Consider the following 49207-nt stretch of genomic DNA (forward strand, 5'->3'; position numbering starts at 1 on the left):
CCCCTCGAAAGAGATGCGCATTCTACAGACCTCACCGAACCTGTCAACGACCGTTTCCAACTTATTTTCGATGACTTCGGTTTCCACCTATGCGAGTGCTCAGATTACACTCAACCCGTGCAATTTCCGATCAATTTCCGACCTTTTTCAAAGGCACCAGCGCCGATAGCCCAGACCAATACACCCGAGCGGCGAGCAATATTGCCAAAACCACGCCATACAACACCATTTCAGTGATGTCGCTTCTGGCCTGCCACAGAAAATGGATCCAGACCAAAACCGCCGAACTGTATATAAGCCGGTGCACGGGCTTCCAGCGTCGGCCCAGTTTTTTCATCATTCCTTTAGTGGACGTAAAGGCCAAAGGAATCATTAACACGAATGCGAGCGCCCCGGCGATGATATAGGGGCGCTTGGTAAAAGTGTCCCATAGATCAAACCAGCCGAGAATAAACTGAAGGAACGCCAGCAGATGCAATGAGGCGTAGAAAAAGACGAACAACCCGAGCATTCGCCGGAACCGAAGCCAACCGGCCCAACCGGTTAACTTTCGCAATGGCGATATAGCAAGCGTTATCAGGAGCAACTGGAAAGCCGTTATCCCCAAAGTCTCGGTTATGGTTTGCCCCGGATCAGGCCCCAGGCTGCCATTACGAAGATCCCATCCAATCAGAAAAAGAGGGATCAAACAGATTAGCAACAGGAAGCCTTTGACCGTGGTGTAGGGGAACCGCCTGGAACCTTTGGCCGCCATTAGTAATACCTGGACAGGTCCATGCCTTTATAGAGCCCGGCGACCTGCTCGCCATAACCGTTGAACTTCTCAGTCTCAATCCAGTTGGGGCTCAACAATCCCGACGGCAATCGGCGCTCACGCTTCTGACTCCAGCGAGGATGGTCCACTTCCGGGTTCACATTGGCATAAAAACCGTATTCCTCTGGCGCGATCATCTCCCAGCTGGTTTTCGGCCGCCCCTCCATGAACCGGATCCGGACAATGGACTTGATGCTTTTGAAACCGTACTTCCAGGGAATCACCAGGCGCGCAGGGGCGCCGTTCTGGTTTGGCAGTGTTTTACCGTAGAGGCCGACCGCCAGAAACGATAATTCGTTCATGGCTTCATCCATTCTGAGCCCCTCTCTATAGGGCCAGTCAATAACACTGAACATGGAACGCTGCCCGCGCATCTGATCCGGATCGTGCAGGGTTTCAAAGTAAACGTATTTTGCTTTCGAGGTCGGCTCAAGCCGCTTAAGTACATCCGCCAGCGGCACACCCACCCATGGAATCACCATTGACCAGGCTTCAACACAACGCAACCGGTAAATCCGCTCCTGATAATCCCCGGGGCTGAGCAGATCTTCCAGGGCATAAGTACCGGTCTTTGCACACTCGCCTTCCACGGCGATCGACCAGGGGTCAACAGACATAGCATCGGCATAACGCGCGGGGTCGCCCTTGCCTGTGCCGAATTCGTAAAAGTTGTTGTAAGAAGTCACCGCCTCGTAGGGCGCCTTGTCTTCGTTCGTTGAAAATTCCGGCATCGCAGTAAACGGCAATGTTTCACCAGGAATATTCGCGCCCTCTGCCTTCAGCACTCCGGGCAGCGCCAGCGCCGCCGCCGACGCAAGGGTTCCGGCCATGAATTTTCGGCGGTTCAAATAGACCGATTCTGGCGTGACGGCAGATTCAGGAATGGCCCAGGAGGGGCTGCGCTTGAAAAGCATCGGGAATCTCCAACTCATTACGTGAGGTAAGTGACCGGAGGTTCCCGAGAAAATTCCCGGCCGAGGGGCCGGCCGGAAGACAGTCGTTACCCGGCTCGCCCGGGTTTGCGGCGGAACAGCGCCCGGAGCGGGCCGGACAGTGCATAGATCAGGAACCCGGTGAACAATACGGCAGCCGGATCAATCGCGATCACCACAAACACCAGCACAACCAGGAGAATCGCCGCAAAAGGTACCCTGCCCCGCAAATCAAGATCCTTGAAACTGCGGTACAGGATGTTGCTGACCATCATCACACCCGTGCCAGCTACCACGATGATCGTCAGCAGCGAAAGCCAGGTTGAGGGCTCGAAACGGTGGAAACACCACACCAGGCCGGCAACACAGGCCGCGGCAGCAGGACTGGCCAGGCCCACAAAATACTTTTTATCGACCGAACCGATCTGGGTATTGAACCGGGCCAACCGTAAGGCTGCTCCGGCCACATAAATGAAGGTAACCACCCAGCCCACTTTATCGAGACCGTTAAGCGACCAGAAAAACGCCACCAAACCGGGCGCCACCCCGAACGCAACCATGTCGGCCAGGCTGTCGTACTCTTCGCCAAACTTGCTCTGGGTATTGGTCATCCGGGCGACGCGGCCATCCAGGCCGTCCAGAATCATCGACACAAAAATGGCAATGGCAGCGTTATCAAACACGCCATTTGCGGCGGAAACAATCGCGTAAAAACCCGAGAAAAGGGAAGCGGTAGTCAGCGCATTGGGCAGCAGATAAATACCCTTGCGGCGAACTTTTGCGCCCTCAATCAACTCTTCTTCAACAACCTCGCCCGGCTCAATGTCAGGCTCTGGATTTCGCTTTGGGTCGGATTTTTCCACGGTGCTCTTTTCTTCAGTCATTCCATAAACTCCGGAAAGCATTTGGGCGGAGTATAAACGAAAAACGCGGCCACAAGGGGCCGCGTTTGCAAACCTCACCTAAAATCGGGATCAGTTCTTGTCTTTATCCACGATCTTGTTGGCGGAAATCCACGGCATCATAGAGCGCAGCTTCTCGCCGACCACTTCAATTTCATGGGAGGCATTCTGACGACGACGGGCAGTCATCGACGGATAGTTCAGAGCCCCTTCAGAAATGAACATCTTGGCATACTCACCGCTCTGAATCCGCTTCAGTGCATTGCGCATGGCTTCACGGGACTCAGCGTTGATCACCTCCGGGCCGGTTACGTACTCGCCGTACTCGGCGTTGTTGGAGATGGAGTAGTTCATGTTGGCGATACCGCCTTCATACATCAGGTCAACAATCAGCTTGAGCTCGTGCAGGCACTCGAAGTATGCCATTTCCGGCGCGTAACCTGCTTCGGTCAGAGTTTCAAAACCGGCTTTAACCAGCTCAACCGCACCGCCACACAGAACCGCCTGCTCACCAAACAGATCCGTCTCGGTTTCGTCTTTGAAGGTCGTTTCGATGATGCCGGTGCGGCCGCCACCGATACCGCTGGCGTAGGACAGGGCCAGATCTTTGGCGCTGCCAGACGCATCCTGGAAGATAGCAACCAGGTCGGGAATACCGCCGCCCTTGGTGAACTCGGTACGCACGGTGTGGCCCGGCGCTTTCGGGGCAACCATGATAACGTCCAGGTCTTTGCGGGGAACGATCTGGTTGTAGTGAATGGCAAAACCATGGGCGAACGCCAGGGTTGCACCCTGCTTCAGGTTCGGTTCGATCTCTTCACGATACAACTGGGCCTGGAATTCGTCCGGAGTCAGAACCATGACCACGTCAGAAGCGGCAACCGCCGACGCCACATCGCTGGTCTTCAGGCCGTAGGCTTCGGCTTTGGCGATGGACGAGGAGCCTGGACGCAGACCAACGGTCACATCAACACCGGATTCTTTCAGGTTGCACGCGTGCGCGTGCCCCTGGGAACCAAAGCCAAGAATGGCAACTTTCTTGCCCTGGATGATGGAAAGATCGCAATCCTTATCGTAATAAACCTGCATGAGAAACCTCTATTGTATGAAATGGCCCCGGAAGGCCATGGTTTTCGATTTGTTTTGGCAGCCTTTACAGGCTGAGAACCTTTTCGCCACGGGCAATACCAGAAACACCGGTCCGGACAACCTCGAGCACGCCTGACGTTCCGATCGCCTGGATAAAGCCATCCAGCTTGTCGCTGTCACCGGCAAGTTGCACGGTGTACACGGAACTGGTGACATCCACGATCTGGCCCCGGAAAATATCCACGGTGCGCTTGATCTCGGCGCGCTGGGAGCCGGTCGCCTTAAGCTTGACCAGCATCAGCTCCCGCTCGATGTGGGCGCCCTCAGTCAGATCCACCAGCTTGACCACCTCGATCAGCTTGTTCAACTGCTTGGTAATCTGCTCGATGACCTTATCCGAGCCTGTGGTTGTGACGGTCAGGCGTGACAGGGTTTCGTCCTCGGTCGGCGCTACGGTCAGTGTTTCTATGTTGTAATTGCGCTGCGAGAACAGACCGACCACGCGGGACAGCGCGCCCGGCTCGTTTTCCAGCAAAACAGAAATGATTCGACGCATGATCACACCCTCTCCGTCTTGCTGAGCCACATATCCTTCATGGATCCGCGGGCCACCTGCATCGGATAGACGTGCTCAAACCGGTCGACATAAATATCGACGAACACAAGCTTGTCTTTCATCGCCAGAACTTCTTTCAACTTGGGCTCAAGGTCTTCTTTGCGGTCAATCCTTACACCCACATGGCCGTAGGATTCCGCCAGCTTGATAAAGTCCGGCAGGGACTCCATGTAAGACTGGGAGTGGCGTGACTCGTAATTCATATCCTGCCACTGCTTCACCATACCCAAAGCCTGATTGTTCAGGTTGATAATCTTCACCGGAAGGTTGTACTGATTACAGGTCGACAGCTCCTGGATGTTCATCTGGATGCTGCCCTCACCGGTAATACAAAGCACTTCGTCATCCGGGTGGGTAAGCTTCACGCCCATGGCGGCTGGCAGGCCAAAGCCCATGGTGCCCAGACCACCGGAGTTGATCCAGCGATTGGGCTTGTTGAACTTGTAGTACTGCGCCGCAAACATCTGGTGCTGCCCCACATCAGAGGTCACAAATGCTTCGCCGTTGGTGAGCCGACACAGCATTTCGATAACTTCCTGGGGTTTGATCACATCGGGGCTTGTTTCATAGCGCATACCATGGAACGCGCGCCATTCATCAATCTGCTTCCACCAGGCGGCCAAGGCCTCGGCATCCGGCGTGTCTTTGGATTCTTTCACCAGAGACAGCATCTCCTTGAGCACGGCATCAACCGGGCCAACGATGGGCACATCGGCATCGATCGTTTTGGAAATCGATGCCGGATCAATGTCGATATGGATTATGCGGGCGCCAGGACAGAACTTCTCTGTTGCGTTGGTTACCCGGTCATCAAAACGGGCACCTATGCAGAGAATCAGGTCTGAGTGATGCATCGCCATATTGGCTTCATAGGTACCGTGCATACCCAGCCAACCCAGGTGCTGCTTGTCTGACGCGGGATAGCAGCCGATGCCCATCAGCGTATTGGTGATGGGAAAGTTGAGCAGTCGCGTCAACTCGGTAAGCTGATCACTGGCTTTACCCAAAACAACGCCGCCACCGGCATAGATCACTGGCCGGCGGGACGCCATCAGCATATCGACCGCTTTCTTGATCTGGCCGGCATGGCCACGAATGGCCGGGTTGTAGGAACGCAACTTGATCTTTTTCGGATAGGAATATTCGTAGCGCTCGTTCGGCGTGGTCATATCTTTCGGGATATCAACCACAACCGGGCCAGGACGACCTGTGGCCGCTATGTAATAAGCCTTACGAATAACCTCGGGGATTTCCCCGGGATGGCGCACACTGAGGTTGTGCTTAACCACCGGACGGGAGACACCGATCATGTCTGTTTCCTGGAATGCATCCTCACCAATCAGAGTGGATGCAACCTGGCCACACAGAACCACCATGGGGATGGAATCCATGAACGCGGTGGCAATGCCGGTAATGGTGTTGGTGGCTCCAGGACCCGAGGTCACCAGTACGGTACCTGGTTTTCCGGTTGCACGGGCATAGCCGTCGGCCATGTGGACCGCCGCCTGTTCGTGCCGCACCAGAATATGCTTGACTTTGTCCTGCCTGAACAGCGCATCATAAATATGAAGGGCTGCACCACCCGGATAGCCGTATATGTATTCGATCCCTTCATCTTTCAGGGAGCGGATCAGCATATCGGCGCCAGACAATAACTCCACGATTTTCTACCCTCTTCTACGAGTGAATGAGCCGGGGTACGCCCCCGGTTGCCTGGATTCTCGGTTTCCCTGCTTCTTGTGAAAGCGGAACCGGCTTACTCCTCCACACCAGAATTAAGAGGTTGTCTCCTGGCCAGCCACTATCCTGAGGGTTGCGGAAAATGGCCAATCAACGGGTTGCAAGTAAGCAACAACCAAGGCCTGCCAGACGCTGGCAAGCACAGTGTGGTGATTAACGGGGGATACTCGCTCGGGATTGCCTGCCGTATTGACCCCAGTCTTCAGGCAATCGGTAATTCTGACAGCGGGAAACTCACTGTCAATAGTCGTCGCAGCCTAATTGCCGGCAATTTCCGCTCTGGTTGCCATACCGGATCGGTTCGCGTACAAGATTTTGAACCAGGGACAAGAAAATTGCGCCAGGCAATGGCATGATGGCCCCAGCGAGTAACACAGTGGCGAGCAGACAGATGAATCGAAAAATATTATTGCTAACCGCACTGATGGCAGCGGCCCCCGGCCTCGCAAACAGTGCCTCGGTGTACAAATGGACCGACGAGAATGGGGTAACCCACTTTGGCGACCGCCAGCCAACGGGCCAGAGCGCCGAACAGGTCAATGTGCGTTCCGGCACCAGCCAGGGCTCGGGTGGCCAGCGCCGAAGCGCCCAGGAACAACTGGGTGACTTGCAGGAGCAGCAGGCGGCAGAGCAACAGCAACGGGAAGAGTCCGCGGTTGAAGAGGCTCGCCGTAAACAACGGGAAGCCAATTGTGCCACCGCACGCTCCAATCTCCGGGTTATCAACAGCAACGCCCGCATTCGTGTGGAAGAAAATGGCGAGCAACGCTATCTGACCCCCGAAGAAATTGAACAGCAGCGGCAAAAATTCGAGGAAATCGAAGACGAAAACTGCGGCGCACAAGGCGACGACGAGCGCTAGGCGCTCATGCCTGGTAAGTAAAAAAGAAAAAGGGCGGAGGCTTCGGCCAACCGCCCTTTTTCATGCTCACCCGGAGCAAACGGCTATCATCCGCCCGTCTTGGTGAACACCAACTGGTTTTCCTGAACGGTTGCACGGATGGTGTCACCCGGCACAAACTCACCCTGCAACAACCGCTGCGCCAACGGGTTTTCGATCATCCGCTGAATCGCGCGCTTGAGCGGGCGTGCACCGTAAACCGGGTCGTACCCCACTTCCGCGAGCAGCTGCATCACATCGTCCCCAAGCTCCAGCTTCATGTCCTGATCTGTCAGGCGGCGGGCCAGATTCTCAATCTGAATTCTGGCAATGCCCTGAATCTGGGATTCAGCCAGCGGATGGAAGACCACCACATCGTCAACCCGGTTAATGAATTCGGGCCGGAAATGGGTTCCGACCACCTCCATCACCGCAGACTTCATATCCTCGTAGTTTTCTTCCCCGGCTTTCTCCTGAATGATGTGGGAACCCAGGTTGGAGGTCATCACCACCACAGTATTGCGGAAGTCCACCGTCCGCCCCTGGCCATCGGTCAGGCGGCCATCATCCAGAACCTGCAACAAAACGTTGAAGACATCCGGGTGAGCCTTTTCAACTTCGTCCAGCAGCAACACCGAATAGGGTCTGCGGCGCACGGCTTCGGTCAGATAACCCCCTTCCTCATACCCCACGTACCCCGGAGGCGCACCAATCAGGCGAGCCACGGAATGCTTCTCCATGAACTCGGACATATCGATGCGTACCATGGCTTCCTCGGTATCGAACAGGAAAGACGCCAGCGCCTTGCAGAGCTCCGTCTTACCCACCCCGGTGGGCCCGAGAAACAGAAACGAACCGTTGGGTCGGTTCGGATCCGACAACCCGGCACGTGAGCGACGCACCGCGTTGGAAACCGCTTCAACGGCTTCTTCCTGGCCAATTACCCGGCCATGCAAAGCCTCTTCCATACGCATCAGCTTGTCGCGCTCACCTTCCAGCATCTTGGACACCGGAATCCCCGTCCACTTGGAAACAATCTCGGCAATTTCCTCGTCGGTTACCCGGTTACGCAACAGCTTCATTTCCATCATTTCGGCCTGGCTGGCCATGTCCAGCTGGCGTTCCAGTTCCGGGATCTGGCCGTACTGCAGCTCCGACATCTTGCCCAGGTCGCCGCCGCGGCGGGCGTTTTCCAGATCAATCCGCGCCTGCTCAAGCTGGCTCTTGATCTTCTGCGAGCCGTGAAGGGCCGCTTTTTCCGTGTTCCAGATTTCTTCCAGGTCCGCGTATTCGCGCTCCACACCGCCAATCACGGCAGACAACTCTTCCAGTCGTTTTTTGGACGCGGCATCGGTTTCCTTTTTCAGCGCTTCCCGCTCGATCTTCAACTGAATCAGCCGACGTTCGAGGCGGTCCAGCGCTTCGGGTTTCGAGTCCATCTCCATGCGAATCTGGCTGGCAGCTTCATCGACCAGATCAATCGCCTTGTCCGGCAACTGGCGGTCCGTAATGTAACGATGGGACAATTTGGCAGCCGCAATAATCGCGCCGTCCGTCACCTCAACCCCATGGTGAACCTCATACCGCTCTTTGAGGCCGCGCAAAATGGCAATGGTGTCCTCTTCGCCGGGCTCACTCACCAGCACTTTCTGGAAGCGCCGCTCCAGGGCCGCATCCTTTTCAATGTGTTGGCGATATTCATCCAGGGTGGTGGCCCCCACGCAATGCAGCTCGCCCCGGGCCAGTGCCGGCTTCAGCATATTGCCGGCGTCCATGGAGCCCTCCGCCTTGCCAGCGCCGACCATGGTATGAATTTCATCAATGAACAGGATAATCTGCCCTTCCTGCTTGGCCAGCTCATTGAGCACCGCTTTCAAGCGTTCCTCAAACTCACCCCGGAACTTGGCGCCTGCGATCAGAGCGCCCATATCCAGCGACAATACTTTCTTGTCTTTCAGGCCTTCGGGCACTTCGCCATTCACAATGCGCTGGGCCAGGCCTTCAACAATGGCCGTCTTGCCCACGCCAGGCTCGCCAATCAGTACCGGGTTATTCTTGCGCCGGCGCTGCAAAACCTGAATGGTACGGCGAATCTCGTCGTCTCGCCCGATCACCGGGTCGAGCTTACCGGCCTCGGCCCGTTCGGTCAGATCGATGGTGTACTTTGACAAGGCCTGTCGATTTTCTTCGGCTCCGGCATCGTTCACCGATTCACCCCCTCGCACGTCGTCAATGGCTTTTTCAAGGGCCGCCTTATCGACGCCCTGCTCTCGCAAAATACGCCCCAACGAGCCGCGATCCTCAACCGCCGCCAACAGAACCAACTCGCTGGAGATGAACTGGTCGCTCCGTTGCTGGGCGTGCTTGTCAGAAATATTGAACAGCCGGCCCATGTCATTCGACATGGAGACATCGCCGGCATTGCCCTGCACTTCCGGCAGGTTCTCAATTTCCCTGACAACCGCCTCCCTCAAACGGCCAGGCTCAACGCCGATCTGTTTCAGCAGCGGCTTGATGGAACCGCCCTGCTGGTCCATCAAAGCCTGCATCAAGTGCACCGGCTCGATAAAATTGTGGTCCTTGCCAACCGCAATGGACTGAGCGTCCGCCAGCGCGGACTGCAATTTGCTGGTCAGTTTGTCGATTCTCATGTGGTCTGATCCCCAAATTCTCAATGAATACCGTTGGCGCCTGCGCCCGGATATTCCGATTGCTTTGAACTTAATGTAGGGGCAAGTGGGGGGAGTTCAAGTTGGGCTGGCCGCCATTCGTCAGAAAATTGACGGCCATCAGTAAACGCACTGAGAGGCGGTGCGTTTGAGGCGACAGGTTCAGGCTTTGATCCAGATAAGCGTGACCATCCGGCCGGTCTGTCCATCCCGCCGGTATGAAAAAAACCATTCCTTATCCTGAACAGTACAGATACTGCCTCCGGCCACGGAGTTCACACCGGCCCGTTCCAGGCGCTGGGTCGCCAGGCGGTAGAGATCCGCCATGAAATGCCCCGGCCGGGCGCCGTCGGTTTTAAAGGCGCGTGCGGCTTGCGGGCTGTGCTGAACAAAACAATCCCGTACCTCCGGGCCCACTTCAAAGCTGTCCGGACCAATCGCAGGCCCCAGCCAGGCACTGAGTGTTCCGGGCTCCACGCCCATTGCCGTAACCAGTTTTTCCAGCACACCACCGGCCAAACTGCGCCATCCGGCATGGGCGGCGCCGACCACCGTCCCCCTGGCATCGGCAAGCACCACGGGCAGGCAGTCCGCTGTCAGAATGGCACAGGCAAGGCCGGGAACGCGGGTAAAGCTGGCGTCAGCCTCCGGTACGCCCTTAACCGTTTCCGGGGTAAGTTCTACCACCCGGGTACCGTGTACCTGATTCAACCAACCGATCTGACCGACGTCCAGGCCAGTGAAACGGGCCAGGCGCTGACGATTCTCAGCGACCGACCCGGCCTCATCGCCAACATGGGTGCCCAGGTTCAGCGATGCCCATGGCGCCTGACTGACCCCACCCTTCCGGGTGGTGCCCAGCGCTTGCACCGACTCGGGTGCAGTCCAACTGGGCCTGAGAATGTAATTATCAGAAATCACGTTCTTCCAGTTCCCGGGCGTGCTTTCTTAACGCCTCAATCAAATGAACCATGTCGTCTGGCAAAGGCACCTCCCAACTGAGCGTTTCTCCGGTTTCCGGATGCTCAAGCGTTAACTGCCGGGCGTGCAGGGCTTGCCGCGTAAAAACCGCCAGCACCTCTCGGAGTTCCTCGGTTGTGCCCTTCGGCAAGCGCAATCGCCCGCCATAGGCCGGGTCTCCCACCAGCGGGTGGCGCACGTGAGACAAATGAACACGGATCTGGTGAGTGCGGCCACTTTCCAGCTTGCAGCGCACCAGGGTGTGGGCCGCAAAGCGCTCCAGCAAACGGTAATGGGTCACCGCCGGCTTGCCGCCGGCAACCACCGCCATCCGCTTACGGTCCTGCGGATGCCGGCCAATGGGGGCATCCACTGTAGCTCCCCCGGTGAGGGCTCCCACCACTACCGCTTCATACTCCCGGCCCATGCTGCGGGTCTGTAACTGGTCCACCAGAGACGTGTGGGCAATCAGGCTGCGGGCCACCACCATAATGCCGGAGGTGTCCTTGTCCAGACGATGGACAATGCCCGCCCGCGGAAGGTTTTCCACCTCCGGAGCGTAATTCAGCAAGGCATTCACCAGCGTACCGTCGGCATGGCCCGCCGCGGGATGCACCACAAGCCCCGCCGGCTTGTTGATCACCAGCAGGTGTTCATCTTCATAGACGATGTCCAGGCTAATGGGCTCAGCCTCCCATGTCACCTGCACTTCCGGCTCGGCATCCAGCGCCAGGGCATCGCCCATCATCACTTTGTCCCTGGGCTTACGAGACTTGCCGTTAACGGTCAGAGCGCCGTTTTTAATCCACGATTGCAGGCGTGAACGGGAATGCTCGGGCATCAGCTCGGCAGCCGCCTGGTCCAGGCGTTTGTCGCTGAGTTCAGGCGGCACGATAAATTGGCCGGTAATTCGGTTCTCGGAAGTCATTCAACCTCATTTTCGCCGTTGAAGTATGGCGTGCGCGGCCGCCAGTGGGGCGGCGATGTTACGTTTCGGTCAGATTCGCCAACCAACTCCGGGGAAACACTGCACACAAGGCGCCTTCCCCGTTACAATGGCTGATCAAATCACAAGTTGCGACCATTATACGGGATTCCGGCATGAGATCAGTCGTTCGATTACTGCTACTTTCCACTCTCTTGGCTCTGGCCGCGGGGTGCGCGTCCCAGAAAGAGGCGGAAGTTCTGCCGGAGCAGACCTATTACGAAAATGCCCGGAACGCCATGAATTCCGGCAACTTCAACGAGGCCGAGCAGAATCTTGACGCACTGGAGACTTACTATCCCTTCGGGCGTTACGCCGAACAGGCCCAGCTCGACCTGATCTTCGCTCGCTACCAGAACCTCGATCTTGAAGGCGCCCGCGCCGCCGCCGATCGCTTTATGCGCCTTAACCCGCAAAGCGATCATCTGGACTATGCGCTCTACATGAAGGGGCTGGCCTCCTACAATCTGGACCTGGGGCTGGCCGCCCGCTATTTCCCGGTGGATGTGGCGGCGCGCAATCCCGGGGAGCAGCTGCAGTCTTTCCGCGATTTTTCGCAGCTGCTGAACCGCTTCCCGGACAGCGAATACGCCGCGGACGCGCGCCAACGCATGATCGCCGTTCGCAACCGCATGGCCGAGCTGGAATTGCACGCCGCGCGTTATTACATCAAGCGGGAAGCCTTTGTGGCCGCCAACAATCGCGCCCGCTACGTGGTGGAGAACTATCCGTCATCACCGTCTGTGGAGCAGGCACTGATGATCCTGGCGGACACCTTTCGCTTTCTGGAGCTGAACAAGGGCGCAAATGACGCGATTGCCACGCTGAGGAAAAATTCCCCGAACAGCGAGGCGTTCAATGATGAGGGCGAGTACGAATCAGACTTGCTGCGCCGCCAGAACCGGTCACTGATCAATGTCGTGACCTTCGGCCTGATGGGCGACGAATAAGAGCGGGGTTATTTCCCGCTCTTCCAGCCATTGGTGATGGGATAGCGCCGGTCTTTGCCAAAGCCTCGCTCGGTAATCCGAACGCCAATCGGGGCCTGTCGGCGCTTGTATTCGTTGATATCAACCAACCGCACCACCCGATCAACATCCGCCCGTTCAAACCCCTCTGCGACAATGGCATCCGCGCTGTAATCCCGTTCAACGTACAGATTCAGGATCTGGTCCAGCGCATCGTAGCCCGGCAGGCTGTCCTCATCTTTCTGGTCCGGCGCGAGTTCGGCTGAGGGCGGCCGGGTAATCACCCGCTCCGGAATAACCGGCGACAGCGTGTTGCGATACCAGGCCAGGCGGAAGACCAGCGTTTTCGGCACATCTTTCAGCACATCAAAGCCGCCTGCCATATCGCCATAAAGCGTGGAATAGCCAACCGCCATTTCGCTCTTGTTGCCAGTCGTCAGCACCAGCGAACCAAACTTGTTGGACAGCGACATCAGCAGAACGCCCCTCAGGCGCGCCTGCAGGTTTTCTTCGGTCGTATCGGGGGTTGTGCCCGCAAACGGCTCCGCCAACGCCGCCATGAACGCATCGTACATTGGCTCGATGGAGAACACGTCGTACTGTACCCCCATGGTAGTCGCCTGGGCCTCTGCATCTTCAAGGCTGATACCGGAGGTATACCGGAACGGCATCATCACGGCACGCACCCGTTCTTTACCCAGGGCATCAACGGCAACCGCCAGCGTGACCGCTGAATCGATGCCTCCGGACAGCCCCAACACCACCGACTTGAAGCCATTCTTATTGACGTAATCCCGCACCCCGGTGACCAGTGCCTTGTAAACATTGGCCTCCAGTTGCGGCTCTGGCGGCAGTGGCCGGGAAATCGGCTGACAGTGGTGCTCACACAGAAAGTCAACCGGATACAGCCCCTCGGCAAACTGCGGCGCCTCAACCGAGAGCGCGCCCGAGTGATCAAACACCATCGAGCCACCGTCAAACACCAGCTCGTCCTGCCCGCCTACGAGGTTGACGTACACCACGCTGACCTGGTTTTCCCGGGCTTTCCGCTCCAACAGCGCCTTGCGCCGCGCTTGCTTGTCGATATCGTAGGGCGAGGCGTTAAGGTTCAGAATCAGCTGCGCACCAGCGGCCGCGGCATCTTCCAATGGGCCCTCTTTCCACAAATCCTCGCACACCGTGATACCCACGGATTCACCCTTGATGCTCAACACCAGCGTATCGGAGCCGTCTGCGAAATAGCGCTTTTCATCGAAAACCTGATAGTTAGGTGGGCATCGCTTGAAGTAATGGCCGCGAATTTCCCCGCTCTCGATTACCAGGGCCGCGTTGTATAGCTGCCCCCCGGAACGAACCGGGGCACCAATCACCATCGCCAGAGGAAGTGCTGCTGACTGCAGCTTGTCCAGCGCCTCATTTACCCGAAGGTCCAGGCTGGGGCGCAACAACAGATCTTCCGGCGGGTAGCCGGTCAGACAAAGCTCAGGAAACACCACAATGTCTGCCTGGTGCTCATCCTGCGCACGCCGCGCCGCATCCAGAATCAGGTCGGTATTGCCCGGAATATCTCCGACCAGGAAATCCAGTTGTGCCATAACAACGCGGAGTTTTCTTGCGGCACTTTGGCCCGTGGCTGATTGACCGGCTTGCGGCATGGATTGGCTCCTGTAACTTGTTGCCGTTAAAAGGCTATTATAACCCGTCAGCAACCGAGATTTCTCGCGAACTCACACAGACGATTTGCTCCATGGCCCAAGACCTTTCAGACAAAGCCACTTCACGCTCCGCCTTCGGGCCCCCGGCAAAGCAGCAGCAGGCCCGGCTGTTCCGAATCTACAATCACTATCGGGTTGTGATCAGCCTGGTCTTGCTGGGATTGCTGTTCTTCGACCCGTTCACCACCGACACCAAGTTTCGCTGGCTGGAATACTACCAGGCAGGCATCGTGATCTATCTGGCCATCAACGGCTTTACCGCCATGGCGCTGCTGTCTGGCATTCAGCCCCGGCAACGTCATATCACGCTTTCCATTCTGATCGATATTCTTGTCTTGCACGGGCTGTTACTGGCCAGCACCGGCATCACCAATGGGCTCGCCAATCTGGTCATCGTATCGGTAGCGGCCGGCAACATTCTGACGCCCAGCCGGATAGGCACCTTCTATGCGGCCCTGGCGGCCATCTGCTCCCTGGGTATCTCCGGCTGGGCGGTCATTGCCATTAACGGGACCGCCGATGATATCGTTCGGGCAGGCTCTCTGGGCATTCTCTACTTCGCCGCAGCCTTTGTGCTCCAAAGCATTTCACGGCGGATGATCCGAAGCGAGGCGCTGGCCAGCAGCCGCGCCCGCAGCCTTCAGGAACTGGAGGAAATCAACCAGCAGATTATCCAGCGTATGCGAACCGGCATTCTGGTACTCGATCGCGCCGGGCACATCCGGCTCGCCAACGCCGCCGCTGAAGAATTGCTGTTCGGTGCAAGCCCACATACGGAAGACATAGAACACCGCGCCAGACATCTGCCCGCCCCCCTCCGACAAGGCCTGGAAGCCTGGCTCAGGAACCCCAATATGCGTATTGAACCCTTCCAGGCTTCTGGCACATCGCCCCTGTTGCAGGCCAACTTTACCCAACTGGACCAAGAGCAAGGGGACCTGGTTCTGGTGTTCATCGAGGACATGAGCAAAGTCACCCAACAGGCACAACAAATGAAGCTGGCGTCTCTGGGGCGCCTGACCGCTGGCATCGCCCATGAAATCCGTAACCCGCTGGGTGCCATCAGCCATGCGGCGCAATTGATGGAAGAATCCCCGAACCTGGACGACGGTGACCTGCGTATGCTGGACATCATTCGCCGGCATTCCCGGCGCGTGAACGGCATTATCGAGAACGTGCTGGACCTGTCTCGCCGGCGAGCGGCCAATTCCGAACTGATCGATGTCGGCGAATGGCTGCAAGAATTCCAGCATGACTTCTTGCAAACCGTCGAGGGTGAAGATGCCCCGACCATCGAACTGGTTCTTGAGGCCCCGCTTCCACAGGCCCGCTTTGATAAAAGCCAGATTGAGCAGGTGATGGTGAATCTGTGCGACAATGGCTTGCGGTACAGCAAACAACAGACCGGCCAAAACCAGATACAATTAATCGCAGGGGCAACCGAAGATCGCGAGCGCGCCTATGTGGATGTCCGGGATTTTGGCCCCGGCATTGGCGCGGAACACCGGCAGTCGGTATTCGAGCCGTTTTTCACCACCGACAAGAGCGGCACCGGTCTTGGCTTGTATCTGGCCCGGGAGCTTTGCGAAGCCAACCAGGCACACCTGTCGCTTGTAGACGATGAGCAACCGGGGTGCCGCTTCCGCATAACCTTCGCCCACCCAGGGCGGATGATCTGACAAGCCGGCCATCGGGCGTTTGAATTCAACAGGGAACCGAAGACACAGAATGACTACACAGACAGCGCTGATTGTTGACGACGAGCCGGATATCCGGGATCTGCTGGAAATCACTCTGACCCGGATGGGCATCACCACCTACACCGCCCCGGATCTCGCCAGTGCCAAAAATCTTTTGACACAACACACCCCACAGCTTTGCCTGACCGACATGAACCTGCCCGATGGCAACGGCATTGAACTGGTGCAGTGGATTCAACAACATACGCCCTGCACCCCGGTGGCCGTTATTACCGCCTACGGCAGCATGGACACCGCCATTGAATCGCTCAAAGCCGGGGCTTTCGATTTCGTTTCCAAACCCGTGGAACTGCCGCGACTGCGGGAACTGGTCAACAGCGCCCTGAAACTATCGGAACCCAAGCCCCAACAGACCGAAGCCCCGGGCGAAACCGGCCTGCTCCTGGGTGATTCGCCACAAATCCACAAGCTCCGAAACCAGACCAAAAAACTCGCCCGAAGCCAGGCACCGGTTTTTATCAGCGGCGAATCCGGCAGCGGTAAAGAGCTGGTTGCCCGCATGATCCACCTGCAAGGCCCCAGAAGCGATGGGCCCTTTGTCGCCGTCAACTGCGGCGCCATTCCATCTGAGTTGATGGAAAGCGAATTCTTCGGGCACAAGAAAGGCAGTTTTACCGGTGCGATTGAAAACAAGCAGGGCCTGTTCCGGTCCGCCGACGGCGGCACGTTGTTCCTGGACGAAGTCGCCGATCTGCCCCTGGCCATGCAAGTCAAACTCCTGCGAGCCATCCAGGAAAAAGCGGTGCGTCCGGTAGGCGACACCAAAGAAGTACCGGTTGATATCCGCGTGCTCAGCGCCACCCACAAGAATCTTGCGGAACTGGTGCAGGAAGGTAACTTCCGCCAGGATCTGTTTTACCGGATCAACGTTATCGAATTGGCGGTGCCACCACTCCGGGCTCGCGCAGACGATATCCCTTTACTGGCAGAACATATCCTCCAACGTATTGCGCGCGAGTACGAGTGTGATCCCGCCAAACTCACCCCTGCCGCCATCGAGCGCCTCAGGGGCTACGCATTCCCGGGCAACGTGCGGGAACTGGAAAACATCCTGGAGCGCGCCTTTACCCTGTGCGATGAAGACTTGATCGATGCCGGAGACCTTCACCTGGGCGGTGGCGTTGCGCCGGCTGGCTCAAGCTCTGGCCCAACCCGGATAACAACCCCAGAGCACGCACCCGAGCCTGAGGCTGCCCCGGTGCCGGAGGGTGAAATTGACCTGGAGAATTACCTGGAAGGTATTGAACGCCAGGCTATAGAAAAAGCGCTGGAAGCTACGCGGTGGAACAAAACCGCAGCCGCCAAGAGGCTGGGCATCAGTTTTCGGGCGTTGCGGTATCGGTTGAAGAAGTTGGGAATGGAGTAGATAATTTCATCTGGCTTTCAGGACGATCGCCAGGACACCAATAACAAGGACGTAGAAATGAAAAAACCATATCATCGGGGGTTCACCCTGATAGAGCTGTTGCTCGTTACAACCATACTAACGATCGCGCTGGGTATTGGCCTCCCTTCCTTCAGTAAACTCATTGAAGACAGTCATCGAAAAAGCACGCTCAACCAGTTGCTCACAGGCATAAGCTACGCAAGAACGGAAGCCATTAGCCGAAGTTCGAATGTCACCTTGTGCCCCCTGGATAGAAGTAATCGATGCTCACGTGATTGGAATCAGCCTCTCACCGTCTTTATTGATCCAGCTCGGGCCAGACAACTGACATCTCCGAATAATATTCTTCGAGTATTACAGGCTCCGGATCAAGGCAAGCTCTATGGCAGAACGGGCATCAGAAAACACTTTGGATTCAGGCCCACGGGGATGGCGCGGGAAAGCATCGGGCATCTGCTATGGTGTCCCGACGATGGCAACCGGGAAAAGGCTTTTCAGATACGAATTAACATGGGTGGACGACCAATACTGGCCGGGGACTCCAGTAACGACGGCATTGTCGAAGATGCCTACGGGCGAAATGTGAGTTGCCCGTAGGCCAAACAGAAATCAGTCCCCCCACTTCTCCACCCAGGTGGAACCATCTTTTTGCCAACGGCGGGTGCCGTTAGACAGCAGCTGCAGTTTGCCGTCTCCCGCTTGGGCACCTTTCGGCGCGGCCTCCAACGTATAACTATTCCGATGGCGACTGCTGGGCTTTAGAGCAACGATTTTAAGGTCGTAATACTTGGTTGCGCCATCGAGAGGTGCTTCAGACGGAAAGACCTCACTTTTCGGCTTACCCGAGTCTGCGTCACCTGCTGCAGCCTCTTGGTACGTATTCCCGTTATCTGTGTAATATCGCTCCATCGCCATCGCAAACCCGGTCAGGGCAGCCTGGGCATCGGAACGCCGGCTTTTCTCAACCGAGCTTTGATACGACGGGTAAGCAATTGCTGCCAAAATACCGACGATGGCCACAACGATCATCAGCTCTATCAGTGTAAAACCACGCTGCTCCGCAGGGCGGGCATAGCCCGCGCCTGCATTTACTGCCTTGTTCATAGCTGTTCCTGTTTTAGTCAATGAGCTCATGCCAACCTACGCGCCGGGTGCCACTTAGACCAGCGCCAAAATCGGTCAGAAAAGGTGTCTTATTGGCGGCCGTATCCGGGGCAATCAACAGATTATCGATGAATGAGAGGCCGGTAATGATCCCGTCGCCATAATACACACCTGCCCAGCCCTGATCGTCGCCATCCAGTTTTCCATCATTATTCACATCAATGATCGATTCGCTGGAGTCTGTTGAACCGTCCAACTGGAGCGCCGTAAGGAAGGAGCTGCCACCACCGCCACAAGGGTCTCCCCCCACCGGAATTGTAGAGGCGAAGACGACATAATCTCCGCGCACGACGGGCGACTCGGAAAGCCGTTCGCCGTCACTCGGCAAATCGACATACCAGCCAAACTTGGTCGCCCAATCCAGCGTGGCACCATCCGTTTTACGAACAGGCCGTTGCTCGCCATCAACCGTTACGCTCCCACCTGTGATCGTCCGTTGGGCAAGATCATCCCGGGCCAGGGCATTGCTGTTGGCGTCAACCGCCGTTCCACGGTCACTGATACCGTAGAACGTCTGAGTCTGGGAAGTTGCGCCCGCAGCCGGGATATCAGATGCATTCAGGTACTTACCTGTACCAAAGAATACCAGCAGGTTAGGATCATTCAGGTTTTTCTTATAGGTGTTTCTGGCTATATCAGGCTGCGTGGTAATCGGTTGGACATTGCCGAGATTGTCTTTTGCTACGAACAAAGGATCGCCATTGTAGAGCACATCCCAACTGCTTCTACCACCACTAAGATCAATCGCCCACAACCGGCCCTCAAGGTCGCCAGCATAGATACGATCGGCAACGCCATCACTGTTTGGATCACCGTTCACATCCATATGATCAACCAGACGCGGCGCAGATAGTCCGTCACCACTGGCAACTTCGATGAATTCATAGTTGCCCGGGTTTTCAATATCGACTACGAATAGCCCATTCTTACCGCTCGGTGCTCCATAGCCGTTACTGAATACAGCACTCCAACGATAATCACCATCTGCCCACTTCAGCAAAGCTATCTGAACGGCTTCCGTCATATTGCCGAGATTGCTGTTGCCTGAGAACTCCCACATCACCGTGGAACCGGCATTGGCCTCCGAGAAATTGGCGGGATCGGTAACATCCAGGGCAAATATTCCCGGGGTAGCCCCCCTTGAACCGCCAATGACGATGGAGCGCCAGGCACCATCCACGTATACGTCTGAAGTATTGAGTGGCAAATCAACATAACTCCGGAAATCCAGATTTGGGTCAGTCAGAGCACTCAAACCCTGATTTGCACTGCTCGAATACAAGAAACTCGGGATATAACCCAATAGTTCTTCACCGGTATCCGCATCGAAACCATGAAGCATACCGTCATTTGCACCGACATAGACGGCCTTCGTCCGGGATTTCTTGCTGGTTTTGAACGCGCTGTATGGTGTTGCACCAAACATAGTTTTATCCGGCCAGATGCGGTTGGGTTCGCCGACATAGACTGGTGCCGAGTTAACGATCGCGCCCAGGCGACTCTTCCGATCCCGGAACGTTACGCCTTCAGCACTGGTAATGGCGTTGCCCCGTATGAAAGACAGGCGCGCCTGCCCCAAAGTAGGTGAACCGCCAGCTTTGAGGTCGTTTTGTTGATTGGTGGTGAGATTGCCCCACGCAAAAGGAACACCACTACCGTTGTTGGTCAAAATCAATCGAGGATTGGTTTGAAGATCCCTGGCATTGAGAATCGTCGCCGCGTCCCATTTCTCAGTGGATACAACGCCATCCTTGTCAATCGCTTCAGCCTTAAGGGTGCCGGTCCAGATCTGGGAGGTAAACTGTGCACTGAAAATATAACCGCCACTCTTCAAGGACGTCGTGTTAAAGCTGACGTTCGAGCCACTGCCCTGTTGTTGCTGCACATCATCTATAGCTGCCTGCAGAGATTTAACCAGACCCGTTGTCGACTTGGCATCGTAATATTCGCCTTTACCGTTCACTGCCGCGTGATAGAGGTCATCAATCTGGGGTTCGTCACTGAAATCGTTCATGTCTGTGCTTCCCCAGTCAGGCGGATTATCATGAGCATCCCTGACCGTGGAATAACCGAGCCCCGCAAACTTGTCGCCCTGCATTCCCAAAGCGACCGTGAAGGTATTCATGTGAAAGTCCCGGTTACAGTCCATCCAGGGTTTTTCCGCGCCTGTTCCGCAGGCAGCGTCCACACGCATTTCCCCTCCCGGAAGAATCGCTCCAGCCGACGTTCTCAACCCCTGGTTGTAATAGTAAGCAATGTCACCAAGGGTTCCAGAATACTTACTGTTACCAAATGGAGCATCTGCATCCTTATCGGCATTACCGAAACTCCAGCTGTCACCAGGGTTCGAGGAGTAACCATCAGTGAACAACAATGCAAAATTCTTTCGACATTCGAGTTTTCCCCGGACATTTTCATCAGCAAACAGTTTACCCGCCCGGTTCAGGGCTTGCCGATTCGGGGTGCCTAGATTTTTATATGTCCCATCGACAAATCGGCGATAGTTGGCGTCCAAGAACGATCCCACACTCGAGTCTGAATCGTACATAGTTACACTTGGAGAACTGTCATTAATCCAGAAAATCCCCAGACGCATATTTTCCAGGTCTTTGACAGACTCGGCCACAGCTCCCCGGATAACCTGATGACGGCGACGGTAATAGGAAAACCAGTTAGCAAAGTTCTGCTGCTGGTCTGCAAAAAAGTCATTCACGGAGCCGGTGCCATTCAATGCGGCATAAACTTCGGCTTTGTTATCGCCGCTGGTGTCATCGACCAACTCCAGTCTCTGGATACAGGCTCCATCCGGGGCAAACCCCATCTTTCTGGAGGGAATAACGGCTCCCGAGGCATCCTTGAAAAGATAAGGTTTGTTTTCTTGACGCCAGTCGTTGTATTCGTTCGAGGCTACATTGGCGCACGAGAATAGCTTGGTATCTCCTGAAATTATTGGCTGGCGTTTGTCAGCAAGTTCATTCCAGCAAATACCAAAAAAACATTTCGTTTTATAGCAGTAACCATCGTCGGAGATACCATCCCATTGCGACGAGCATTCCTCGTATCGTGTGCCTGTTTCGAAAACCTCGGCCGTTTTATTAACAACAAAAAACGTAGCCGGAATGTTATCCGATCCCACACCGAGCGTACCTGTTGCTGTCAGATCATAGCTTTCAGACTGGCTACCGAAACCAGCATCCATTTCAGCATCAGTAATATCTGCATCCGCGAACGTAGAGTTCGAACCAGACGGCCACGGTTTATATTCTGCATTCGGGTCGTAATATTGGTAATTGTAAACACCGGATCTGAGATAATAGTGACGCTTGCTGAATCCGTACCACGAATCGTAAAGCCGATCACCATCTGTGTAAGGTCGGTTATAGCCAGGATTAAACAGGTAGTAATTGGTCACACTCCCGCGAACTCCAACACCGGGAGCGATGATCTCGTAATCCATACTGCCGGAATCATCAATCACGAACATCAAATTGTGATCTACAGCCGCATCAATAAACAGCGGGCGGTCTGCGACCGTGGCAGTCCAACCAATTGCGGGCCAGGCAACAAACATTGCAACCAGGCTGCTCTTCAAGCCTTGTCGAAAAAACTCGTTAATTTTCATTTTCATTCTCCACGTGATCGGTCACGCAAACTTTCATTGAGCTCGGATAACATAAGCTTCGACTGCTCGGCCAGCTTCGCCAGAGGCACCGCTGCTGTATGCGACTACCCGAAAAACCCGTCCATTTGATGTTGACTGCTGAACTCCATCGGCCACACCTCCAATTCCCAAGCCAAATCCGCTGTTGGTTGCTGAGCCGGTTGCCGGGGTTTCCTTAATAAGGTATCTGGGACGTTCGGCAAGCATATTGTCGCCATCGACCTGAGGCATTGGTGCCTCTCGAGTTCCATTTCCATGCCCCCCTCCGGACGGTGTCTCCCATGTTTGAGGATTCAACAAATCCGTTGGAGCTGCCGTAGCGTCGTCATACAGGCCCTCATTGGCGTTAAAGGTGGGAAGCGTTCCGCCGCTTAATTCTGCTTCCGCAGCCAAAAGCGCCGCTTCAGCACCCTCAAGGGCGATCTGCGCATCACGCTGAGCCGAAACCATTCTCTCTTGGGTAGAAGTACCCTGCATACTTGAAAGGGCAAGCACTGTAAGAACCAGCAAAATGACCAGGCTTACCAGAAGTGCCGCGCCTTGCTGCCGCTTTGGAAGCTCGTATCTTGATTTTGGTGTGATCAGTTGGCTCATGGCGATGTATCCAGAAGACGGTTTCGGATGCTGTATGTGGATGTGTACACGCGATAATAATGACGATCAGCTGTGTTGGCAGGAGTCCAGTTGTTGCCACTGGCACAGTTAGACCAGGAAGGATAACAGGCATCCTGTAATGATCCGGCCACACCATCTTCATGACTGCGAACCAGAATACTGACCCGTATCGCCTTTACATATGTAATAGAGGTATCGTTAATCGTTGCCAGGTTTGCCGCGTTAACGGTTTGCCAATTATTGATTACATTGTCTCCCTGAGGGCCTGAGCCAACCTGCATTTGCATATCAACAACGTTCGAGACAATTTCCTGCCGATTAATTACGCCACTGCCCCCTAACCCCTCAAACACGAGGGAACGCCGCCCACCATCATCTCTGATGTAATAGCGCTCTGAGAAAGGCACAAAAATATCTCCCGAGGTGTAAGTGTCAGGGAAACAGTTAGCGGAACTACTGCCATTGGGGCACCCACCACCGCTCTTGATATTTCCGGGGGTAATCGAAGAGCCCGTATTGTGCTGAAGCTTTAACGACGTTTCGTTAACACTTGAAAGCTGGAAGATAACGCCATTGTTACAATCAGTCAGTAAAACGGTTCCTCCTGCCCCAAGCAAGCCGGAGGGCAGTGACGAAACATCAACTACCGACGATGAGGCATTCATCCCAGTCATGCTAATGCCCGGACTTCGCGCCCCTTTAAGCTGAACGACCGCTGTGCCAGCCGCAGCTTCAGTACCATCACCGATATCGAACTGGAGCGCCTCAGGGCTAGAAAAATCATGCAAATCAGGATCATAGTCCACGTGAGTTTCATCAAGAATGCTGTCGACTTCGGAAAAATTGAGGCACCCCCAATAATCAGCGTTGCGAATGGTTCTACCCAAAATATCCTGAGCCAATCGCCCGGATTCCTGCATACGCCCAATGGACTCCGCCAAACGGAACGTGTCGCTTCCGCTAACAAAAAGTTGAACCACCCCTAGCGTCAGCAACAGCCCCAAAACCGAGGCGATCAGGAGCTCTACGAGCGTCAGCCCTGACTGTTTACTCAAATCCTTCATCACTGGAACCTCGTGACCAATGTGTAGTCTGATGTGCCTTCGCCGGCGGCGGTTGTTGCCGTGGCATCTACAAACATAATGCGCTCTGGCCAGAGGACCTGAACTGTAAACTCGTTGGTCGCCCCATCCCAACTGGACTCAAACGTCGCTCCCGGAAGGGTTTGGGACATAGCGTCACACCAGACTTGAAACTGTCCTGACAGTGATGAGCAGGAGGCGGTACTGCCACCCGATTGCTCGAAGTCAGTTGGGGTGTTGGTGGTTCTTGCCAGCTCTGTCAGCTCCTGAGCATACAAGGTCGCCTGGGTTCGAAGTTCGGCATTACTGATATTTTGCAAAGACAACAACTGCAGCGCTGCCGCTCCCAGCAAGCCGATCCCCAGAACCAGAACGGCGACCAGCACCTCAATCAGGGAAAACCCGTTATCTTTGTACGGCAAATGTGCGTTTCGCTGTTTCACAACAAGCATTCCTCAAGGACAATTTGTACCTGTGTTGCTATCAACTCGAACCTGACCACCAACGTTCACTTCAATATCGACCGCCTCTGAACCAGACTGTCCACATACCCGGTAATCAAACTGCTGACTTGCCATGCCCCGGCCATTAAATATCAGATCAGCCGCAGACGATGGCGTCACCTGGCTTACGGTCACAGTTCCAGGGAGTGAATTGGTTGTTCTGAGTAGCTGGCTCGGATTAGCCGTTCCTGCCTTGCAAGTTGCTAAATCCGACTGGACACACACCGCATACCCCGCATTCGCGTTGCTCGTATCTCTTGCATAAACGGCAACACCATTCCCTCGCCGAATCGCTTCCGAGCGTGCAAAGTTAAGCAGCCCAGACATATCGTTTGCGGCAGCGGAATGCTGACTTGAATCGATTAGACGCCCGAAATTGGGCACCGCGATTGCCGCCGTGATGCCAATCAGCACAATCACAATTAACAACTCAATCAATGTAAATCCACGCTGCGCTCGATTACTGCGCATAAGCCAGCTCCCTGAAATTTTCCATGTCTATAAGATTACAAACCCACAAAAAAACCGCCAGATGTCGTCGACAAGTGGCGGTTTATTGCAGATGAGCGGAACTCAGTATTTCAGAATCGGATGCAGTTCACACCTCCACCGCATCAATCCGCAACTCCTTCGGCATGGAGAACACAATATTCTCCTCGCGACCAGACACTTCTTCGGGCTCTTCACCGCCCAGCTCTTTCAGCCGGTTGATCACATCCGCCACCAACACTTCCGGGGCGGAAGCACCGGCGGTTACGCCCACGGCCTGCTTGCCTTCCAGCCACTGCGGGTCGATCTGGGCAGCCTCATCAATCAGGTGGGCCGGCGTGCCCATGCGTTCGGCCAGCTCCCGCAGGCGGTTGGAGTTGGAGCTGTTGGGGGAGCCCACCACCAGCATCAGATCGCAGTCGCCCGCCAGCTGTTTAACCGCATCCTGGCGATTCTGGGTGGCGTAGCAGATGTCGTCTTTGCGGGGGCCTTCGATTTCCGGGAACTTGGCGCGCAGGGCGTCGATCACCCGGGCGGTATCGTCCATCGAAAGCGTGGTCTGGGTGACGAAGGACAAGCGACCGGGGTCTTCCACGGCCAGCTTCTGCACGTCGGCTTCATCTTCCACCAGGTAGATGTCGCCGCCGTTGCTGTGGTCGTACTGGCCCATAGTGCCTTCCACTTCCGGGTGGCCATGGTGGCCAATCAGAATGCACTCGCGGCCGTCCCGGCTGTAACGCATCACTTCCATATGCACCTTGGTAACCAGCGGGCAAGTGGCGTCGAACACTTTCAGGCCGCGCCGGGCGGCTTCGCTCTGCACCGCCTGGGACACGCCGTGGGCGCTGAAAATCACCAGCTTGTCGTCGGGCACTTCGTCCAGCTCGTCGACAAAAATGGCCCCCCGGTTGCGCAGGTTGTCCACCACAAACTTGTTGTGAACCACTTCGTGGCGCACGTAGATGGGCGCCCCGAACACGTCGAGTGCGCGGTTTACAATTTCAATGGCGCGGTCTACGCCGGCACAAAAGCCACGGGGGTTAGCCAGTCGGATTTGCATAGTCAGTGAGTCGGCCCTGCTGGTTCAACGTCGATAATCTGTACTTCAAACCTCAGTGTATGCCCTGCCAGCGGGTGATTAAAGTCTACATCCACCTGATCACCCTCAACCCGCTTGATCACGCCGGGCAGTTCCTGCTGGCGCGCATCCGCAAAAGACACCACCACGCCCTGCTCCAGCACCATATCGGCACTGAACTCGTGGCGTTTGAAGGTCTGGACATTGCTGGGGTTGTGCTGGCCGAACGCCTTTTCCGGGGGCACGTCGAAGGTTTCGTGATCGCCTGCCTTGAGCCCCATCAGGTAGGCCTCAAAATTCTCCGGGAGGTTTTCGTCACCAATCTCCAGGGTCGCGGGCTCTTTCTCAAAGGTGCTATCCACGGCTTCACCGTCTTCAAACCTCAAGGCAAAGTGAAGCGTTACGCGGGTTCCTTTGTCGATCGGCAGTTCTTTCATAGCAATCAGTTGCTCCTGTCGGCATCGCCGCTGTGGTCAGCGGGTTTGCGGAATGCGTCGATAATCATCATGGCCGCGCCAATGGTGATGGCGGTGTCGGCCAGGTTGAACGCCGGGAAGTGCCAGTTCTGCCAATAGAAATGCAGGAAGTCCACCACGTAGCCATGCACAACCCGGTCATAAACGTTGCCGATGGCACCGCCGAGAATGAGTACGATGGCGATGGCTGTCCAGGTTTCCTCGGCCTTGAGTTTTCTCAGCCAACCCACGAGCACCACGCTGACAACAATAGCCAGAGTGACGAAAAACCACCGCTGCCAGCCGGCGGCGTCCGCCAGAAAGCTGAAGGCCGCCCCGGTGTTGTGCAACAGAGTGAAATTGAAACCCGGCAACACCGGCACCGGGTCGCCATAGGTCAGCATGGCGGTGGCCACGGCCTTGGTCCCCAGGTCAATGGCAATGACCAGGGCCGCCAGCCAGAGCCACTTCAGTTTGCTGCCCACGGCATCCCCACTCACTGACGCGTCCATCAGGCGTAGGTGCGGGTCTCGCCCGCTCCTTCCACGTTGGTTACGCAGCGGCCACAGAGATCCGGGTACTGCTCGTTCTGGCCCACATCTTCACGGTGGTGCCAGCAGCGCTCGCATTTGGTGTGGGCAGCCGGCGTCACTTTCACCATGAGGCCTTCCACGTTCGTCTGCTCGGCATCGGCCGCATCACTCACCGGTGCAACCGTGGCTTCCGAGGTGATCAACACAAAGCGCAGCTCTTCACCCAGCTGTTTCAGCTGTTCGGCCAGCGTGCCCTCGCAGTAAAGCGTCACTTCTGCGCTCAGAGAGCCCTTGATTTCGCCACGGGCCCGGGCTTCCTCCAGGCACTTGTTGACGCCTTCTTTCGCGGCGTAGATGTCGCGCCAGTAGTCCCGCCCCAGCTCGAACTCGTCCGGCAAGGCGGTCAGGCCTTCGTACCATGTCTCGTAGAAGACAGTCTCGCCACGCTTGCCCGGCAGATGCTGCCAGATTTCGTCGGCGGTAAAGCTGAGAATCGGAGCAATCCAGCGCACCAGGGCTTCCGCTACATGATAGAGCGCGGTCTGGCAGGAGCGCCGTGCCAGGCTGTCGGCCTGGGTGGTGTACTGGCGGTCCTTGATGATGTCCAGGTAAAAACCGCCCAGGGTGGATTCGCAGAAGTTGTACACCTTCTGGTAGATCCGCAGGAAGGCGTAGTTGCCATAGTCCTCGTGCAGCTCGGTCTGCAGTTGCAGAGCACGGTCAACCATCCAGCGGTCCAGGGCAATCATGTCGCTCGGCGCCACCATATGCCGCTCGGGATCAAACCCGGTCAGGTTGCTCAGCAGGAAGCGGGCCGTGTTACGGATACGGCGGTAGCCGTCAGCGGTCTGGCGCAGGATGTCTTTGGAAACGCTCATTTCACCGCTGTAGTCGGTGGCAGAGACCCACAAACGCAGAATGTCAGCGCCCAGTTCTTTCATCACTTCCTGGGGCGCAATGACGTTCCCCATGGACTTGGACATCTTGTAGCCCTTGGCGTCCACGGTGAAGCCGTGGGTCAGCACCTGCTTGTACGGGGCCACGCCGTTCATGGCAATGGAGGTTTTCAAAGACGACTGGAACCACCCCCGATGCTGGTCGGAACCTTCCAGATACATATCCGCCGGGAACTGGCCCAATTCCTCCCGCGCTCTCAACACAGACTCGTGAGTCACGCCGGAATCAAACCAGACATCCAGGGTGTCCATCACCTTCTCATACTGGTCCGCGTCTGCACCCAGCAATTCGTTCTGGTCGAGGTCGTACCAGGCATCGATGCCACCGGCTTCCACAGCCTGGGCGACTTTTTCGATCAGTGCCTGAGTGTTCGGGTGTAGCTCCAGGGTTTCCTTGTGGACGAACAGAGTGATCGGAACCCCCCAGGTGCGCTGGCGGGAAATACACCAGTCCGGGCTCTGCTCGAACATCGCCTCAATGCGGTTCTGGCCCCAGGCCGGCACCCAACGCACCCCTTTGATGGCTTCCAGGGCGTCGGCACGCAGATTGAGTTTGTCCATGCTGATGAACCACTGGGGCGTTGCCCGGTAGATCAGTGGAGTCTTGGTACGCCAGCAGTGTGGATAGCTGTGGCGGAATTTTTCCGAGCGTACCAGCTTGCCTTCCCGCTCGAGGGCCCCGCATACCGGCTCGTCAGCCTTGTACACGTGTACTCCGGCAAATTCACCGGCTGCGTCGGTGTAGGTGCCGTCGGCTTTCACCAGGTTAATGGTACCAATGCCGTAGGCCTTGCCCACTTCAAAGTCTTCCATACCGTGGTCGGGCGCAGTGTGCACCGCACCCGTACCGGCGTCCAGGGATACGTGGTCACCCAGCAACACCGGCACCTGCTTGTCGTACACCGGGTGCTGCAGCAGCTGGTTTTCCAGCGCCGAACCGGCCACGTTGGCCAGCACTTGGTAGTCTTCCACACCCCAACGGGCCATGATGCCCTGTACCATGTCGGTGGCCAGAATCATGCGCTCGGCACCGTGGCCAACGTCGGCCTGAACCAGGGCATATTCGATCTCGGCCCCGATAGACACCGCCTGGTTGGCGGGAATGGTCCAGGGCGTGGTGGTCCAGATCACCACAGACACATCACCCTGGCCTTCGCGGGTTCCGAATGCACTCAACACCGCATCCTGGTCCACGGCTGTGAAACGCACGTCGATCTGGGTAGAGGTTTTGTCCTGGTATTCAACCTCGGCTTCTGCCAGTGCGGACTGACCAACCACACTCCAGTAAACCGGCTTGAAACCACGGACCAGATGGCCCTTGGCAACAATCTTGCCCAGCGCCCGGACAATGCCCGCTTCCACTTTCGGGTCCATGGTCAGGTAAGGCTTGTCCCATTCGCCCATCACGCCCAGGCGGATAAAGTCAGCCTTCTGCCCTTCAATCTGTTTGCTGGCGTAATCGCGGCAGGCCTGTCGGAAAGTTTTGTAATCCACTTTCACACCGGCTTTACCGATCTCCTGCTCTACCTTGTGTTCAATAGGCAGACCATGACAATCCCAGCCGGGCACGTAGGGCGCGTCGTAGCCCATGAAACTGCGGGATTTTACGATCATGTCTTTCAGAATCTTGTTGACCGCATGCCCGATATGAATGCTGCCGTTGGCGTAGGGAGGGCCATCGTGCAGGATGAACTTTTCACGGCCATTACGCTGCTTGCGCAGGTTGCCGTAGACATCCAGGTCCTGCCACCGCTTGAGCATCTCAGGCTCGCGCTTGGCCAGGTTACCGCGCATGGGAAACGCAGTTTCCGGCAGATTCAGGGTATGCTTGTAGTCGCTCATGTCGTTGTGCGTACTCTCGGTTGGTCAGTTGAATCAGGTTTCCGGCCCGGCGGGGTTGTCCGCCAGCCAGGCCCGGGCGCATTCGAAATCCCGGGCAATCTGTTGGCGCAATTCGTCAACAGAATCGAATTTCACTTCATCCCGCAGCCCATGGCGGAACACGACGTCCAGGTGCAGGCCGTAAAGTGTGCCAGCAAAGTCGAACAGGTGCACTTCCAGGGACGGCCGCTTGCCGTCAACCGTAGGCCTCAGGCCGATATTGGCAACGCCATCACGCCATTCTCCGGTTTCCAGCCTGGCCCGCACCACATAAACACCCCGCAGCGCAGGCATTTGCTGCAGCAGGATATTGGCGGTGGGCGCGCCGATCTGTCGGCCCAACTGGCGGCCGTAGACCACCCGCCCGCGAATGCGGTAAGGATGGCCGAGCAAGCGCTCTGCTTCTTCCAGGCCGTTCACATTCAGCACATTGCGAACGCGCGTGCTGCTCACGCGCTCACCATCAATCATCACTGTGCGGGTGTTCTCGACAGTGAACCCCCGCTCCTTGCCTACCTGCTCCAGTAAATGAAAATCACCGGCACGGTCGCACCCGAAACGGAAATCGTCACCCACCACCAGATGACGCACCCCAAGCCCCTCAATCAGAACCTCTTCGATGAACCCCATCCCGGAATAGCTGCGAAACGTATCATCAAACCGGATGCACAACACCGCGTCCACGCCCTCGGCCAGCAAAGCCTCGAACTTCTGCCGGAACGGCATCAGCCTGGGCGGCGCTTCGGCCCCCTTGAAAAACTCCTGGGGCTGGGGTTCAAAGATCATCACCACCGAGGGCAAATTCAGTGCCCGGGCTTTTTCCCTGACCTGATCAATGATGGTCTTATGGCCGCGATGAACTCCGTCAAAGTTGCCAATGGTGGCGACGCACCCCCGGCTCAGTGGCGAATCCGCCCTGCCGGCGATACGCTTGAGATTAGTCAGGCCTCGAATAAGACGCATGTACTGCGAACCCCAAAACTGCCGATGGCTTTCGGCGCGCCGACGCGAACGCGCAGCGCACTGGTGAGAAAACGCGCGATTATACCCCAGGAGCGGGCGCGGTAGAAATCACACAGCCTTACTTCTGCCGGAATTGCCGTAACCGGACCCCAGCAAGGGCCAGCGCAATGAAATAGGCAAACACACCGGCCAGCACCAACACGGCCATTTCCGAAGCCCGCTGCAGCCCGCCAAACGCCAGCCACTGCCCCACAGGCACATTCAGCCAGAGGATAACGGCCGCCAGCGCGCCATTAGCGAACAATAATTGCAGCAGGAACCTGGGCCAGCCTGCCTGGCTCTTCCAGGCACCTTCCTTGCGCAGCCCTCTCCAGAGCAGATAACCGTTGAGCCAGGCCGAGAGCGATGTAGCCAACGCCAGCCCCGCATGGGCCAGGGGCACAATCAGGGCAAGATTAAAAACCATGTTGGCCACCATCGCGATCACACCGATTTTGACCGGCGTTCGAGTGTCCTGCCGGGCAAAGAAACCCGGCGCCAGGACCTTGATCAGCATGAATGCCAGCAAACCCGCTGAATACGCCAGCAGGCTCTGTGCGGACATGGCCACATCCCGATCCGTCACTTCGCCATAATGGAACAGCGTCGCAATCAGCGGCTCGGCCAACAAGCCCAGCGCCAGCGCTGCCGGCACGCCAATAAGCAGCACCGCCCGTACCGCCCAGTCCAGCGTCGCTGCAAACTGGTCCGGCGAGGCTGCCGCGTGCTTGCGCGAGAGGCTGGGCAGAATCACCGTGGCGATGGCAATACCGAACACGCCCAGTGGCAACTCCGAAAGCCGGTCTGAGTAATACAACCAGGACACACTCCCGGTCTGCAGGAAGGAGGCCAGCACCGTATCCAGGAGCAGGTTGATCTGGCTGACCGACACTCCGAACAGGGCCGGTGCCATCAGTTTCAGAATCCGGCTCACGCCCTCGTGCCGGTAATCAATCCTGGGCCGGGGCAGAAGCCCCAGACGCATCAGAAACGGCAACTGGAAGAACAACTGCAAGGCCCCGGCAATAAACACCCCCCAGGCCAGCGCCATCACCGGCTCGTCCATCACCGGAGTCAGAAAAATGGCCGCGGCAATCATTGCAAGGTTCAGCAACACCGGCGTGAAAGCCGGCACCGCGAACCGGTCATAACTATTGAGAATTCCGCCCGCGAACGCGGTCAGCGAAATTAGCAACAGATACGGAAACGTGACCCGCAACATATCGCTGGTGAGCGCAAACTTGACGTCGTCATCCAGAAAGCCCGGAGCAAAGACGGCGGTCAATACCGGAGCGCCAAGCATGGCCACCAGCGTTACCGCGAGAAGCACCAGCCCCAGGGAACCGGCCACTGCGTCCACCAGGCGCTTTACTTCGGAGGTATCCTGCCGCTCCCGATACGAGGAGAGCACGGGCACGAACGCCTGGGAAAACGCCCCCTCTGCGAACAGGCGCCGCAGGAAATTGGGAATTTTAAACGCCACAAAGAACGCATCCGCCCCGGCCCCGGCGCCGAAATAACGGGCAATCACCATATCGCGAACCAGCCCCAGCACCCGCGAGAGCATGGTCATCACCCCCACCACACCGGATGATCTGAGCAACCCCGGTGCTTTAGGCGGTAACGGGCGCCCGGGTTCGGACTGTTTTGGTTGGTCAGGGGGCATGATTTCAGCGTCCAGAATTCTGAAAAATTACGGCGGCAGTATCTCGGAAATCCACAAGGCTGGCCAGAGCCGCCACTACCTCCGGCATTGCGCCGGCGGAGTGTACCACAAGGCCTCCACGGCAAGGGATGACGCGTGCGTTAGCCTTGACATTTCAGGCTTTCAGCGGCATAGTTCCGCGTCATTTATTTCGACGCGCTGGTTTTGGCGCGCCCGCGATGTAAAAATTTCAGTTTTTCTATAGCAACGAATTTTCAGGAGTTTTACGGTGGCAAATTCCCCGCAAGCCAAGAAGCGCGCTCGTCAGAACGAGAAAAACCGCAAGCATAACGCCAGCCTGCGTTCCATGGCACGTACCTACATGAAAAAGGTCGAAGCCAAGATCAAGGCCGGCAACCACGATGAAGCCCAGGCGGCTTTGAAAGAAGCTCAGCCGATCATGGACAGCATGGTCAACAAGGGCGTCTTCGCCAAGAACAAGATCGCTCGTCACAAGAGCCGTCTGAACGCAAAAATCAAGGCCCTGAAAACTGCCTGATTTTTTGCGACATTAAAAAAACCGGCTTACAAGCCGGTTTTTTTATACCTGAATATCGGTCAATGCCACTCAAACCACCACCAGATTATCCCGGTGGATCATCTCTTCGTCAGACACATAACCCAACACACCGTTGATGCGGTCACTAGAGCGCCCGGCAATAGCCCGCGCCTCATCGGCATCGTAATTGACCAGCCCCCGGGCAATTTCTTTACCCTCAAGGTCCACGCAGGACACCATCTCGCCCCGCCGGAACTGCCCGGATACAGCCTTCACCCCCACCGGCAACAAGCTGCGGCCACCGCGACGCAGCACGTTTACCGCGCCATCATCCAGCGTCAGCGTACCCCGGGTTTGCAGGTGGCTGGCAATCCACTGCTTGCGAGCCGCCAGGCGCCCCTGCTCCGGCAATAACAACGTTCCGATAACATCACCCTGCCGCAGCCGGGCAATGACGTGCTCAATACGACCACCCACGATGACCGTAAACGCACCCGAACGGGCCGCCAGCCGGGCCGCTCTCAGCTTGGTCTGCATTCCGCCGCGGCCGAGGGCTCCAGCACCGCCGCCCGCCATCGCATCCAGCTCCCGATCTTCTGCCCGGCGCTCGGTGACCAGCACGGCATCGCTGTGTTTGCGCGGGTCCTTGTCAAACAAGCCCACCTGATCGGTCAGAATGATCAGGCCATCTGCCTCAATCAGATTGGCCACCAACGCACCCAGGGTGTCGTTATCGCCAAAACGGATTTCATCGGTGACCACGGTATCGTTTTCATTCACGATGGGCACCACGCCGTAATCCAGCAACGTGCGAAGCGTACTGCGGCCGTTCAGATAACGCTTGCGATCCGAGAGATCATCGTGGGTCAGCAGAATCTGGGCGGTGTGGATGTCATGGCGCTTGAACTGGGCTTCCCAGGTTTGTACCAGGCCCATCTGGCCGACCGCAGCCGCAGCCTGCAACTCGTGCAGGTGCTGGGGCCGAACCGACCAGCCCAGACGACTCATGCCTTCAGCCACCGAGCCGGAAGACACCACCACTACCTCAACGCCATCGGCAATCAGCTCGGCAATCTGATCCACCCAAAGCCCCAGGGCAGCCACATCCAGACCCTTACCATCATCGGTCAGCAGGGCACTACCAATCTTGACCACAAGGCGACGGGCCTGACGAAGCTGAAGGCGCTCACTCATGACAGAACTACAATCTCTTTCATTGATGGGTTATTCAGGGGCATAGGCCACTTCAACGTCGTAATCGTCGTCGTCAAAGTCGTCATCATCGTCGTCACTCCGGGCCGCTCGTCGTGCCTGCCGGTCCGACTCGATCTTCTGACGAGCTTCGTCGTCCATCCGGCGCCGGCGCTCGGCTTCCTGCTCAGCGATATCCGGGTTATCCGCTTCCTGCTCGGCCTGCTCTTCAATCCAGCGCATAACCGCCTGCACGAGCGGTTTGGTGCCCTCACCACTCAGCGCGGAAATCCGGAACACCGGCCCTTCCCAACCAAGCTCATCGACAATGGCCTGACAGTGAGCATCCCGGTCTTCCTCGGAAATCATGTCGACCTTGTTCAACACCAGCCAACGGGGCCGGTCGGCCAGCGTTTCGCTGAACTTCTCCAACTCGTGGGCGATCGCCTGGACAGCCTCCGCTGGCGAGGAACCGTCGTAAGGCGCTACATCCACCAGGTGCAACAATAACCGGGTACGCACCAGATGCTTGAGGAAACGGATACCGAGCCCCGCGCCTTCGGCTGCACCTTCAATCAGACCGGGAATATCAGCAATCACAAAACTCTGGTGGGCCTGCACGCTGACCACACCGAGATTTGGCACCAGCGTTGTAAACGGATAATCCGCCACCTTGGGACGCGCAGCCGACACCGACCGGATAAACGTGGACTTACCGGCATTGGGCAACCCCAGCAACCCGACATCGGCCAAAACCTTCAGCTCCAGGCGCAGATTGCGGGCTTCACCTTCAGACCCCTTGGTGGTCTGACGCGGCGCACGATTCACAGACGACTTGAAACGGGTATTCCCCAGCCCGTGAAATCCGCCCTGGGCCACTTTCAGCTGCTGCCCTTCCCGCGTGAGATCGCCCAGCACTTCATGGGTATCCGTATCCACCACCGTGGTACCCACCGGTACCGGCAGCACAAGATCTTCACCCTTGGTACCGGTGCAATTACGGCCAGCCCCGGGCTGACCGTTAACCGCCTTGTATTTGCGCTGAAAGCGATAATCGATCAGGGTATTGAGCGCGCTGTCCGCCTCCAGGTACACGGAACCGCCATCTCCGCCATCGCCGCCGTCGGGGCCACCCTTGGGGACGTATTTCTCACGCCGGAAGCTCAGGCAGCCATGGCCGCCCTTGCCGGCTTCAACAATGATGGTGGCTTCGTCTACAAATTTCATACGCCAAATGCCTTTGCATAAACTAAAAAGCCCCGCAGCCTCATGGAAGCTTTGCGGGGCTCCGGATTCGCCTGAACGCTGATCAGTTCAGCATATCAGGCAAACCCAAGGTTCGACAGAACCGGATCGCCGCTGCTTACGCAGCCGGAACGATGCTTACGAACTTGCGGTTCTGCGGGCCTTTGGTTTCGAACTTCACCTGACCGTCTGCTTTCGCAAACAGGGTGTGATCCTTACCAAGGCCAACGTTGTTACCAGCGTGGAAACGGGTGCCGCGCTGACGAACGATGATGCTGCCTGCAGATACAGCCTCGCCGCCGTAGCGCTTGACACCAAGTCGTTTCGACTCGGAATCGCGACCGTTACGGGTACTACCTGCTGCTTTTTTATGAGCCATTACCAGCCTCCTTAATTAAGGGGTCATTCCAGGGCTTAGCCCTTGATACCCGTGATCTTGACTTCAGTAAACCACTGACGGTGGCCCTGACGCTTCATGGAATGCTTCCGACGACGGAACTTGATGATCTGGACCTTGTCGTGGCGACCATGGCTAACCACTTCTGCGGTCACCTTGGCACCGTCTACTACCGGGGCACCAACTTTTACGTCGTCGCCGTCGGCTACCAGCAGAACGCGGTCGAAATCAACAGAAGCACCGGTTTCAACTTCCAGCTTTTCCAGCTTCAGCGTTTCGCCTTCTTTCACACGGTGCTGTTTACCACCGCTAACAATAACTGCGTACATTCATAGTCTCCGCGATTGACCCATCCCTGCTCTTATCCACCTGGTTCTAAGGGAGGCGCTCTGGCGACCCTATTGCAGGGAGCGCAGGTTGGGATGAGTTGGGCGCGTGATTGTACGAAAAGCCGCCCGCCAATACAACCCGGAAGCGGACTCAAGTTGACACTGTAGGCAGCAATACCTAGCATTGCCGCGACCTGCCCGAAAACTCAACGAAACCACCAGCAAGGGACGTACCGGCCTGATGACAGCCCAGCGCATCTACGACACCGTAGCGGATGATTTCAGCCGCGTGAATGACCTCATCATCAAGCGGCTCGCTTCCGATGTCCCGCTGGTAGAAAAGATCGCCCAGTACATCATCGAAAGCGGCGGCAAACGCCTGCGCCCCCTGTTGGTACTGCTGTCCAGCCAAGCCGCCGGCTACCGCAGCGACGACCACCTGAAACTGGCGTCGGTCATCGAGTTTCTGCACACCGCCACGCTGCTGCATGATGACGTGGTCGACACCTCCGATATGCGCCGCGGCCGCAGTACCGCCAACGCCAAATGGGGCAATGCCCCGAGCGTACTGGTCGGGGACTTCCTGTATGCCCGGGCCTTCGAGATGATGGTGGAGCTGCAAAGCCTGCCTATTATGAACGTGCTGTCCCATGCCACCGCCGTGATTGCCGAGGGCGAGGTCATGCAGCTGATGAACGTAAAAAACCCGGACCTGAGCGAAGACCAGTACATGGTGGTCATCCACAACAAGACCGCCATGCTGTTTGAAGCCGCCTCTCACACCGGCGCACTGCTCGCGGGTGCTTCCGAGGCACAAGAACGCGCCCTTCAGGCGTATGGCAAACATCTGGGGCTTGCGTTCCAGCTGGTAGACGACGTACTGGATTACCAGGGTGACGCTGAAACCATGGGCAAGAACGTGGGCGACGATCTGGCCGAGGGCAAGACCACCCTGCCGCTGATCCACGCCATGGCCAACAGCAGCGACGAGCACAGACATCTCATCCGGCAGGCCATCCGCAAGGGTGGGCTGGAAGATCTGCCGAAGGTACTGGATATTGTGAAGGGCTCCGGGGCCATCGAGTACACCATGGAACGCGCCCGCGAGCAGGCAGCAGCAGCCCTTGCGCAGCTTGACTGCCTGCCGGCATCGGATTACCGGCAGGCCCTGGAACTGCTGACCGAAGTAGCGGTTGCCCGGGTCAGCTGATGGCATCCCGCCAGTGGGGCGCATCGAAGTCCAGCCGGGGGCCGGCCGGCACAACCTGGGTCGGATTGATGGTGCGCTGGCTCACGTAGTAGTGACGCTTGATCTGGCCGATATCGACAGTTGCCGCCACGCCGGGCACCTGATACAGCTCCCGCAGGTAGCCGGCCAGATTGGGAAAGTCGCGCAACTGCTGGCGGTTGCACTTGAAGTGGCTGTAATACACCGCGTCAAACCGCACCAGCGTTGTGAACAGCCGCCAGTCGGCCTCGGTTATCTGGCTGCCGGCCAGGTAACGCTGAGTTGCCAACCGCTCTTCCAGCCAGTCCAGAGACGCAAATAACGCCTGGTAGGCTTCCTCGTATTTATCCTGCGCTGTCGCGAAACCGGCCTTGTAAACGCCATTGTTTACCGTGTGATACACCCGCTCGTTCACCGTCTCAATTTCCTCCCGCAAGCCCGGGGGGAAAAAATCCAGCTGATCATTCACACCATCCAGTGCATCAAACGCAGAATTGAACATCCGGATGATGTCTGCGGATTCATTGCTGACGATGGTTTCCTGCTGCTTGTCCCACAGCACCGGCACGGTCACCCTGCCGGAGTAATCGGGCGCCGCCCGGGTATACAGCTGATGCATGAAATCCGAGTTGTACAGATGATCCTGGAAAGCGTCGTGGCCCGGCCGGAATTCCCAGCCATTTTCCACCATGTCCGGATGCACCACAGAAACGGAAATATGGTCCTGAAGACCTTTCAGTTTCCGGAAGATAAGTGTTCGGTGCGCCCAGGGGCACGCCATGGACACAAACAAATGGTACCGATGACTCTGCGCCGCAAAGCCACCGCTGCCCTCCGGCCCCGGAGAACCGTCCACGGTCACCCAGTTACGGAAACGCGCCGCCTCCCGCTCGAACTTGCCGCCTGTTTTATCGGTGTCGTACCACTGGTCGTGCCATTGACCATCAACCAACAACCCCATCAGTAACCTCCTGCCGGGCCATCAGGGACCATTCGATCCCCGCCCTGCGCCCACGATAATGAATTTATGAGGACAGGCTAACGGCTCTGCTGCTAGGCTGATAGCAAGCATTTCTGGCAAACACCTTCAGATAATTCGAACATGCATACAGCCATCACTATCGACGCCCTCAAGGTACTGGACGCAATCGACCGCAAAGGCAGCTTTGCCGGAGCAGCCGGGGAGCTGTTCCGGGTTCCATCCGCCATCAGCTACACGGTCCAGAAGCTGGAAGAAGACCTGAGCGTCAGCATCTTTGACCGAACCGGTCACAAAGCGGTAATGACACCCGCCGGCCGGTATCTGCTCGACGAAGGCCGCGCGCTGCTGGAAGCGGCCGAAACCCTGGCTCACACCACCAAGCAGGTCGCCGAGGGCTGGGAAACCCGGCTCCGGATCGGCTTCAACTCGCTGCTGCCGGCCCAATGCCTGTTTCCGGCCGCCCAGGCATTCTACAACCTGGGCGTGCCCGTGGATGTGCAGATTGTGGAGGAAGTGTTTGCCGGCACCTGGGATGCCCTTCAAAGCCGCCGCGTGGACCTGATCATCGGCGCCGACCAGATCAGCAAACCGGCTGGCAACTTCGCGACCAAAGCGCTGGGCGAGATCTCCTTTGTCTTCGCCGTCGCCGCCGATCATCCGCTGGCCAATGCCGCAGAACCACTGACCGAAGCCGACATCGCCCGGTTTCCCGCCGCGGTGGCTGCCGACACCTCACGAGCCCTGCCACCCGGGCACGCCGGCATCTTTCGGCGCCAGCGCACCCTGACCGTCAGCAACATCGACCAGAAAATCGCGGTTCAGGAGGCCGGGCTTGGTGTAGGCTGGCTGCCGCTCCCGAGAATTCAGCAGGCGCTGGCCCACGGCCGCCTGGTCACCAAAGCGGTGCATGAGCCCCGGCAACCCATCGCCCTGCATCTGGCCCGACACAGCGAAGACCAGGGCAAAGCGCTGATGTGGTTCTGGAACCGGCTGAGCGATGACCCTGGCCTGGGCCAATGGCTTGATACCACCAGCACCTGAGGCAACAAGGTCAACCGGGGAAGCCCCGCCCTGTTGTATACTCGTCAGCCAAAAATAGAGAGACAAGGAGTGCGTTCCATGCGCCAGCTGTCGGAACTGGATGCCTCATTTCTGTATCTGGAGTCAGACACCACGCCCATGCACATCGGCGGCGTCTATCTGTTTGACGCCAGCGGCCTGTCCAGCCCATTGGCGTTCAGCACGTTTGCGGCCTACTTGCGCAGCCGTCTCCATGTGGTTCCTCTGTTTCGCCAGAAACTGAAAGAAATTCCACTACGACTGGGCCGTCCCTACTGGGTAGACGATGCCGATTTCAGCATCGAACGGCACCTGGCCTATGTAAACCTGGGCGAACACGGCAAGCAGGCCAGCCTGATGTCCCTGGCGTCCAAAATCCTCGAAGAACCCCTGAAACGCGACCGGCCGCTGTGGCACATTACCTTCGTGGACGGATTTCAGCTGGACAGTCCGGAGGGCGAGAAAGCGGGGTTTGCGCTGATCGTCAAACTCCACCACGCCGCCATTGATGCCTTCAGTGGCGAGGAGGTCATGGGAAAGCTGCTCGAATACACCCCGAGCCCCCGCACCATAACCCCTCCCCGGCCGTGGCTGCCAAGGCAGGAACCATCGGAAGAACGGGTATTCATTCAGGCCGGGGCCAATATGCTCAAGACGCCCCTGCAACTGGCGTCCCTGGCCTACAACGCCGCAGAGGCCACCACCCGCGGCCTGGTGCAAAAGCAGCTGCACAAGCTGCCGCTGCCACTGCCTTTGTTCACCGCCCCCCACAGCCCTTTCAACCGGCAAATCACGGCAAACCGGCGCATTGTTTCTGCCAGCGTGGATTTGTCGCGGCTCAAGGCCATCAAAGGCTCCCTGGCTGACGTCACACTCAACGATGTGGTTCTTGGCCTTTGCGCGGAAACCCTGTCCCGCTACCTCGCCCGCCAGGACATCAAGACCGAAACATCCATGGTGGCCATGACCCCCATTTCCGTCCGTTCCAGCAGTCTTCGCAGGGCAACCGGCAATCAGATGTCAGCCATGTTGCTGGATCTGGCCACCGCGGAGCCCAACCCGGCAGCGCGCATCCGGCGTATTCACCGCAATGCGGTCGACTCCGAGCCCTACCGCGAAGCCATCGCCGCAGACCGCCTGACCGAATTGCTGCCCTCAACGCTGCTGGCGTTATCAGCCAGATTGTATTCCGAGCTGCAGGTTGCCCAGCGCTATCAACCCCTGTTCAATGTCCCCATCACCAACGTGCCGGGCCCGCAGGTACCGCTCTACCTCCAGGGCGCCCGCCTGGTGCAGCAATTCAACACCGCTCCGCTGTTCGACAGTCTCGGGCTGGTGATTGTCGCCGTCAGCTATCAGGGTAAACTCACCCTGAACTTTACCCTGTGCCCGGATGTGGTTGCCGACAGCGAGCAACTTCCGGAACTGATACACCAGAGCCTTGAAGCGATTGAGATGGCGGCCGCGGAGCTGGGGCAGGAGCAGGGGCACGAGCAATCTCCGGAGCCACGGCACAATCTGACAGACGATGTACTGGGCTATGCGGAAAAACTGCTGAAGGGCGGGTTGGGGCGATTTCGCCGATAGTGGCCAGGGCACACATCGGCCCTGACCGGAGCAAAAACAGGCCGGGCCAGCTGGCCCGGCCTGGTATCACTCAAACGCCCAGCGAAGAAACGCCTTCTTTTCTTCGTCCGAAGCTTCAACCCATACCGACTTGAGTCGATCCAGAGCGGTGCCCGCGGTTTCACCGGCACTGCTCGCGGTCCCGGCCTCGCTCGCAGGCAAAGGCGTGCGCTCAGATACCAGGCGAGATTGGCCATCCCATGCCTCAGAGGTGGCCACAGCGGTACCATCGGCGGCTACAATCCGGGCTGAAAAGTTTTCACTCATTGCTTCGGCAGCCCGACGGCTCTCCGGCTTTTCAAAGTCGAAGCGATAGACGGTATCCGGGCGGGCCTCGAAACGCGCAACCTGCCGCCCGCTGTCGATGACATGAACCTTGGATTCACCGTCGCGAACTACACCGGTCTTGGCCCAGATGGTTTTGTAACTGAAGACCACTTCGTTCGCACCCGGTTGCAACCCATAATCCAGCGCCAGATCTTCCACCAGGAAGTTGGTCATGCTACGGCCGTTAACGCTGACGACCTGAATCGCACCAGGCGCCTGGAGTACCGCCGGCTTGACCTCTGCGGGCAGCTGCCCTTCCCAGGTATCGATTCGCGCCAACGACGACGCGCAACCCGCCAAAGCGAGACTCGCAAGAACAGCCAGACATTTGAAAAGCCTTGGAACGTGACACATACTCAGTTCATCTCCTTATCCATAGGAATGGCCGACGCGGCGGCCTGCGGTACAAAGGGCAACAAAGGGCAACTCTGCCCTGCATTCTGACTATCCGCTTTCGCCAGAGCAAGGCGGCCGGGAGGATTTGCGCTCGATACCCAACGACCTGAAATGTGACGCGCGGCGTAAGAATGTAAAAAATTGTTGAATTCGGCACCAATTGGATTAATTTTAAACAGTCGGCTTACACAACGCGCTGCCCGAGAAAAAAAGAACAAGTGGGCTCAGGAGACAATATGGACACCCAGCAGAGGACAGGAGAACAAGGCCCCGTCCCGTTTCGCAGCAGTCGCTTTTTTTGCGTCGGGAGCAAATGGTACTTCACCACCCGCGAAGGCTTTGACAGCGGCCCGTTTGCATCCCGTGAGCGGGCAGAGATCGGCCTCAAACGCTTTCTTCATGTGGTTCGAATGCTACCGGAAGAACAACCGCTGCACTGAACCTGCCCAGAAAAGCGTGGTGCCCTCTCAGGCAAGGTAGGGCATCACCCAGCCATCAATGCCCCAAAGGCAGGCCAGCGCCATCGCCCCGGCCACTACATCGTCCACCATGATACCAACCCCACCCGGCAGGCGCTCGTCCAGCCAGCTGATCGGCCATGGCTTCCAGACATCGAATAGCCTGAATAACATGAACGCCATCAAAACGCCGTAGACCTGGTCCGGAAACAGCCCCAGCGCAATCCACATACCCACGAACTCGTCCCAGACGATGCCCCCGTGGTCATGCACCTTGAGATCGGCCGCGGTTTTTCCGCACAACCAGATACCAACAAAAAACGCCGCCAGCACGATCAGCCAATACCCGATGGGCGGCAGCCAGGCGAAGGCATACCAGACGGGAATGGCGGCAAGACTCCCCCAGGTACCCGGCGCCCTGGGCGCGGCGCCGCTGCCAAAACCGAACGCCAGAAGGTGCACCGGATTCCGCAAAAATCCGGGCGGCAGCAGGGTGTGTGCAGCTTCGGGCTCGTGGACGACACGCTCGTCAGTCATGGAGAATCCTCAAAATGGTCATAACCGCCAACGCGACCGGTTACCGCTCCTTCCAGCTGCAGGCCGGGCTGTGAGGTTATCGTACCGATCACCGTCAGGCCTTCCGCAGTGGGGCTTTCCAGCGCTGCAAATATCGCAGGTGGTATGGTCAGGCACAGCTCGTAATCATCACCGGCACCCAGGGCCAGCTCCCGGGCGGAGGGGCCTCGGAGCTCCAGCAGTTCGTTCATCACCGGAATTTTCCCGACCTCGATACGCGCACCAACTCCGGAGGCACTGAGAATATGGCCAAGGTCCGCCAGCAGTCCATCGGAGATATCAATAGCCGCCGAGGCCCGGCCAACCATTTGCTGCCCAAGAGTCAGGCGCGGTTGCGGGAAATGGTAGCGGGACATGATCGCGAGTTGCGATGACGAGAGTGTTGCGGCGTCAAGATAATCGAGAGCCGCGCCGGCCGCCCCCAGGGGGCCACTGACGCACACCAGATCATCGGCTTTCGCGCCGGCCCGGTATAGCCCACAACCTGCCTCGACGGTGCCATGCACCTGAATGGTTATGGTCAACGGCCCCCGGGTGGTGTCCCCCCCGGCCAGAGCAATACCGAAGCATTCGCTGGCCCTGGCCAGGCTGTCGGAAAACCCGTGCAACCATTCAGGGCTGGCGTCCGGCAGCGTCAGGGCCAGCGTATAGCACACCGGGCTTGCCCCCATGGCCGCCAGATCACTCACAGCAACCGCCAGGGCCCGCCAGCCCAGATACTCCGGTGGATAATGCCGGGGGAAGTGCACGCCCTCCACCAGCGTATCCACCGAAAAAACCAGGTCTCTGCCCGGTGGCGTGCGCTGAATGGCGCAGTCGTCGCCGGGCCCGAGAAGAAGCTGATCCTGCCCCGAACGTTCGGCCAGGGGCTGGAAATAGGTCCGGATCAGCTCAAACTCGCCCATGAATCAGCGTGGACGGGTCTCAGCCAGGCGAAGCCGGCGGCTGAGCTTGTCGAGGATGCTGTTCACGAACTTGTGCCCTTCGGTACCACCAAAGCGCTTGGCCATTTCAATGCCCTCGTTGATGACCACCCTGTAGGGCACATCAATACGGTACTTCAGCTCGTAAGCGCCAAGGCGGACAATAGCCAGCTCTACCGGGTCCACCTCGGGGAGTGGGCGATCCAGAAACGGCTCCAGCAGCTTATCCAGCTCTGCCTGCTCGCGGTGAACACCGCGCAGCAGGTCCCGAAAGTACAGGAGATCCACCTTGCCCATGTCGTTGTCGATCATGAATTCGGCTTCGATATCAGAGATCGGCGTCTTACTGAAGTGCCGCTGATACAGCCCCTGCATCGCCAGCGCCCTGGCCCGGCGACGATCGCCTGCCTTGGGCTGGCCGGTTTTCCCCGGTTGGGGAGATGTGTCACCCGCTTCGCTCATTACTCACCCAACTTTTTGAACAGACTGACCATTTCCAGGGCAGTAATGGCCGCTTCCGCGCCCTTGTTGCCAGCTTTTGTGCCGGAGCGCTCAATGGCCTGTTCGATAGAATCCACAGTCAAGACACCGAATGTCACCGGCACATCCGTATCCAGACTCACAGCACCCAGGCCGCTGGAAGCCTCACCGGCCACGTAGTCGAAATGCGGCGTTCCGCCGCGGATAACGGCTCCCAGGGCAATGATCGCATCGTAGTCTGAGCTTTCGGCAACCCGCTTCACCGCCAACGGCATTTCGTAGGCACCCGGCACCCGGATAATGGCAATGTCGTCGTCCGCAATACCGTGACGACGCAGCGTATCGATAGCGCCTTCAACCAGGCTTTCCACCACAAATCCGTTAAACCGACCGACCACAAGCGCATAACGACCGCTGCACTGGGTAAAATCACCTTCAATTACTTTGATATCTGCCATCTCGGGCTCCTTCACGGGCCATCGCCTTCAGGGCGATGGCCGGGTTAATCATTCGGGGGCGTAAGGTACGTATTCCACCACTTCCAGGTCGAAACCGGAGATGGCAGAGAATTTCACAGGCGGGCTGAGCAGGCGCATTTTGCCCACGCCAAGATCCCGAAGGATCTGAGACCCGGTACCAACGGTAAAATAGACGCCGGAGCTGCCTTTTCCGGAAGAACCCTGGCCTTGATCAAAGAACTCCTGAATCCGGTATTCCAGGTTGTAGCTGTCCTCTGCACTATTAAGAAGCACCACCACGCCCTTGCCTTCCTCGGCCACTTTTTCCAGCGCATGGTGCAACGGCCAGCTCCGGGAGTCTTTACGGCGGGCACCCAGCAGATCGCGAAGCGTGTCGGTGATGTGCACACGCACAAACACCGGCTCTTCCGGCTGGATATCTCCCATCACCATGGCCAGATGGGTGGCACCCTGGATATTGTCCCGGTAGGTATGGAGCCGGAACACGCCGTATTCGGTATCGAGCTCGTTTTGCTCCACACACTCAACCGTGCGCTCGTTCATGGTGCGGTAGTGGATCAGGTCGGCAATGGTTCCGATCTTCAGGCCATGCTCCTGGGCAAACGCCTCAAGGTCGGGCCGACGGGCCATGGAACCGTCATCGTTCATGATTTCACAGATCACGCCTGCCGGCTCGCACCCCGCCAGGGCCGCCAGATCGCAAGACGCCTCCGTATGCCCTGCGCGGCTCAAAACGCCGCCCGGGTCTGCCATCAACGGAAAGATGTGGCCAGGTTGCACCAGGTCCGACGCCTTGGCATCGCTGGCGACCGCAGCCTGCACGGTACGGGCCCGGTCCGCGGCAGAAATCCCCGTCGTCACGCCCTCCCGGGCCTCGATAGACAGGGTAAATTTGGTGCCGAAACCAGAAGCATTCTGCTGCACCATCAGCGGCAGCCCCAGCTGCTCGCAACGGTCTCGGGTCATTGGCATACAGATCAGGCCACGCCCGAACCGGGCCATGAAATTGATCGCCTCGGCATTGCAGTGCTCCGCCGCCATCACCAGATCGCCCTCGTTTTCGCGATCCTCGTCATCCATCAGGATGACCATTTTGCCTTGGCGGATGTCTTCAATAATGTCTTCAATACTGTTCAGTGCCATACGGTTCTGCACCCTTTCACCCCTGCCGGCACATCTGGCCGATACACGAGGCATGGATTGAATGATTAGCGACGGGTCAGGATCAGGCGCTGATCCGGCCCGACCTGACGACGGTCCTGCACGTTCCATTGCACTTTGTCAGCCATGCTTTCCAACGGCAGATGAGCGGTTGGCCTGCCGGTACTGCCCAAAAACACCGGTGCCTGATACAGCCAGAGCTCATCCACCAGGTCATCCCGAATGAATGTGCCCGCCAATGTCGGGCCGGCCTCTACCAACAACTCATTGATGCCCAGTTCACCCAGCGCATCCAGCAACTCGGCCACATCAACGCCATTGTCCTTCCACGCAACACCGGTAAGACTGATCCCCAGCGCCGCAAGATCCTGGGCCGGGCCCGTTGCCAGCGCTGAACTGGCGCAAAACACCTGCACATTGCCACCCTGGAGAATCCGGGCGCTGGCCGGTGTGCGGGCGTCACGATCGGCGATCACCCGCAAGGGCTGCCGGGAAGGGTCCGTGGCGTCACCGATGTCGCCCATTTCCTCGCGCCGAACGGTCAACGAGGGGTCATCAGCCAACACCGTGCCCACACCGGTCAGTATGGCATCGCTCATTGCTCTGAGGCGCTGCACATCCTGGCGGGCTTCCGGGCCGGTAATCCACTGGCTCTCACCACTGGCCATGGCGGTCCGGCCATCCAGGCTCGCCGCCATCTTCAGCCGGACCCAGGGCCGGCCCGTATTCATGCGTTTCATAAAACCGGGGTTCAGCTGCGCGGCCTGCTCTGCCAGCACCCCCTCCGTCACCCGAATACCGGCGTCCCGAAGCATCTCCAGCCCGCGCCCGGACACCGAGGGGTTCGGGTCTTTCACCGCCGCAAACACGTGAGCCACGCCGGCATCCATAAGGGCCTTGGCGCAGGGCGGTGTGCGGCCGTAATGGCTGCAGGGCTCAAGCGTAATGTAGGCGGTTGCCCCCCGGGCGTCACTGCCCGCTTGGCTCAAAGCCCGAACTTCCGCGTGGGCCTCGCCGGCACGCTCATGCCAGCCTTCGCCCACAATTCGGTCCCCCCGGGCGATAACACAACCAACGCGGGGGTTCGGATGCGTGGAATAACGGCCATGCCAGGCCAGTTGAACAGCCCGGGCCATCATTGCCCTGTCACGGTCTGAGATCATGCCTTGCCTTTGTCTGTACCGGTATCCACCAGCGCTCTGGCCACATCAACGGCCGCATCACCGTTGCCCTGGGAAAGGCGCTCGATCTCTTCCTTGAATTCGTTGATATCCTGAAAGCTCCGGTATACCGAGGCAAAACGCACATAGGCCACTTTGTCGAGTTGGCGCAGCTCGGTCATTACCTCTTCCCCAAGCTGCATCGACTTCACCTCACGTTCGCCGGTCGCCCGAAGACGGTACTTGATCCGGTTCAGGGCCGCGTCAATTTCCTCGATGCTGACCGGGCGCTTTTCCAAAGCTTTCATCAAGCCAGCCCGAAGTTTCTCTTCATCGAACGGCTGACGGGTACCGTCTTGTTTAACCACTCGCGGCATCACCAACTCAGCGGTCTCAAACGTGGTGAAACGCTCACGGCAGGACAAACACTCCCTGCGGCGACGAACCTGGTCGCCCTCGGCCACCAGGCGCGAGTCAATCACCTTGGTATCGGCTTCACCACAGAAAGGACAATGCATAATTCACCTGTTCAGGAAAGAAAGAACCCGGGCAATCAACGAACTGCCCGGGCTGACCCTGCCTCGGCCCAATCAGCCGTAAACCGGGAAACGGGCGCAGACCGCCTCTACCTGCTCACGGACACGACCGATAACGGCGTCGTCTTCGAGGTTATCAAGGATGTCGCACATCCAGCCGGCGAGATCCCGGCACTCCGCTTCCTTGAAGCCGCGAGTGGTGACCGCAGGCGTACCGATTCGCAGGCCGGAGGTTACGAACGGGGAACGCGGATCGTTCGGCACGGCGTTCTTATTCACGGTAATGTGGGCCTTGCCCAGAGCGGCATCGGCATCTTTACCGGTAATGTCCTGTTTAATCAGGCTGACCAGGAACAGGTGGTTTTTGGTGCCGCCGGACACCACGTCGAAGCCGCGCTCGATGAATACGTCCGCCATGGCCGAGGCGTTCTTGATCACCTGCTGCTGATACGCCTTGAACTCGTCGCTCATGGCCTCCTTGAAGCAGATGGCCTTGGCCGCGATCACGTGCATCAACGGACCGCCCTGACCACCCGGGAAGACCGCGGAGTTCAGCTTTTTCTGCAGGTCGGCATCGTCGCACGCCAGAATCAGGCCGCCACGGGGGCCGCGCAGCGTCTTGTGCGTGGTGGTGGCAACCACGTGGGCGTGGGGCACCGGGTCCGGATAAACGCCAGCGGCAACCAGGCCGGCAACGTGGGCCATGTCAACAAACAGGTACGCACCTACTTTGTCAGCGATTTCCCGGAAACGGGCGAAGTCCAGCTCCTGGGAGTAGGCAGAGAAGCCGGCGATGATCATCCTGGGCTTGTGCTCCAGCGCCAGCGCTTCCACTTCGTCGTAATCGATCAGGCCGGTATCGTTGTTGATGCCGTACTGGACGGCGTTATAAATCTTGCCGGAAAAGTTCACGCTGGCACCGTGGGTCAGGTGGCCACCGTGGGCCAGGCTCATACCCAGAACGGTATCGCCCGGCTTGAGCAGCGCCATGAATACGGCAGAGTTAGCCTGGGAACCGGAGTGCGGCTGAACGTTGGCATAAGCGGCACCAAACAGTTCTTTGGCGCGCGCAATCGCCAGGTCTTCGGCAATATCCACAAACTCACAGCCGCCGTAGTAGCGCTTGCCGGGATAGCCTTCGGCGTACTTGTTGGTCAGCACACTGCCCTGGGCTTCCATCACCCGCGGGCTGGTGTAGTTTTCCGACGCGATCAGCTCGATGTGCGCTTCCTGGCGCGTCTCTTCCGCCTGCATGGCGTTCCAAAGTTCGTCATCGAAACCGGCGATTTTCATATCACGAGTAAACATGGATGTGCTGCCCCTGTCTGTATGGCTGGCCCGGCATTGCCTTTTTGCACGCCGGAACCCCTGAAATTTTGGGCCGCTATTCTAGCTCGAAAGCGGGTCAAAAATCATCCTTTATACTGTCCGCAGATACCGGCACACGGGAGCCCCTCAATTGCTATCCCGGAACGCTTTAGATACCTTACCGGATCAAGTGCAAGCGGTCCGATCAAGGGCGGCGGGGGGGGGGGGGGGGGGGGGGGGGGGGGGGGGGGGGGGGGGGGGGGGGGGGGGGGGGGGGGGGGGGGGGGGGGGGGGGGGGGGGGGGGG

At 57.7% G+C, this 49207-nt stretch carries 46 protein-coding genes; 10 read left to right on the top strand and 36 right to left on the bottom strand.

The window, feature by feature from the left end; translation table 11 throughout:
* Positions 1 to 130 precede the first annotated feature (130 nt).
* From ACP2AU_RS15670 to ACP2AU_RS15695, 6 genes are all read right to left on the bottom strand, one after another.
* Positions 131 to 754, bottom strand: coding sequence for a sulfite oxidase heme-binding subunit YedZ (locus ACP2AU_RS15670; RefSeq protein ID WP_426377156.1), 624 nt, complete (start codon positions 752 to 754; stop codon positions 131 to 133).
* Complete coding sequence (gene msrP / locus ACP2AU_RS15675) at positions 754 to 1728, bottom strand: protein-methionine-sulfoxide reductase catalytic subunit MsrP (RefSeq protein ID WP_426377157.1); 975 nt, start codon at positions 1726 to 1728, stop codon at positions 754 to 756. The genes ACP2AU_RS15670 and msrP overlap by 1 nt, the downstream gene beginning before the upstream one ends.
* A gap of 86 nt (positions 1729 to 1814) precedes the next feature.
* Complete coding sequence (gene pssA / locus ACP2AU_RS15680; protein ID WP_426377158.1) at positions 1815 to 2630, bottom strand: CDP-diacylglycerol--serine O-phosphatidyltransferase; 816 nt, start codon at positions 2628 to 2630, stop codon at positions 1815 to 1817.
* A gap of 90 nt (positions 2631 to 2720) precedes the next feature.
* Positions 2721 to 3737, bottom strand: coding sequence for a ketol-acid reductoisomerase (ilvC, locus tag ACP2AU_RS15685; RefSeq protein ID WP_426377159.1), 1017 nt, complete (start codon positions 3735 to 3737; stop codon positions 2721 to 2723).
* 64 nt (positions 3738 to 3801) lie between these two features.
* Positions 3802 to 4293 (bottom strand): acetolactate synthase small subunit, encoded by a 492-nt coding sequence (ilvN, locus tag ACP2AU_RS15690; protein ID WP_426377160.1) that lies wholly within the window; start codon positions 4291 to 4293, stop codon positions 3802 to 3804.
* A 2-nt stretch (positions 4294 to 4295) separates the two neighbouring features.
* Positions 4296 to 6014, bottom strand: coding sequence for an acetolactate synthase 3 large subunit (locus tag ACP2AU_RS15695; protein ID WP_426377161.1), 1719 nt, complete (start codon positions 6012 to 6014; stop codon positions 4296 to 4298).
* A gap of 470 nt (positions 6015 to 6484) precedes the next feature.
* Between ACP2AU_RS15695 and ACP2AU_RS15700 the strand changes: the two genes are divergently transcribed.
* Positions 6485 to 6955 (top strand): DUF4124 domain-containing protein, encoded by a 471-nt coding sequence (locus ACP2AU_RS15700; protein WP_426377162.1) that lies wholly within the window; start codon positions 6485 to 6487, stop codon positions 6953 to 6955.
* 86 nt (positions 6956 to 7041) lie between these two features.
* Here the strand turns inward: ACP2AU_RS15700 and clpB are convergent, their stop codons facing one another.
* The 3 genes from clpB to rluD all read right to left on the bottom strand — a co-directional run bounded on the left by clpB (position 7042) and on the right by rluD (position 11530).
* The gene (clpB, locus tag ACP2AU_RS15705) at positions 7042 to 9624 is read right to left on the bottom strand and encodes an ATP-dependent chaperone ClpB (protein ID WP_426377163.1); all 2583 of its coding nucleotides are present in this window, start codon (positions 9622 to 9624) and stop codon (positions 7042 to 7044) included.
* 180 nt (positions 9625 to 9804) lie between these two features.
* Positions 9805 to 10563: a peptidoglycan editing factor PgeF gene (gene pgeF, locus ACP2AU_RS15710; RefSeq protein ID WP_426377164.1), complete on the bottom strand. Its 759-nt coding sequence runs from the start codon at positions 10561 to 10563 to the stop codon at positions 9805 to 9807.
* Positions 10553 to 11530: a 23S rRNA pseudouridine(1911/1915/1917) synthase RluD gene (rluD, locus tag ACP2AU_RS15715; protein WP_426377165.1), complete on the bottom strand. Its 978-nt coding sequence runs from the start codon at positions 11528 to 11530 to the stop codon at positions 10553 to 10555. Before rluD ends, pgeF begins: the two co-directional genes overlap by 11 nt.
* Before the next feature lie 173 nt (positions 11531 to 11703).
* Here rluD and ACP2AU_RS15720 point away from each other — a divergent pair, with 173 nt between their 5' ends.
* Positions 11704 to 12537: an outer membrane protein assembly factor BamD gene (locus tag ACP2AU_RS15720; RefSeq protein WP_426377166.1), complete on the top strand. Its 834-nt coding sequence runs from the start codon at positions 11704 to 11706 to the stop codon at positions 12535 to 12537.
* 8 nt (positions 12538 to 12545) lie between these two features.
* On the opposite strand, the gene ACP2AU_RS15725 is transcribed toward ACP2AU_RS15720, so the two are convergent.
* On the bottom strand, positions 12546 to 14210 hold the full coding sequence (locus tag ACP2AU_RS15725; RefSeq protein ID WP_426377167.1) for an NAD+ synthase: 1665 nt from the start codon (positions 14208 to 14210) through the stop codon (positions 12546 to 12548).
* A 92-nt stretch (positions 14211 to 14302) separates the two neighbouring features.
* Between ACP2AU_RS15725 and ACP2AU_RS15730 the strand changes: the two genes are divergently transcribed.
* The 3 genes from ACP2AU_RS15730 to ACP2AU_RS15740 are packed head-to-tail and all read left to right on the top strand — an operon-like array spanning position 14303 to position 18014.
* Positions 14303 to 15949, top strand: coding sequence for an ATP-binding protein (locus ACP2AU_RS15730; protein ID WP_426377168.1), 1647 nt, complete (start codon positions 14303 to 14305; stop codon positions 15947 to 15949).
* Between the two features lie 49 nt (positions 15950 to 15998).
* Positions 15999 to 17396 (top strand): sigma-54-dependent transcriptional regulator, encoded by a 1398-nt coding sequence (locus ACP2AU_RS15735; RefSeq protein ID WP_426377169.1) that lies wholly within the window; start codon positions 15999 to 16001, stop codon positions 17394 to 17396.
* 57 nt (positions 17397 to 17453) lie between these two features.
* Positions 17454 to 18014, top strand: a complete 561-nt coding sequence (locus ACP2AU_RS15740; RefSeq protein ID WP_426377170.1) for a GspH/FimT family pseudopilin — start codon at positions 17454 to 17456, stop codon at positions 18012 to 18014.
* Between the two features lie 12 nt (positions 18015 to 18026).
* On the opposite strand, the gene ACP2AU_RS15745 is transcribed toward ACP2AU_RS15740, so the two are convergent.
* The 12 genes from ACP2AU_RS15745 to murJ all read right to left on the bottom strand — a co-directional run bounded on the left by ACP2AU_RS15745 (position 18027) and on the right by murJ (position 32502).
* The gene (locus ACP2AU_RS15745; protein WP_426377171.1) at positions 18027 to 18521 is read right to left on the bottom strand and encodes a type IV pilin protein; all 495 of its coding nucleotides are present in this window, start codon (positions 18519 to 18521) and stop codon (positions 18027 to 18029) included.
* Between the two features lie 13 nt (positions 18522 to 18534).
* On the bottom strand, positions 18535 to 22203 hold the full coding sequence (locus ACP2AU_RS15750; RefSeq protein ID WP_426377172.1) for a pilus assembly protein: 3669 nt from the start codon (positions 22201 to 22203) through the stop codon (positions 18535 to 18537).
* Between the two features lie 33 nt (positions 22204 to 22236).
* The gene (locus ACP2AU_RS15755) at positions 22237 to 22836 is read right to left on the bottom strand and encodes a PilX N-terminal domain-containing pilus assembly protein (protein WP_426377173.1); all 600 of its coding nucleotides are present in this window, start codon (positions 22834 to 22836) and stop codon (positions 22237 to 22239) included.
* Complete coding sequence (locus ACP2AU_RS15760; protein ID WP_426377174.1) at positions 22833 to 23921, bottom strand: PilW family protein; 1089 nt, start codon at positions 23919 to 23921, stop codon at positions 22833 to 22835. Before ACP2AU_RS15760 ends, ACP2AU_RS15755 begins: the two co-directional genes overlap by 4 nt.
* Positions 23921 to 24382: a type IV pilus modification protein PilV gene (pilV, locus tag ACP2AU_RS15765; RefSeq protein ID WP_426377175.1), complete on the bottom strand. Its 462-nt coding sequence runs from the start codon at positions 24380 to 24382 to the stop codon at positions 23921 to 23923. The genes ACP2AU_RS15760 and pilV overlap by 1 nt, the downstream gene beginning before the upstream one ends.
* Positions 24383 to 24394: 12 nt before the next feature.
* Positions 24395 to 24913, bottom strand: a complete 519-nt coding sequence (locus ACP2AU_RS15770) for a GspH/FimT family pseudopilin (protein WP_426377176.1) — start codon at positions 24911 to 24913, stop codon at positions 24395 to 24397.
* A gap of 127 nt (positions 24914 to 25040) precedes the next feature.
* A complete protein-coding gene (gene ispH, locus ACP2AU_RS15775) occupies positions 25041 to 25991 on the bottom strand; it encodes a 4-hydroxy-3-methylbut-2-enyl diphosphate reductase (RefSeq protein WP_426377177.1) in 951 nt (316 codons plus the stop codon).
* Positions 25992 to 25993: 2 nt separating this feature from the next.
* A complete protein-coding gene (gene fkpB, locus ACP2AU_RS15780) occupies positions 25994 to 26446 on the bottom strand; it encodes an FKBP-type peptidyl-prolyl cis-trans isomerase (protein WP_426377178.1) in 453 nt (150 codons plus the stop codon).
* Positions 26447 to 26451: 5 nt separating this feature from the next.
* Positions 26452 to 26964, bottom strand: a complete 513-nt coding sequence (gene lspA / locus ACP2AU_RS15785) for a signal peptidase II (RefSeq protein WP_426377179.1) — start codon at positions 26962 to 26964, stop codon at positions 26452 to 26454.
* Positions 26965 to 26975: 11 nt separating this feature from the next.
* The gene (gene ileS, locus ACP2AU_RS15790) at positions 26976 to 29795 is read right to left on the bottom strand and encodes an isoleucine--tRNA ligase (protein ID WP_426377180.1); all 2820 of its coding nucleotides are present in this window, start codon (positions 29793 to 29795) and stop codon (positions 26976 to 26978) included.
* Positions 29796 to 29828: 33 nt separating this feature from the next.
* Positions 29829 to 30797, bottom strand: a complete 969-nt coding sequence (ribF, locus tag ACP2AU_RS15795; RefSeq protein WP_426377181.1) for a bifunctional riboflavin kinase/FAD synthetase — start codon at positions 30795 to 30797, stop codon at positions 29829 to 29831.
* 118 nt (positions 30798 to 30915) lie between these two features.
* Positions 30916 to 32502 (bottom strand): murein biosynthesis integral membrane protein MurJ, encoded by a 1587-nt coding sequence (gene murJ, locus ACP2AU_RS15800; RefSeq protein WP_426377182.1) that lies wholly within the window; start codon positions 32500 to 32502, stop codon positions 30916 to 30918.
* 268 nt (positions 32503 to 32770) lie between these two features.
* On the opposite strand from murJ, the gene rpsT reads away from it, so the two are divergent.
* Entirely contained in the window at positions 32771 to 33040 is a 270-nt protein-coding gene (rpsT, locus tag ACP2AU_RS15805; RefSeq protein WP_426377183.1) for a 30S ribosomal protein S20, read from the top strand.
* Positions 33041 to 33109: 69 nt separating this feature from the next.
* Here the strand turns inward: rpsT and proB are convergent, their stop codons facing one another.
* From proB to rplU, 4 genes are all read right to left on the bottom strand, one after another.
* Positions 33110 to 34234 carry a glutamate 5-kinase gene (proB, locus tag ACP2AU_RS15810; protein WP_426377184.1) on the bottom strand — a complete coding sequence of 375 codons (1125 nt, stop codon included), beginning with the start codon at positions 34232 to 34234 and terminating at the stop codon, positions 33110 to 33112.
* A 30-nt stretch (positions 34235 to 34264) separates the two neighbouring features.
* The gene (gene cgtA, locus ACP2AU_RS15815) at positions 34265 to 35458 is read right to left on the bottom strand and encodes an Obg family GTPase CgtA (RefSeq protein ID WP_426377185.1); all 1194 of its coding nucleotides are present in this window, start codon (positions 35456 to 35458) and stop codon (positions 34265 to 34267) included.
* A 136-nt stretch (positions 35459 to 35594) separates the two neighbouring features.
* A complete protein-coding gene (gene rpmA / locus ACP2AU_RS15820; protein ID WP_426377186.1) occupies positions 35595 to 35855 on the bottom strand; it encodes a 50S ribosomal protein L27 in 261 nt (86 codons plus the stop codon).
* Between the two features lie 35 nt (positions 35856 to 35890).
* Positions 35891 to 36202 (bottom strand): 50S ribosomal protein L21, encoded by a 312-nt coding sequence (gene rplU / locus ACP2AU_RS15825; RefSeq protein ID WP_426377187.1) that lies wholly within the window; start codon positions 36200 to 36202, stop codon positions 35891 to 35893.
* 241 nt (positions 36203 to 36443) lie between these two features.
* On the opposite strand from rplU, the gene ispB reads away from it, so the two are divergent.
* Positions 36444 to 37412 carry an octaprenyl diphosphate synthase gene (gene ispB, locus ACP2AU_RS15830; RefSeq protein ID WP_426377201.1) on the top strand — a complete coding sequence of 323 codons (969 nt, stop codon included), beginning with the start codon at positions 36444 to 36446 and terminating at the stop codon, positions 37410 to 37412.
* Here the strand turns inward: ispB and ACP2AU_RS15835 are convergent.
* Complete coding sequence (locus tag ACP2AU_RS15835) at positions 37405 to 38391, bottom strand: glutathione S-transferase family protein (protein WP_426377188.1); 987 nt, start codon at positions 38389 to 38391, stop codon at positions 37405 to 37407. The two genes, ispB and ACP2AU_RS15835, sit on opposite strands and share 8 nt — an antisense overlap.
* A gap of 141 nt (positions 38392 to 38532) precedes the next feature.
* On the opposite strand from ACP2AU_RS15835, the gene ACP2AU_RS15840 reads away from it, so the two are divergent.
* Both ACP2AU_RS15840 and ACP2AU_RS15845 read left to right on the top strand, forming a co-directional pair.
* The gene (locus tag ACP2AU_RS15840; RefSeq protein ID WP_426377189.1) at positions 38533 to 39453 is read left to right on the top strand and encodes a LysR family transcriptional regulator; all 921 of its coding nucleotides are present in this window, start codon (positions 38533 to 38535) and stop codon (positions 39451 to 39453) included.
* A 78-nt stretch (positions 39454 to 39531) separates the two neighbouring features.
* Entirely contained in the window at positions 39532 to 41058 is a 1527-nt protein-coding gene (locus ACP2AU_RS15845; RefSeq protein WP_426377190.1) for a WS/DGAT/MGAT family O-acyltransferase, read from the top strand.
* Positions 41059 to 41124: 66 nt separating this feature from the next.
* On the opposite strand, the gene ACP2AU_RS15850 is transcribed toward ACP2AU_RS15845, so the two are convergent.
* Positions 41125 to 41724: a DUF2057 family protein gene (locus ACP2AU_RS15850; RefSeq protein WP_426377191.1), complete on the bottom strand. Its 600-nt coding sequence runs from the start codon at positions 41722 to 41724 to the stop codon at positions 41125 to 41127.
* Positions 41725 to 42056: 332 nt separating this feature from the next.
* On the opposite strand from ACP2AU_RS15850, the gene ACP2AU_RS15855 reads away from it, so the two are divergent.
* Positions 42057 to 42260 carry a DUF6316 family protein gene (locus ACP2AU_RS15855; protein WP_426377192.1) on the top strand — a complete coding sequence of 68 codons (204 nt, stop codon included), beginning with the start codon at positions 42057 to 42059 and terminating at the stop codon, positions 42258 to 42260.
* Between the two features lie 27 nt (positions 42261 to 42287).
* On the opposite strand, the gene ACP2AU_RS15860 is transcribed toward ACP2AU_RS15855, so the two are convergent.
* From ACP2AU_RS15860 to glyA, 8 genes are all read right to left on the bottom strand, one after another.
* Entirely contained in the window at positions 42288 to 42815 is a 528-nt protein-coding gene (locus ACP2AU_RS15860; RefSeq protein WP_426377193.1) for a phosphatidylglycerophosphatase A family protein, read from the bottom strand.
* Positions 42812 to 43759 carry a thiamine-phosphate kinase gene (gene thiL / locus ACP2AU_RS15865; protein ID WP_426377194.1) on the bottom strand — a complete coding sequence of 316 codons (948 nt, stop codon included), beginning with the start codon at positions 43757 to 43759 and terminating at the stop codon, positions 42812 to 42814. Before thiL ends, ACP2AU_RS15860 begins: the two co-directional genes overlap by 4 nt.
* Before the next feature lie 3 nt (positions 43760 to 43762).
* Positions 43763 to 44239, bottom strand: a complete 477-nt coding sequence (nusB, locus tag ACP2AU_RS15870) for a transcription antitermination factor NusB (RefSeq protein WP_426377195.1) — start codon at positions 44237 to 44239, stop codon at positions 43763 to 43765.
* Positions 44239 to 44715 (bottom strand): 6,7-dimethyl-8-ribityllumazine synthase, encoded by a 477-nt coding sequence (ribH, locus tag ACP2AU_RS15875; RefSeq protein WP_426377196.1) that lies wholly within the window; start codon positions 44713 to 44715, stop codon positions 44239 to 44241. Before ribH ends, nusB begins: the two co-directional genes overlap by 1 nt.
* A 48-nt stretch (positions 44716 to 44763) precedes the next feature.
* Positions 44764 to 45879: a bifunctional 3,4-dihydroxy-2-butanone-4-phosphate synthase/GTP cyclohydrolase II gene (gene ribBA / locus ACP2AU_RS15880; protein WP_426377197.1), complete on the bottom strand. Its 1116-nt coding sequence runs from the start codon at positions 45877 to 45879 to the stop codon at positions 44764 to 44766.
* A gap of 65 nt (positions 45880 to 45944) precedes the next feature.
* Positions 45945 to 47060 carry a bifunctional diaminohydroxyphosphoribosylaminopyrimidine deaminase/5-amino-6-(5-phosphoribosylamino)uracil reductase RibD gene (gene ribD / locus ACP2AU_RS15885; protein WP_426377198.1) on the bottom strand — a complete coding sequence of 372 codons (1116 nt, stop codon included), beginning with the start codon at positions 47058 to 47060 and terminating at the stop codon, positions 45945 to 45947.
* Complete coding sequence (gene nrdR / locus ACP2AU_RS15890) at positions 47057 to 47575, bottom strand: transcriptional regulator NrdR (RefSeq protein WP_426377199.1); 519 nt, start codon at positions 47573 to 47575, stop codon at positions 47057 to 47059. The genes ribD and nrdR overlap by 4 nt, the downstream gene beginning before the upstream one ends.
* A 72-nt stretch (positions 47576 to 47647) precedes the next feature.
* On the bottom strand, positions 47648 to 48901 hold the full coding sequence (glyA, locus tag ACP2AU_RS15895) for a serine hydroxymethyltransferase (RefSeq protein ID WP_426377200.1): 1254 nt from the start codon (positions 48899 to 48901) through the stop codon (positions 47648 to 47650).
* Between the last annotated feature and the right edge of the window lie 306 nt (positions 48902 to 49207).

Origin of the sequence: Marinobacter sp. VGCF2001 (genome assembly GCF_049943275.1) — a bacterium.
GTDB lineage: Bacteria > Pseudomonadota > Gammaproteobacteria > Pseudomonadales > Oleiphilaceae > Marinobacter.

Excerpts from the sequence above, each read along its gene's own strand:
- clpB (WP_426377163.1), bottom strand. The coding sequence starts at position 9,624 with ATGAGAATCGACAAACTGACCAGCAAATTGCAGTCCGCGCTGGCGGAC.
- rpmA (WP_426377186.1), bottom strand. The coding sequence starts at position 35,855 with ATGGCTCATAAAAAAGCAGCAGGTAGTACCCGTAACGGTCGCGATTCC.
- fkpB (WP_426377178.1), bottom strand. The coding sequence starts at position 26,446 with ATGAAAGAACTGCCGATCGACAAAGGAACCCGCGTAACGCTTCACTTT.
- ACP2AU_RS15670 (WP_426377156.1), bottom strand. The coding sequence starts at position 754 with ATGGCGGCCAAAGGTTCCAGGCGGTTCCCCTACACCACGGTCAAAGGC.
- ribD (WP_426377198.1), bottom strand. The coding sequence starts at position 47,060 with ATGATCTCAGACCGTGACAGGGCAATGATGGCCCGGGCTGTTCAACTG.
- proB (WP_426377184.1), bottom strand. The coding sequence starts at position 34,234 with ATGAGTGAGCGCCTTCAGCTTCGTCAGGCCCGTCGCCTTGTGGTCAAG.
- ACP2AU_RS15835 (WP_426377188.1), bottom strand. The coding sequence starts at position 38,391 with ATGGGGTTGTTGGTTGATGGTCAATGGCACGACCAGTGGTACGACACC.
- ACP2AU_RS15840 (WP_426377189.1), top strand. The coding sequence starts at position 38,533 with ATGCATACAGCCATCACTATCGACGCCCTCAAGGTACTGGACGCAATC.
- ACP2AU_RS15845 (WP_426377190.1), top strand. The coding sequence starts at position 39,532 with ATGCGCCAGCTGTCGGAACTGGATGCCTCATTTCTGTATCTGGAGTCA.
- ileS (WP_426377180.1), bottom strand. The coding sequence starts at position 29,795 with ATGAGCGACTACAAGCATACCCTGAATCTGCCGGAAACTGCGTTTCCC.
- ACP2AU_RS15760 (WP_426377174.1), bottom strand. The coding sequence starts at position 23,921 with ATGAAGGATTTGAGTAAACAGTCAGGGCTGACGCTCGTAGAGCTCCTG.
- ilvN (WP_426377160.1), bottom strand. The coding sequence starts at position 4,293 with ATGCGTCGAATCATTTCTGTTTTGCTGGAAAACGAGCCGGGCGCGCTG.
- ACP2AU_RS15730 (WP_426377168.1), top strand. The coding sequence starts at position 14,303 with ATGGCCCAAGACCTTTCAGACAAAGCCACTTCACGCTCCGCCTTCGGG.
- ispH (WP_426377177.1), bottom strand. The coding sequence starts at position 25,991 with ATGCAAATCCGACTGGCTAACCCCCGTGGCTTTTGTGCCGGCGTAGAC.
- ACP2AU_RS15750 (WP_426377172.1), bottom strand. The coding sequence starts at position 22,203 with ATGAAAATTAACGAGTTTTTTCGACAAGGCTTGAAGAGCAGCCTGGTT.
- nrdR (WP_426377199.1), bottom strand. The coding sequence starts at position 47,575 with ATGCATTGTCCTTTCTGTGGTGAAGCCGATACCAAGGTGATTGACTCG.
- murJ (WP_426377182.1), bottom strand. The coding sequence starts at position 32,502 with ATGCCCCCTGACCAACCAAAACAGTCCGAACCCGGGCGCCCGTTACCG.
- ACP2AU_RS15860 (WP_426377193.1), bottom strand. The coding sequence starts at position 42,815 with ATGACTGACGAGCGTGTCGTCCACGAGCCCGAAGCTGCACACACCCTG.
- msrP (WP_426377157.1), bottom strand. The coding sequence starts at position 1,728 with ATGCTTTTCAAGCGCAGCCCCTCCTGGGCCATTCCTGAATCTGCCGTC.
- ACP2AU_RS15725 (WP_426377167.1), bottom strand. The coding sequence starts at position 14,210 with ATGCCGCAAGCCGGTCAATCAGCCACGGGCCAAAGTGCCGCAAGAAAA.
- cgtA (WP_426377185.1), bottom strand. The coding sequence starts at position 35,458 with ATGAAATTTGTAGACGAAGCCACCATCATTGTTGAAGCCGGCAAGGGC.
- ACP2AU_RS15700 (WP_426377162.1), top strand. The coding sequence starts at position 6,485 with ATGAATCGAAAAATATTATTGCTAACCGCACTGATGGCAGCGGCCCCC.
- thiL (WP_426377194.1), bottom strand. The coding sequence starts at position 43,759 with ATGGGCGAGTTTGAGCTGATCCGGACCTATTTCCAGCCCCTGGCCGAA.
- ribBA (WP_426377197.1), bottom strand. The coding sequence starts at position 45,879 with ATGGCACTGAACAGTATTGAAGACATTATTGAAGACATCCGCCAAGGC.
- ribH (WP_426377196.1), bottom strand. The coding sequence starts at position 44,715 with ATGGCAGATATCAAAGTAATTGAAGGTGATTTTACCCAGTGCAGCGGT.
- rplU (WP_426377187.1), bottom strand. The coding sequence starts at position 36,202 with ATGTACGCAGTTATTGTTAGCGGTGGTAAACAGCACCGTGTGAAAGAA.
- ACP2AU_RS15740 (WP_426377170.1), top strand. The coding sequence starts at position 17,454 with ATGAAAAAACCATATCATCGGGGGTTCACCCTGATAGAGCTGTTGCTC.
- glyA (WP_426377200.1), bottom strand. The coding sequence starts at position 48,901 with ATGTTTACTCGTGATATGAAAATCGCCGGTTTCGATGACGAACTTTGG.
- ribF (WP_426377181.1), bottom strand. The coding sequence starts at position 30,797 with ATGCGTCTTATTCGAGGCCTGACTAATCTCAAGCGTATCGCCGGCAGG.
- ACP2AU_RS15745 (WP_426377171.1), bottom strand. The coding sequence starts at position 18,521 with ATGAACAAGGCAGTAAATGCAGGCGCGGGCTATGCCCGCCCTGCGGAG.
- ACP2AU_RS15855 (WP_426377192.1), top strand. The coding sequence starts at position 42,057 with ATGGACACCCAGCAGAGGACAGGAGAACAAGGCCCCGTCCCGTTTCGC.
- ACP2AU_RS15755 (WP_426377173.1), bottom strand. The coding sequence starts at position 22,836 with ATGAGCCAACTGATCACACCAAAATCAAGATACGAGCTTCCAAAGCGG.
- rluD (WP_426377165.1), bottom strand. The coding sequence starts at position 11,530 with ATGACTTCCGAGAACCGAATTACCGGCCAATTTATCGTGCCGCCTGAA.
- pssA (WP_426377158.1), bottom strand. The coding sequence starts at position 2,630 with ATGACTGAAGAAAAGAGCACCGTGGAAAAATCCGACCCAAAGCGAAAT.
- ACP2AU_RS15770 (WP_426377176.1), bottom strand. The coding sequence starts at position 24,913 with ATGCGCAGTAATCGAGCGCAGCGTGGATTTACATTGATTGAGTTGTTA.
- ACP2AU_RS15720 (WP_426377166.1), top strand. The coding sequence starts at position 11,704 with ATGAGATCAGTCGTTCGATTACTGCTACTTTCCACTCTCTTGGCTCTG.
- ispB (WP_426377201.1), top strand. The coding sequence starts at position 36,444 with ATGACAGCCCAGCGCATCTACGACACCGTAGCGGATGATTTCAGCCGC.
- ilvC (WP_426377159.1), bottom strand. The coding sequence starts at position 3,737 with ATGCAGGTTTATTACGATAAGGATTGCGATCTTTCCATCATCCAGGGC.
- nusB (WP_426377195.1), bottom strand. The coding sequence starts at position 44,239 with ATGAGCGAAGCGGGTGACACATCTCCCCAACCGGGGAAAACCGGCCAG.
- ACP2AU_RS15735 (WP_426377169.1), top strand. The coding sequence starts at position 15,999 with ATGACTACACAGACAGCGCTGATTGTTGACGACGAGCCGGATATCCGG.